Below are 57,671 nucleotides of genomic sequence, written 5' to 3'. Positions count from 1 at the left end.
AGCAGCCGATGCATCGGCACCGGGCGGGCCATGTCCGCGGCGATGGCGGCGCCGACCTCGCGCTGGCCCGCGGTGAGCGGGAAGGGCAGCGCGGCGTCGAAGGCGGCGAGCAGGCCGTCCGGACCGGCGACCCGCGCGGTGGTGGCCTGCGCCTGCACCTCGCGGCGGCGCCGCGCGAGCGCCACCTGGAGCACCAGCGCCTCGTCCCAGGTCAGGCGCTTGCGGCCGCGGGCGGCCTCGGCCCTCGAGGCCGGCTGGTGCACCAGCCGGAAGGCGTCCGCGAGCGCCGGCAGGCGGTGCTGCGCGCGCAGCCGGCCCGGCAGCGGATCGTCGAGGGGGTCCAGCGAGTCCAGCGCCAGGCGCACGCAGCGCGCCAGTGTCCAGCTCGGCACCTTCGCGGCGGCCGGATAGATCGGCACCAGCGCGTTCGCGAACCCCTGCCCCGCATCGTCGCCGTCCGCGTCCGTCTCCAGGAGCTGGACCTCGGGGTTGGTGAGCTGCCAGCGGCCGCGGTACTCGTCGACCTTCCCGGCGAACAGGGCGGTCGTCCCAGGACGCAGATCACGCTCCCGCCAGGTCTGGTTGAAGAAGGTGAGCGGCAGCGACTGGCGGCCGTCCGTCACCGTCACCTTCAGCATCGACCGGCGCCGGTCGCGCATCGGCCGCCGCTCGATCCTCTCCACCCGGGCCTGGACGGTGACGGTCTCGCCGACGACCAGGTCCGCGAGGTCGGTCAGCTCGCCGCGTTCGTGGTAGCGGCGGGGCAGATGCCCGAGGAGGTCGCCGACCAGGCGCAGGTCGAGGCCGTCCGCCAGCAGGCCGGCGGCACGTGCGCCGAGCAGCGTCGTCAGGGGCGTGTCGAGGTCGACCACACTCCAGATACTGCACCGCCCCACCGACGTTCTCCGGGCCCGATCACCGCACGCCCCACGGTCGGGACCACATCGGCCCATCCGGTGGCACGGCGGCTGAGGTACGCTCGGCATGGTTTCCGCCACGCGGGTTCTCCCGACCATCGCTTTCGGGATGAGTACACGCTCGCGGGCGACCAGCTACTACTTCGACTTACTACTTCGACGGAGTGTCTCTCGTGTCTTCGGTGTGCGACGTCTGCGGCAAGGGGCCGGGCTTCGGTATGTCGGTCTCCCACTCCCACCGACGCACTCGCCGTCGCTGGAACCCCAACATCCAGACCGTGCGCGGCGTGGTGGGTGGCGCGCGGCGTCGGATGAACGTCTGCACCTCCTGCCTCAAGGCCGGCAAGGTCACCCGCGGCTGACGCCGTCCCGCGCGAAGCCCTGCCGGAGGCCCCGGCCCATCCGTTAGGGTCCCGGCATGGCAGCATCCTCCGGCATGGCAGGAACCCCCGGTCGGATCCGGCTCGGCCTCCTGTTCGGCGGCCGCAGCACCGAGCACGCGATCTCCTGCGTGTCCGCCAACAGTGTGCTGCGTGCTCTTGATCGCGACGCCTACGACGTCCTCCCGATCGGCATCGACCAGGACGGTCGCTGGCTCCTGCTACCCGACGACGCCGACGCCCTCACCCCGCGGGGTGACGGGCTGCCGTCGGTTCAGGCGTCGGCCGGGCAGCGGATCGTCCTCGCGCCCGACCCGACAGGCCGTCGCCTCGCCCCGCGGGACGCCGCGTCGTCCGTGCGGGACTCGATTGGTGACGTGGACGTCGTGTTCCCCCTGCTGCACGGCCCGTTCGGTGAGGACGGCACCGTGCAGGGGCTGCTCGAGATGGCCGGTCTGCCCTATGTGGGTTCCGGCGTGTTCGCCAGCGCCGCCGCGATGGACAAGCAGCACATGAAGTCGCTGCTGCGGGCCGCCGGCCTGCCCGTCGGGCCGTACGCCGTGCTCCGTGCCGGCCAGAGCCTGTCCGAGGCGGACCAGGAGCGGCTCGGACTGCCCGTGTTCGTCAAACCGGCCCGCGGCGGCTCCAGCATCGGCATCAGCCGCGTGGACGCCTGGGCCGACCTCGACACCGCGGTGAAGGCCGCGCGGGCGAGCGATCCCAAAGTTCTGATCGAGGCGGCGGTCGTCGGCCGCGAGATCGAGTGCGGCGTGCTCGGGCGGCTCGACGGCACCTCCCCGCAGGCGAGCCTGCCCGCGGAGATCATCGTCTCGTCGCCGAGCGGTTTCTACGACTTCGACGCGAAGTACGCCTCCGACCAGACCCGCTTCGACGTGCCGGCCCGGCTGTCCCCGGCGGCGCTCGACCGCGTCCAGCGGGTGGCGGTCACCGCGTTCGAGGCGCTCGACTGCGCGGGCCTGGCCCGGGTCGACGTGTTCCTGACCCCGGCGGACGAGGTCGTCGTCAACGAGGTGAACACGATGCCCGGCTTCACCCCGATGTCGATGTTCCCGCGCATGTGGGCGGCGAGCGGCGTCGACTACCCGGCGCTGGTCGACCGGCTGGTGCGCCTGGCCCTGCGCGACGGCGCCGGGCTGCGCTGACACCGCCCACGCGGCCGGGACGAGGCCGTGGATGGCGGGACGAGGCCGTCAGGCCGTCGTCGACCGGCTGTGCGCCCGCACGGCGGCCGCCACCCCGACGAGCACGTCGAAGGGCTGCGCGTCCTCCAGAGCGGCGGCGGGCATGGTGAGCACGATGTGCGGCGAGCGGGTCGGCGTCGAGAACCGCATGCCGTCGCCCACCTTCTCCGAGAACCAGCCGACGTCGTCGATCACGGACAGCCTGGAGTCGGGCCGGTAGCTGGCCGGGACGCCGGCCGCCCCGCAGGACACGACGACCGGCCCGCGCCCGAACGCGGCCGCGCTGGTCTGCGGCGGGTCGAGCCGGCGCCGGTCGAGACCGTCGCCGAGCGAGGCGGGCAGCGCCTGGATGAGCGCGGCGCACGACGCCCGCTGCGACGGCGCCGGCACCGCGACGTCGGTGAGCCGGACCGGACCGGGACCGCCACAGGCGGCGAGCAGGACGCCCGCCGCCAGAGCGAGGACCGCCCCCACCCGGACGGTCGCTCGCCCCCGCCGGTCGTGGGCGCCGGTTGGCACCGTGATGCCCCGATCACGCCGATCGCCGCCGGTCGGGACCAGACCGTCAGAAATGGACGACGGGGCAGGTCAGTGTCCGGGTGATGCCGTCGACCGACTGCACCCTGGACATGACCATCTTGCCGAGATCGTCCACCGTGGGCGCCTCGGCACGCACGATGACGTCGTAGGGGCCGGTCACGTCCTCGGCCTGGGTGACCCCGGGGATCTGCTCGATCTCCTTGGCAACCGACGCGGACTTGCCGACCTCGGTCTGGATAAGGATGTACGCGTGGACCACAGACGCTCCCTCGTCGGACGTCGACAGCCCGTCGAGCAGAACTACGGGCCGACAGAAGGTAACAGGCAAACGGGCCGGATGAGAGCCTCCGCGGCCGAGGAATTTCCTCGACTCGGCCGGCGGTGGTCGATTGACGACCACCGCGCGCTCGTCCGGTCCCCAATCCTGGGGCCCGACGGCCCGTTCTCGTACCCGATTGTGATGGCAGCCACGATCACAGCTACGGATTGTGAAGACCGGAGAGACACGTGATGACCTGCCACGAACCGGCCGGTGCCCCGCCGCGCGCCCTGACCATCGCCGGCTCGGACTCGGGCGGCGGCGCGGGCATCCAGGCCGATCTGAAGACGATGCTCGAGTTCGGCGTGCACGGGATGAGCGCGATCGTCGCCGTGACGGCGCAGAACTCCGTCGGCGTCCACGGCGTGTGGGATCTACCGGCCGAGGCGGTGCGCGGGCAGATCCGCGCGGTCGTCGACGACATCGGGGTCGACGTGGTCAAGACCGGCATGCTTTCCTCGGCCGCGCTCGTCGCGCTCGTCGCCGGGGAGCTGGACCGGACCCGGGCACCGGTCGTCGTCGATCCGGTGGGCGTCTCGAAGCACGGCGACCCGCTGCTGGCCCCGGACGCGGTCGACGTCGTGCGCCGCGAGCTGCTGCCCCGCGCGACGGTGGTGACACCGAACCTGGACGAGGTCCGGCTGCTGACCGGCGTCGAGGTCCACGACGCCGCGGACCTGCCGCGCGCCGCCGAGGCGCTGCTCGCGCTGGGCCCGGCCTGGGTGCTCGTCAAGGGTGGGCATCTTCGCGGCGACGCGGTCGATCTGCTGACCGACGGCACCTCGCGGTTCCTGCTGCGCGGTCCCCGCCTGGACCGGCGGCACACCCATGGCACCGGCTGCACCCTGGCCTCCGCCCTCGCCTCCCGACTCGCCTGGGGCGACACGCCGGAGCAGGCGGCGAAGGCCGCGAAGGACTACGTCAGCGGCGCGCTGGCGGCCGGGTTCCCCCTCGGCGCGGGCATCGGGCCGGTGGACCACGGCTATCGTCACCGCAGGTAGCCGCCGCCGGTCCGGCCCCGCGCGCCGCTAGCACTTCTGGTTCAATCGGCCCGCCACATGTGACCTGATGCATCCGCACCATCGCCATGGGAGGTAGCCCGTGGGGGCGACCAACGCTGCAGCGACGACGCCGGGCGGCACGGACCACCGGTGGTACCGGATCGAGGGCGGCGAGCCGCTGCACGGCTCGGTCGAGGCCTCCGGCGCCAAGAACTCGGTCACGAAGCTGCTGGTCGCGACGCTGCTGACCCCGCAGCCGTGCACCCTGACCCGGGTGCCGCGCATCGCCGAGGTCGACGTCGTGCTGGGCATGCTGGCCGAGCTCGGCACCCACGTCGAGTGGCTGGACGACCACACCGTCCGGCTGACGACCGAACGGATCGTCGAGGCCTCGCTGTCCGAGGCCTACTCCGGGGTGAACCGGATCCCGATCCTGATGATGGGCCCGCTGTTGCACCGCGTCGGCGAGGCGGTCATTCCGCTGCCCGGTGGCTGCCGGATCGGCAAGCGCCCGGTGGACTTCCACCTCGCGGGCCTGCGGGCGATGGGCGCGGAGATCGTCGAGCAGCTGCGGTCCGTCCAGGTGAAGACGCTCGGGCTGAGGGGCACCCACGTCGCGCTGCCCTTCCCGAGCGTCGGCGCCACGGAGAACCTGCTGCTCGCCGCCGTCCGGGCACAGGGGACCACGGTGATCTCGAACGCCGCCGTCGAGCCGGAGGTCGTCGACCTCATCCTGTTCCTGCAGCAGATGGGCGCGCTCGTCGACGTCGAGGCGGACCGGACGATCGTCGTCCAGGGCGTGGACCATCTGCGGGGCGCCACCCACGCGCCGATCCACGACCGCATCGAGGTCGCCTCCTTCGCGGCCGCCGCCGTCGCCACCGGCGGCCGGGTGGAGGTGGTCGGCGCCCGCCAGGAGCATCTGATGACGTTCCTGAACCACCTGCGCCGCCTCGGCGGCGAGTTCGAGGTGACGCCCCGGGGCATGACGTTCTTCCGGTCCCGCCCGCTGACCGCCGCGCACGTCCAGACCGACGTGCACCCCGGCTTCATGACCGACTGGCAGCAGCCGCTCGTGGTGCTGCTCACCCAGGCGCGCGGCGCCTCGGTCGTGCACGAGACGATCTATGAGGACCGGTTCGGCTACACCCGCCAGCTCGCCGAGATGGGCGCGGACATCGCCCTGTCAACGCTGTGCCTGGGCGGGAAGTCCTGCCGGTTCGCCGCCCGCGACTTCGAGCACTCGGCGGTCGTGAGCGGGCCGACGCCGCTGACCGGCGGGGACCTGGCGATCCCGGATCTGCGGGCCGGCTTCGCCTACGTGCTCGCGGCGCTGGTGGCCGAGGGCACCAGCGTGATCCGCGGCACCCGGTTCCTGGAGCGCGGCTACGAGGATCCGGTCGGCAAGCTGCGCTCGATCGGGGCACGGGTCGAGCCCGCCCCGGTGGGCTAAGTACCGGGGCGACCCTAGGAGCCTGCCCCGGTGGGTTGGGACACCGGCCGGTACTCCGGCCCCGGCTCGCGGCTCATCAGGTCCTTGACCGCCTCCATCGGCGGCAGACCCTCGTAGAGGACCCGCTCCACCTGCCGGGTGATCGGCATCGACACACCGTGCCGCTCGGCCATGGCGAGCAGCGGCCGGCAGGACCGGACCCCCTCGGCCACCTGCCGCTGCTCGGCCTCCACCTGGGCGAGGGTGAGGCCCCGGCCGAGCTTCTCCCCGAACGTCCGGTTGCGCGACAGCGGCGACCCGCAGGTCGCCACCAGGTCACCGAGACCGGCGAGGCCCGCGAAGGTCATCGGATCGGCGCCGAGCGCGACGCCGAGGCGCACGGTCTCCGCCAGCCCGCGGGTGATGAGGGACGCCTGGCTGTTCGTCCCGAACCCCATGCCCTCGAGCATGCCGGCGGCCAGCGCGATGACGTTCTTCACCGCGCCCCCGAGCTCGCATCCGGTCACGTCGGCGTTGGTGTAGGGCCGGAAGTACGGCGTCCAGCAGGCAGCCTGGACGACCCGCGCGGTGTGCGGCGACGGGCTCGCCACCACGGTCGCGGCCGGATGCTCGGCGGCGATCTCGTGAGCCAGATTCGGCCCGCTGACCACCGCGATGCGCGCCCGGTCGACGCCGGCCACCTCCGCGATGACCTCGCTCATCCGCTGCCGGCTCGCCGCCTCGACGCCCTTCATCAGGCTGACCCAGATGGCGTCGGGCGCGGCGAGCGCCGCCCAGGGGGCGAGCACCGACCGCAGCGCCTGCGACGGCACCGCCAGCACGACCAGCTGGGCGCGCGCGAGCGCCCGCGCCGGGTCGACGGTCGCCCGGACCTGGTCCGGGAGACGGACCGACGGCAGGTAACGCGGGTTGACGTGCCGGTCGTTGATCGCCCTGACGACATCGGCGTCCCTGGCGACGAGGTCGACCCGGGCGCCGGCATCCGCGAGCACCTTGGCGAAGACGGTGCCCCAGGACCCGGCGGCGAGCACCGCCACCCGCCTCACGCGGCGGTCCTCCGGGCACGGGCGGTCATGAAGATGATCATTCCCTTCGGTCGGTCCTCGCGGGACCGGCGCCGCGATCCGGGCGCCGCGGCCCCTCCGTCGACCGTAACCGCCGCCCCGCGGGGCAGGACGATGGATGCGCCGCTCACCAGGCACATCGCCACGGCCGTGACGCCGGGAACGCGCCCGGGCGACGCGTGACGCACCCTCGGCGATCTCCTGACGACGCCGACGATACGTTCAGGACCAACCCGGCCACCCACCCCAGGACCGTCCAGCACGCCTGCAACGGCCTCGCCATGGCCTATGGTCGCGTTCGTGTCATTCCCCCCGGGTCAGGCGCCGTGGACGGTGCTGCTGCCGCTGAAGAACCTGGCGCGGGCGAAGTCCCGGCTGCTGCGTCCGGACCGTGGCCGGCTCGCGCTCGCCATGGCGCTCGACACCGTCACGGCCGTGCTCACCACCGCGAGTGAGCTGGTGGCCGTCGTCATGGTGATCACCAACGAACCGGCGGTCCAGCGAGCCCTGACGCCGGCCGTGCGGGCCCGGCTCGTCGTCCTGCCCGACGTGCCGGACGAGGGTCTCAATCCGGCGCTGGCGCACGGCGCGACGGTGGCGGGCGAGCGCTGGCCGGGGCGCCCGCTGGCCGCGCTGTCCGCCGATCTGCCGGCGCTGCGCACGCAGGAGCTGGCCCGCGCGCTGGCCGAGGCCGGCAGGCATCCGCGCGCGGTCCTCGCCGACGCGGCCGGCACCGGCACCGTCCTGCTCACCGCCACGGCGGGCGCCGCGCTGGACCCGTCCTTCGGGCCGCGTAGCCGCGAGGCGCACCGGCGCTCCGGCGCGGTCGACATCACCGGCCCGCTGGGCGCCACCGTGCCCGGCCTGCGCCACGACGTCGACACGGTGGAGGACCTCGACCGTGCCCGCCTGCTCGGCGTGGGCAGCGCCACCGCGGCCGCGCTCGACGGCGCCACGCCGGACTGACCGGACCGACGGGACTGACCAGACCGACGGGACTGACGGGACTGACCGGACCGACCGCCGGGGTGCGGGCTCAGATCGCGGCGGCGGACGGCCCGGCGGCTCGCGGCCACCGGCCCGCCATCCCGATCCGCCGGCCGGCGGCGCCCTCGCCCTGCGCGCCCGGGGCCGCCGGACCGCTCTCCTCCTCCTCCGTCGCGGCCCACCGCGCGACCAGCGGCGCCGGCAGCGGCCCGGGTCGCGCGAAGTGGTACCCCTGGCCGAGTTCGCAGCCGAGCTCCTCCAGTTCGGCCACCTGGCCCTCCTGCTCGATCCCCTCCGCGACGACCACCGCGCCCAGGTCGTGCGCCATGCTGATCATCCAGCGGCGCATGGCGGCGACCCGGCCGCCCTCCCGCGGTGGTTCGAGCAGGGTCCGATCGAGCTTGACCACGTCCACCGGCAGCAGGTGCAGGGCTGCCAGCGTGCTGTGGCCGGCACCGACGTCGTCGAGGGCGACGGCGACGCCCAGCGCGCGGACCTCCTCGAGCACCTCCCGCGCGCCGTGCAGGTCGCTGATCCGGCTGGTCTCGGTGACCTCGACGACGAGGCGGGACGGGTCGAACCGGCTCGCGGCCAGCGCCCGCGCCACGCTGTCCAGCAGGGTCGTGTCCGCGACCCGGCTCGCGGACACGTTGACGTGCAGGCGAAGCCCCGGATCGGGGTAGGCCACCGCGATCTCCGCGCAGGCCTGACTGAGGATCATGTCGTCGAGGGTGCCGACGATTCCGCTGTTCTCGGCGGCGGCGACGAAGGTGCCGGGGGGCACCGGCCCGCGCCCGGGGGCCGTCCACCGCGCGAGGGCCTCCAGGGCGACCGGCCGGCGGTCCCGAAGGCGCACGATGGGCTGGTAGTGCACGGCGAAGCCGGCCGACCAGCCGCCGCGGCGCAGCGCCGTCGCCAGCGCGTCCGCGAGATGGGTCCCCGCCACGAGCTGGGCGCCGGGCGTCGCGCTCAGGCCGGGCCGGTAGACGACCAGCCGGTTCTTGCCCGTCTGCTTCGCCGCGTGCAGCGCGGTGTCGGCGCGGCGCAGCAGGGCCTCGGTCGTCTCCTGGGTCCGCCCGGCCACGACCAGCCCGACGCTGGCGCGCACGGGCCAGTGGTGGCCGCCGACCGCCACCGGCTGGCGCAGGGCGACGAGCACCCGCTCGGCCACCTGCTCGGGCAGCTCCCGCCCGCCGTCGAGCAGGACGGCGAACTCGTCGGCGCCCAGCCGGGCGACCGTGTCCGACGTGCGCACGCAGTGCCGCAGCCGCTGGCCGACGGCGCGCAGGAGGTGGTCGCCGGCGGCGTGGCCGAGGCTGTCGTTGATGACGCGGAAGTCGTCGAGGTCGCAGTACAGGACGGCGACGTCGCGTCCGTCCCGTCGGCTGGCCGTCAGCGCGTCGGTCAGCCGCTGGTGGAAAAGACCCCGGTTGGCGAGCTCGGTGAGCGGATCGTGGGTGACCCAGTGCCGTACCTCGCGCTCGGCCTCCCCCAGCGCCGTCACGAGCCGCTGGCCGGTCCGCAGCGTGACCATCTGGCGCGCGAGCATCGCGGTCACCAGCGCCACCCCGGCCGCGATCTCGACCGGATCCAGCGCGCCGGCGCGCCCGCAGCGGCCGAGCAGCAGGGCGGCCACCGCCGTGGCGGCGAGGTGGGGGGCGCAGGCGCGGGCCCACTCGGCGAGGTCCGCGCGCCGCTGGTCGCGCTCCGGCGCGGCATCCTCGTCCGCCTTGCCGGCCCACTGGGCGGCCGCGGCGACCAGGAGCGCGCCCATCACCGCGGCCGGCGCCGCCATCGGCCCGACCGCCCGCGCGACGCCCTCGCCGGCCGGGCCGGACCAGTCGATCCGGCCGTACCAGAGGCCGGCGAACGCGAGGGATACGAGCCCGGCGCCGGCGGCGACGACCGCGGGCAGGTCGGCCGGCTGGCGAAAGCCCGTGACGTGCAGGACCGCGAGGGCCAGCACCAGCACGGCGACGGGATGCGCGGCGGCGACCAGCTGCCGGGCCGCCCCGGCGCCGGGGTGGGCGCCCGCGTCGGCACCGCCGAGGCCGGCCAGGACGCCGGACCAGGCCAGCAGGCACAGCGAACCGCTCACGATGACCTCGTCGAGCGCGTCGTGCGCGATCAGCGGCCGGCGGGGCCGGATCGCCCAGCCCGCCCCCGCGGCGGCGGCCGCCGCCGCCGCGGGCACCGGTGCCGGCAACGGCACGACGAGCCCCGCCGCCGGGGCGGCCCGGGCCCGCGCGCGCCGGGCCCGGCTCGCCGGCACGGCCGCGAGCGCGGCGAGCGCGAGCACTGGCATGGCGAGCTGGCCGATCTCGACGAGGTACCCGACCTCGGAGATCACCCGGCGGCCGGCCTCGGCCCCATCCCAGCGGTGCAGCACCCAGGCCGTCTGCCCCAGCGTCCAGGACGACAGCGCCAGCGCCAGCCAGCCGAGCCATCGGCCTCGCGCCCGGCCGAGACGACGCCCGGCCCTCGCACAGCTCAGCGCCGCGGCCAGACCGGCGACGACGGCGGCGGCGTCGACAGGCATCACCCGCCCCGCCCTCCTCCCCCGTGCGTCGGCCGCCCGGGACAGAGGGACCCTCACATTGCGATGGAAACGGCCGAACATATAACCCGAAATTGTCAACAGCGGACGTCGCCGCCGTCGTCAACGTAGCGCGTGATCGCTCTATCACAAAGAGTGGGCAGATGCCTCGCGTGCCGCGCGGTCTCCTAGTGCGTCCACGCCGACCACCGCCACCCGCTGCTCGGCGTGCAGGGTGCCTCGTCCCAGCCCGCGGTACACGCCCGAGGTGGGCGCGACGTCCGCGTAGTCCCGCCCGACCGCGACCGTGACGTAGCGCAGGTCGGCGAGCCGGTCGTGACACGGGTCGAAGGCGACCGCGACGACGCCGGGCTCCCGGTCGCCGGCACCCGCGAGCATGATCACCTCAACCCAGGCGTGGGACGGCCCGTCGCCGACCAGGTGCCCCGACACGTAGCGGGCGGGCATCCCGGCCGCCCGGCACAGCGCCAGCATCACGTGCGCCTGGTCCTGGCACACCCCCGCGCCGCCGGCGAGCGCCTGGGCCGCGGTGGTCGTGACGTCCGTGCTGCCGGGCTCGTAGCGGACGTGGCTGTGCACCCAGCCGCAGAAGCGGCGGGCCGTGAGCATCGGATCGCCGGTGGCGAGCGCCCGGGCGGCGGCGCTCAGCGCCGCGTCCGGGGCGGTCAGCACGGTGGGGGCCAGCAGCCGCCGCCCGGTCAGCGCGGTGGCCCGCAGCCAGGGCCGGGCACCCCCGCGGACTCGGTCGAGACGGACGTCGACGTCGAGGTCGAGCTGGCTGGGCACCTCCGCGAGGCGCACCGTCGCGACCCGGGTGCCGTCGGCGCCGCGACCCCAGCCGACGCGCGCGCCGGGCGCCGAGACGGTCAGCCGGTCGGCGCGGACCGTCTGGTCGCCGTGGCGGCGCGGCGGCACCACGACGAGCCGGTGCACCAGATCGCTCGCCGGGCCGTCGTAGACGTAGCGGAACCGCTGGGTGATCCGGTACGACACCCGGGCCCCCGCCGGGAGCGTGAGCAGATCAGGAACACCGTCGCCCACGTCTGTGATTTCGGACACATGTCGGGCGTGGGTCGACGCGACGACCACCGCGCTCGCGGCCGGCGCGGGCGGCGATCCGGCGGGCGATGTTTCCGTCACGATGCCGATCGTCGCCGCCGTCTGTTTCCCCACCGTTAACACCCAGGCCCCCACCCCCGCCGCCGTCCGCGGGCGGCAATCCTGTCGTCACAGCAAGCGCCGGCCGGCACCGTCACCGTCCCCGGCGGCGGGAATGTCCAGACAGGACGCAGCCATGCCGGGTCGGCCTGGGACTGGCACCATCTAGTGCATGAGCGAGCTGGTGGCGACCCGACCCGAACAGCCGCAGCGCAAGCCCCGCAGCGGCCTGCTCGAACCGCTGGAGGCGCCGCGGACGCCAGCGCCGTCGGATCTGCCGGCCGACCGGTTCATCAACCGCGAGGCCTCCTGGCTCGACTTCAACGCCCGCGTGCTCGCGCTCGCCGAGGATGTCTCCACCCCCCTGCTGGAGCGGGCGAAGTTCCTCGCCATCTTCGCCAGCAACCTCGACGAGTTCTACATGGTCCGGGTGGCCGGCCTGATGCGCCGCGAGGCCACCGGGCTCGCCGTGCGCTCGGCGGACGGCCTGAGCGCGCGCGAGCAGCTCGCCCTGATCAGCCGGACCACGGCCGACCTCAGCGAGCGGCACTCCCGCTGCTTCACCGCCGAGGTGGTGCCCTCACTGGCTCACGCCGGCATCAGCATCCGGTTCTGGTCGCAGCTCGGCGACGCCCAGCGGGAGCGGCTGCGCGACTACTTCCACGAGCAGATCTTCCCGGTCCTCACCCCGCTCGCCGTCGACCCGGCGCACCCGTTCCCCTACATCAGCGGGCTGTCGCTCAACCTCGCGGTGCAGGTGCGCGAGCCGGGCGGCGAGGTCGACCACTTCGCCCGGGTGAAGGTCCCGCAGAACGTGCCGCGGCTGGTCCGGGTCCCCCTGGAGACCGACGCAGAGGAGTCGGGCGGCGCCTGCTTCGTGCCGCTCGAGGAGGTCATCGCCGCACACCTCGACCAGCTCTTCCCGGGCATGGAGGTGATCAACTCGCACCTGTTCCGGGTCACCCGCAACGCCGACCTGGAGGTCGAGGAGGACGAGGCCGAGGACCTGCTGCAGGCGCTGGAGCGGGAGCTGGCGCGGCGACGCTTCGGCCCGGCCGTCCGCCTCGAGGTGGACGACGACATCGACGACGACCTGCTCACCCTGCTCATGCGCGAGCTCGAGGTGACCGAGCGCGAGGTGCACCGGGTCGCCGGGATGCTGGACCTGTCCGCACTGTGGGGGCTCTACGACCTCGACCGCCCGGAGCTCAAGGATCCGCCCCGGGTCCCCGTCACCCATCCGCGCCTGACGACCGAGGAGGGCGAGACGCCGGACTTCTTCGGCGTGTTGCGGGAGGGGGACGTGCTCGTCCGCCATCCGTACGACTCGTTCACGACCTCGGTGCAGCGCTTCATCGAGCAGGCGGCCGCCGACCCGCAGGTGCTCGCCATCAAGCAGACCCTCTACCGCACCTCCGGCGACTCCCCGATCGTGGACGCGCTCGTCGCCGCGGCCGAGGCCGGCAAGCAGGTGGTCGTGCTCGTCGAGATCAAGGCGCGGTTCGACGAGAGCGCGAACATCCGCTGGGCGCGCGAGCTGGAGCGGGCCGGCTGCCACGTCGTCTACGGCCTGATCGGGCTCAAGACGCACTGCAAGACCTGCCTGGTGGTGCGCCAGGAGCGCGGCGGCCTGCGCCGGTACTGCCACGTCGGCACCGGCAACTACAACCCCAAGACGGCCCGGCTCTACGAGGACATCGGCGTGCTGACCGCCGACCCGGAGGTCGGCGCGGATCTGACGGACCTGTTCAACGTGCTCACCGGGTACAGCCGGCAGACGGAGTACCGCTCGCTGCTCGTCGCCCCCCAGCACATGCGGGACGGGATCCTGCAGCGCATCGCCGCCGAGGCGCGGGCCGCGGCGGAGGGCCGCCCCTGCGGTATCCGGCTCAAGGCGAACAGCCTGGTCGACGAGCAGGTCATCGACGCGCTCTACCGCGCCTCCCAGGCCGGGGTGCCGGTGCACTGCCTGGTGCGCGGCATCTGCGCGCTGCGTCCGGAGGTGCCCGGGCTGTCCGAGACGGTGCACGTCCGGTCGATCCTCGGCCGGTTCCTCGAGCACAGCCGGGTGCTCGAGTTCGCCTCCACGGACGAGTTCTGGATCGGCAGCGCCGACATGATGCACCGCAACCTCGACCGCCGGATCGAGGCCCTCGTCCGGGTGGGGCACCCGAACGACCGGGCCACCCTGCGCCGGATGCTGGACCACGCCTTCTCCGACCAGGTCTCGGCGTGGGAGCTGCGCTCGAACGGCCACTGGGAGCGGCGCACCACCGGGGCGCAGGACGTTCGCCTGTCGGACTACCAGCACGACCTCATGGCCGAGGCAGTGCGGCGCGGGCACCGGTGAGGTCCGGCGCCCGCACCGCGGATCAGTCGCTGCTCGACGACACACTCGACTTGAACTCCGAGCCGGGCCGGAACTTCGGCACGACGGAGGCGGCGACGTGCACCGGCTCGCCGGTTGCCGGGTTGCGCCCGGTCCGCGCGGCGCGCTCCACCCGCTCGAACACGCCGAAACCGGTGATCGTCACCTTCTCGCCGCTCGCGACGGCCTCCTGAATAGCGTCGAACACGGCGTCGACCGCTTTGGTGGCATTCGACCGTCCGCCCTCGATCTGCTGGGCGATGCGGTCAACCAACTGGGACTTGTTCACGACAACCTCCGGACGCCCCCCGCGGTGCGCGGGGTGGGGAGCAGATCGGGCATCACACTGCGCTGCACCGTAGGCATCTCCACTGTCGAGGGCAATTCCCGCGACCGTGTCGCGTCACACAAACCCGCACGTCAGCGGGTTCGCGCCAGTGGGCGGCGGGATGCGTGCTGTGCGGCCCCCGCGAACCGTCCGGCAGATTCGTCACGATGAGTAGCTGGAGATATCCGAATTTTTGGGCGCAATGTCACGGTTTGATAGCCGGCCGCCTCCATCGCGACAGACACAACTCTGCTCCGTAGCCGACCAAACGCCGCGCGCAGTGGCCGAACCAGGCCTCCGGGACGCCCATGGTCACGCCGCGACCCGGACAGAGACGCACGTCAGCCCCGATGTGAATTGCGTCACATCAGGGCTGACATTCCTACAGGGGATACGCGGTGGTGTCAGACCGAGGTGGGCAGCCAGGCCGGCCGCGTCCCCTCGAAGACGGTGATCCGCTCCTCGTGCCGCAGGGTCAGGCCGACGTCGTCGAGGCCTTCCATGAGCCGCCAGCGGGTGAAGTCGTCGAGCTCGAACGACGCCTCGACGCCCGCCCCGCGCACCTGGCGCGCGTCGAGATCCACCGTGATCTCCACGGTGGGGTCCGCCTCGACGGCCGCCTGCAGCGCCTCGACCGTCTCGGCCGGCAGCGTGACGGGCAGCAGCCCGTTGCCGAGCGCGTTGCCGCGGAAGATGTCCGCGAACCGCGACGAGATCACCGCACGGAAGCCATAGTCCTGCAGTGCCCAGACGGCGTGCTCCCGCGACGAGCCAGTACCGAAGTCGGGCCCGGCGAGCAGGATCGACGCGCCGGCGTGGGTCGGGTCGTTGAGCACGAAACCGGGGTCGGCCCGCCACTCGGCGAACAGGCCGGCGCCGAAGCCGGTCCGCTCGATGCGCTTGAGCCACTCGCTCGGGATGATCTGGTCGGTGTCCACGTCGCTGCGGCGCAGCGGCACGGCCCGACCGGTGTGGATCGTGAACGCCTCCATCGCGAAGGCTCCCTTCTGACGAGGCTGCTAGAGGTCCGCCGGCGCGGTGAGCCGGCCGGTGACGGCGGTGGCGGCGGCGACCGCCGGCGAGACGAGGTGGGTGCGCCCGCCCGGGCCCTGGCGGCCCTCGAAGTTCCGGTTGGACGTCGACGCGCTGCGCTCGCCGGGACGCAGGGTGTCGGGGTTCATCCCGAGGCACATCGAGCAGCCGGCGCTGCGCCACTGCGCCCCGGCCGCCTCGAACACCTGGTCCAGCCCCTCGGCCTCAGCCTGCGCCTTGACCTGCATCGACCCGGGCACCACCAGGACGCGCACCCCGCCCGCGACCTGCCGGCCACGCAGCACGTCGGCCGCGGCGCGCAGGTCGGAGAGCCGGCCGTTGGTGCAGGACCCGATGAACACGGTGTCCACCGCGACCTCGGCCAGCGGGGTGCCGGCCGTCAGGCCCATGTAGGCCAGCGCGCGCTGCGCCGAGGCGCGCGCCGCCGGGTCGTCGTAGTCGGCCGGGGCGGGCACCCGCGACCCGAGCGGCGCGGCCTGTCCCGGGTTGGTTCCCCAGGTGACGTACGGGGTCAGGCTCGCCGCGTCGATCACGACCTCACGGTCGAACTCGGCGTCGGGGTCGGAGGCGAGCGTGCGCCAGTAGGCCACCGCCTCGTCCCAGGCCGGCCCGCTGGCCACCCGGTCGCGCCCGGCGAGGTACTCGAACGTCGTGTCGTCCGGGGCGATCATCCCGGCCCGCGCGCCGGCCTCGATCGACATGTTGCACACGGTCATCCGGCCCTCCATGGACAGGCCCCGGATCGCCGCGCCGCGGTACTCGATGACGTGCCCGGCGCCGCCGCCGGTGCCGATCCGCGCGATGATCGCCAGGATCAGGTCCTTCGCCGTGACGCCCGGCGGCAGCTCGCCCTCGACGGTGATCGCCATCGTCTTCGGCCGGCGCTGCGGCAGCGTCTGGGTCGCCAGCACGTGCTCGACCTGGCTGGTGCCGATGCCGAACGCGAGCGCCCCGAAGGCGCCGTGGGTGGAGGTGTGGCTGTCGCCGCAGACGATCGTCATCCCGGGCTGGGAGAGCCCGAGCTGCGGCCCCACGACGTGGACGATGCCCTGCCCCGGGTCGTTCATCGGGTACAGCCGCACCCCGAACTCGGCGCAGTTCTTGCGCAGCGCCTCCACCTGCGCCGCCGAGACCGGATCGGCGATGGGCGCCAGCGTGTCGGTGGTGGGCACGTTGTGGTCCTCGGTGGCCAGGGTCAGATCCGGCCGGCGCACCGGCCGCCCGGCGAGGCGCAGCGCCTCGAACGCCTGCGGCGAGGTGACCTCGTGCACGAGGTGCAGGTCGATGTACAGCAGGTCCGGCTCGCCGTCGGCGCGGCGCACCACATGGGCGTCCCAGACCTTCTCCGCGAGTGTGCGCCCCATGGCTGCCCCACTCCTCTCCTCCCCGCCAGCCCGGATGCTTGTCATCTCAGTTGGTGGGATGTCAGTATCAACTTATGGAACAGCTTAGCGGAGTCGGCGTCCTTGACAAGGCCGCCCTCGTCCTCGCGGCCGTGGAGCGGGGCCCGGCGTCGCTGGCCGAGCTGGTCACCCGCACCGGCCTGACCCGGGCGACCGCGCACCGCCTGGCCAGCGCCCTCGAGGTGCACCGCCTCGTCGGGCGGGACGACGCCGGCCGCTTCGTCGCCGGCCCGCGCCTGGCCGCCGGCGTCGGAGCTCCGCTGCCGTGGGAGCTCGCCGACCGGGCCGACCGGGTGCTCACCGCCCTGCGCGACCGGACCGGCGAGAGCACCCAGCTCTACGTCCGGCGCGGCGCGCTGCGCCTGTGTGTCGCCGCGTCCGAGCGGGCGAGCGGGCTGCGCGACACGGTCCCGGTCGGCGCGGTGCTGCCAATGACGGCCGGTTCCGGAGCGCAGGTGCTGCTCGCGTTCGCGCCGGGGCCGGAACCAGACCTGCTCGCCGCGGCTCCGTTCGATGCCGCGACGCTCGACCTGGTGCGCGCGCGGGGATGGGCGGAGAGCGTCGGCGAGCGGGAGACGGGCCTCGCGTCGGTGTCGGCACCGGTGCGCGGCGAGGCCGGCGCGGTGATCGCGGCGGTGTCCCTGTCCGGGCCGCTGGAGCGGCTGACCCGCTCACCGGGCCAGCGCCACGGCGCGGCGGTCCTCGCCGCGGCGACCCAGCTGAGCGCTCCGCCGCTTTCCAACGCACGTGTTTCCAACGCACGTGTCAACCCCGGGCCACTGGAGATCGGCGGATGACGGTCAGCGTCCGCGAATCCGCCGCTCCGCAAGAGTGACCCCGGATAGGCCCTTCGCGGTGATACCCCAGGTTCTTCGACATTTCGGATGCCCCATTCGGGCCCCACGGTCAATGGGCACAAGGACTACGCCCGTTGGGCGGACACCGAACCGCCCCGTGGGGTTTCGTCCCCCGCCGCCCGCGTGGACGCGTCGACGTCGTAGCCTGTTCGAGTCGTCCGTCTCGGATGATCGGAGAGCGAGGCCGGATGGCCCGACGGGGTCATTGCCATCCAGCGAGCAAGCGATATGTGTCGTCGATGCAGTGGGTGTCGATGCAGTGGGCGCGGCCGACCGGGGCTCTCTCCGGGTTCCGCGCGGACCGGCGGCCGTCGTCGCCCGCGACGGTGCCGTCGTAGGTCACGACCGCCACGGGCGGCGCAAGAAGGGGCAGGGCGCGGTGCGCAAACTGGGTTCGCGGTACGTGCTGCACGAGATGCTCGGGCAGGGAACGACCGGCCAGGTCTGGCAGGGGGCGCGGGTCTCCGACGGCGCACCGGTCGCCATCAAGGTGCTACGCCGGGAGCTGGCGGACGATCCGGCGATCGTCGACCGCTTCCTGCGGGAGTGGGACCTGCTCGTCGATCTCGACAGCCCCGGCCTGGTCGCGGTGCGCGACCTCGTCAACGAGCCGGACACGCTCGCGATCGTGATGGACCTCGTCGACGGTCCCGACCTGCGGGCGCACCTGCGGGAGTTCGGGCCGCGACCGGCCGAGGAGGCCGTGCGGCTCACCGTCGGGACGCTGTGGGCCCTCGACAGCGTGCACGCCGCCGGGATCGTCCACCGGGACGTCAAGCCGGAGAACATCCTCATCGACACCTCCGACCCGGCGGGGCCCATCGTCCGGCTCACGGACTTCGGCATCGCCCGGGTGATCAACTCGTCGTCCCAGGCGCATCCCACCGGCCCGGTCGGCACCCCGCTCTACATGGCCCCCGAGCTGGGCTCGGGAGCGCCGCCCACGCCTGCCGCCGACGTCTACTCGGCCGGCGTCGTGCTCTACGAGATCCTCGCCGGCTCGCCGCCGTTCGACGCGGCGAACCCGATGGAACTGCTGCGCGCCCACCGCGAGGACGAGCCGCTGCCGATCCAGGGGGTGCCGGGTCCCGTGTGGGACGCGCTCGCCCGGATGCTGGCGAAGTCCCCGCGCGAGCGGCCCGCCAGTGCCGCCGAGGCCGCCGACGACCTCGAGGAGGCGCTCGGGGTGGGTCTGCGCTCCCGCCCCGCCGAGGCGGCCGCCAGCACCCAGCGGGTGGCGCGCCCGGCCGCCCGCGGCGTCGCCGTCAGCTCGCCCACCGCGGCGGCTGGCGGCTGGAACGACCTGGAGCACACCCAGATCGCCGGCAGCATACCGGCGACGGCCACCCGGATCGCGCCGATGACCGGCGCGCGCGGCGCCGCCGCCGACTGGAACGGTGACGCCCCGACCGGGATGAGTCCCGCGGTACGCGTCCCGGCCCGTTCCGGCGGCACGGCCGCCGACACCAACACGGTGATGTCTGCGATCCCCGCGAGCAGGCAGCCCGGGCCGTCCGGGGCCGCGCCGGGAGCCGGCTCCCGGGCCGGTGCCGACCGCCGGCGCCGCACCCGGATCGCGGCCGGCGCGGGACTCGTCGTCGCGCTCGTCGCCGGTGCCGGCGGTTGGGCGCTCGCCTCGGGGGGCGCCGCGGACAACTCCCTGTCCGCTGACAGCGGCATCCAGAGCTCCGCCGACCCGAGCGCGGTCGTGTCCGCGGCCGTGCTCGGCGGTGCCCCGGGCGTGGCCGTCGGCGTCCCGGGGGCGCCGGCCGCCCAGCCCGGCCAGCATCCCGCTGGACGGGCCCTCCCGACCACCAGCACCGCGCCGAGCGCGGGCGCCGCGGCGACCACCCCCGCCAGCAGCCCGACCGCGGGCAGCAGCCCGTCGCCGTCGCCGACCGACGACGGCACCGCGACGGTGCCGAACACCGAGGGCATGTCCTTCAACGCGGCGCAGAACAAGCTGCAGTCGGCCGGCTTCACCAGCCTCAACAAGGCCTTCGACTGCTACGACACCGGCGCCGTCGACTCGGTCGTGCGTCAGTCGCCGAAGAGCGGGAAGGTCGCGAAGACCACGACCATCAGCCTGCAGATCCAGGGCAACGACTGCCGCGAGGTCCCGAACGTCACGGGCATGACCGAGTCCGGCGCCAAGTCGACGCTGAGCGCCGCCGGCTTCCCCTGGGTCAACGGCTCCTGCCCCGCCGGCTACACGAGCAAGGTGACCTCCTACTCGCCGAGCACCGGCCGACACCCGAGCAACTCGACCACGGTGACGCTGAACCTCTCGTGCAAGGCGCCCCAGGCCTCGCCGACGGCCGCTCCCACCACCCCCGCCCCGACGAGCAAGTAACCCGGCAGGGCCGGCCCGGACACCACACCAGGAAGCCCCCGCGCTCCCAGCATCCGCTGGGGCCGGGGGCTTCCTCGTGCGTGCTGCGGGCTGGCTCAGCTTGCGGGCTGGCTCAGCTTGCGGGCTGGCTCAGCTTGCGGGCTGGCTCAGCTGGGGACGGCTCAGCCGAGGTCGTCCTCAGCCGAAGTTGTCCATGGGCAGCGAGCGGACGTCGTCGCGGCGCAGTTGGCGGCCCAGCGGGCCACCGGTCAGCCGGGCCGGGCGGGACTCCTCGTCGAGCCGGAGGCTGCGCGGCAGCGCCATGGGCACCGGCAGCTCCTGCTCGGCCTGCGGGGCGAGCGCCGTGGGCGCCACCGCGCTGGCCGCCCACAGGTCGACCTCGACGATGATCTCGCCGTTGTCGGAGGACATCCGCAGCCGCCCGCCGTGCACCTCGACCAGCCGGCGCACGACGTAGAGGCCCATCCCGGCCCCGTCCGTCGAGCGGGTGGCTGTTCCATCGCGCTGGGTGAAGGGCTCGAACAGCTGGCGGATCGTGGCGGGGTCGAGGTCCGGGCCGGGGTTGCGCACCCGCAGCACCACCTCGTCGCCGACCCGGCCGGCGATCAGCCGCACCGGCGCGCCCGGCCAGGAGTGCAGCAGGGCGTTGTCGACGAGGTTCGCGACGACCTGGATGAGCGCCTGGCGCGCCATCCGGACGGGCAGCTCGGGCGGGAGGTCCACCGTCACACTGCTCGGTGAGCTCGTGTACGGCAGGGTGGCGAGGACGTGGCGGACGACCTCGGGCAGGTCGGCGATCGTCGTCTCATCCGTGCCGGTGGCCGTGGCGGCCGTCAGCATGTTCTCCAGCAGCCGGGAGAGCCGGTCGGAGTAGTTCACCGCCGCGTCGAGCAGATCGTCGAGCTGGGCGTCGGAGAGCCGGTCGCGCCGCCGCTTGATGGTGAGCAGGTTGCCCCGGATGCCGGTCAGCGGCGTGCGGAACTCGTGGGAGACGGTCGCGACGAGGTCGCTGCGGATCCGGTCGGTCTCCTCGAGGCGCGCCATCAGGCTCTGCTGGCCCTCGTAGAGCTGCTGGCGGTAGTGCTCGACCCGGCGGCGGGACTGCTCGTTGTAGTGCCAGAAGACCATCTGGGCGCAGGCGAGGGCGAAGATGAAGCCGGCGTGCAGCCCGGCCAGCAGCCACGCGTTGTCCATCACCGGCGCGCGGGCGGAGACGATCCGGCCCATCGACAGGTTCGCCACGAACACGAACGCGATCGCCAGCAGGTAGACGGTCCACTCCTCGTACAGCGCGATAAGCGCGACGACGACGAAGAAGTGGAAGTACATCGGCGTGAGGCCGTTGGAGATGTGCACCAGCACGACCGAGCAGCACAGCAGGCCGAGGCTCGCCGCCAGCGCCCGCACCCGACGCCGGCCGGGCACCACGGCCGCGGCGAACAGCAGCGCGGGGGGGCTCGCCGCCAGCAGGCCGTGTGCCGGGCTCAGGTCCCGGAACACCGCGTACCCGACGATGATCGGCAGGTGCATCGCGAGCACCAGGCACATGAGGGTGTGCCGGGCCGTCCAGTCCTCGATCGGCAGCCCACGCCCGCGCGGCAGCAGCGAACTCAGGCGCCGGTAGCTACCCGGCTCGGCACCGTCACCCCGCTCGGACTGCGAGGCCGGCGCCGGGGAGATCGACGCCGCCGCACGTAGCCGACTGGCGCGCCTGGCGACGCGGCCCACGCGGGGGCTGCCGTGCCGACGCCGGGCCCGTTCGGGGGTCGATGGACTGACGGTGGACATCCGGACAAGTTTCTACCGGTGGAGCCCGTGAGCACCATGGTTGTCAAGGGTGGTGTCACATGGCGACAGTGCCCAGGTTTGACTAGGCCATCCGCACCACCCTGCACCGGGCTCAACGGAGCATGGCGCGAACCTTGGTGTTCCGACCAGGCTGTGGTCCGCGAGGTGGCCCCCCGACGGCCGCCCATGGAGGAGGACACCGTGCCCCCAGTGGCCATGACAGCCTCGACCGCACCCGCGATCCTTCCGCCGACCGCGAGCCGCGGCGGCTCGCTGCGTCTGGTCGTCGCGGAGCCGGCGCCCGCCGCCGACGAGGCTGGCGTCGAGGGGGCGGTGGAGGAGGTGCACGGCTGGGGTGGCCCGGCGACCTGCGCCTGCCGCGCGTGCACGATGGCCCGCCACCCGGCGGCGATGCCCCGCCTCACAGTGGTGCGGTAGGCCGCGTCCGGACGCGGACATGGCGACGGCCCGCGGATGAAGATCCGCGGGCCATGGCGACGCTTGATGCACGGGCATACCTCTGGCCTTCTACAGAAGAATCAAGATAAACCCGCTGTAGCCCCGACCGGATTCGAACCGGCGCTACCGCCTTGAGAGGGCGGCGTCCTGGGCCGCTAGACGACGGGGCCAAGACTTTCGATGTCGTACTGTGATGCGTTTCCTACTGTACACCACGCCAGACAAGTCTGACAGAGTGGTGCAGCTGGGGTACCAGGACTCGAACCTAGACTAACGGAGCCAGAATCCGTTGGGCTGCCAATTACCCCATACCCCATGGGCCCCTGTTCGGGCGTTGCCTACTGTACCTCATCATCCGCGGCGCGCAGCGACCCGGGGGGTGCGATTTCCCTCAGCGGGCCCTCACCGGGTTGGTGAGCGTGCCCACGCCCTCGACGGTGACCGCGACGGTCTGGTCCGCCCGCATCGGCCCCACGCCCCCTGGCGTCCCCGTCAGCAGCACGTCGCCGGGCAGCAGCGTCATCGCCGCCGACATGTACGCGATGAGCGCCGGCACGTCGTGCACCAGCAGCTTCGTCCGCGAGTTCTGCCGCAGCTCGCCGTCGAGGGTGGTCCGCAGCGCCACGTCCGCCGGGTCGAGGTCGGTCTCGATCCACGGACCGATCGGGCAGAACGTGTCGTGGCCCTTGGCCCGCGTCCACTGCCCGTCCGCCGACTGCTGGTCCCGGGCGGTCACGTCGTTGGCGCAGGTGTAGCCGAGCACGACCTCGAACGCCCGCTCCGGCGGGACGTCCCGGCACAGCCGGCCGATGACGATGGCGAGCTCGCCCTCGTAGTCCACCCGCTCGCTGTCCGGCGGGAGCGTGATGGGATCCCCCGGGCCGGCGACACTCGTCGACGGCTTGAGGAACAGCACGGGCCGCGCCGGGGCCTCGCCGCCCATCTCGCGGGCGTGGTCGGCGTAGTTCTTGCCGACGCACAGCACCTTGCTGGGCAGCACCGGCGCCAGCAGCCGCACCTCGCCGAGCGGCCGGCGCACGCCGGTGAAGCTGAACGGGCCGAACGGATGGGGGGCGATGCCGGCGATCTCGGCGGTGCCCTCCTCGACCGAACCCTCGACGACCCCGAAACCGGGCTCAGAACCATCGGTGAACCTCGCGATGCGCACTCCCCGACCGTATCCGGCCGCCACGGTGATCGGGTTCGCCAGAACGGGCATCGTGGCCGAGAATCGGGCACCGGAGGCTTCCGGCGAACGCCGGACAGTCCGGCAGTGGAAGGAGAACCTTGAGCGAGACCGACACCACACCGGTGTACGACGTCGGGGCGCCCGAGCCGAAACCCATCGACGAGGAGCTGAGCGTGAAGCTCGGCCACCTCGCCGAGGACGCGATCCTGCGGGCCAAGCCGAACGGCGACGAACGCTGCGACAACTGCCTGTACTACCTCGACACGGACAAGGACCTCACCTACTGCTGGCACCCGAAGCTGCGGATCCTCGTCGGCGGCGACTGGTGGTGCCAGTGGTGGGAGGAGATCCCGGAGGACTAGCCGATCGGGTCCGCGGCGAGCGGGGCGCCCGCTCGCCGCGCCGGCGGCTCAGGACGCGCCGGGGTCCGGGCGCTCGCCCTGCCGCCGCAGGCCGTAGTTGACGGCGTCTTCCAGGGCCGACCAGGACGCGGCGATGATGTTCTCGTCCACACCGATCGTGTCCCAGCGGGCGCGGCCGTCGCCGGTGCCGACGAGGACCCGGGTGACCGCGCCGGTGCCCTGCTTGCCGTCGAGTATCCGCACCTTGTAGTCGACGAGCTCCAGGTCGGCGAGCCCCGGGTAGGCCTTCTCCAGCGCGTCGCGCAGCGCCGTGTCCAGCGCGTGGACGGGCCCGTTGCCCTCGGCGGTCGCCACGTGCCGCACCCCGCGCGAGGTCAGCTTCACCGTCGCCTCGCTGACCACCTGGCCGCCGGGGCGCTGCTCGACGATGACCCGCCAGGACTCGAGGGTGTAATAGCGCTCGCGGCCGGTGACCTCGTCGCGCAGGAGCAGCTCGAACGACGCCTCCGCCGCCTCGTAGGCGAACCCGGCCGCCTCCCGCTCCTTGACCAGCTCCAGCACCCGCCCGAGCGCCTCGCGCTCGCCCGACAGGTCCAGCCCGAGCTCGCGGCCCTTGAGCTCGATGGTCGCCCGCCCGGCGAGCTCGGAGACGAGCATCCGCATGTCGTTACCGACGGCGGCCGGATCGATGTGCTGGTACATGTCCGGGTCGACCTTGACGGCGCTGGCGTGCAGCCCCGCCTTGTGCGCGAAGGCGCTGGCGCCGACGTAGGGCCGGTGCGGGTCGGGAACGGAGTTGGTCACCTCGTCGATCGCGTGGGAGACGCGGGCCAGCTCCCGCAGCCGGCCCGGGGGCAGCGCGGCGCGGTCGAGCTTGGTCTCCAGACCGGCGATGACGCTGAACAGGTTCGCGTTGCCGCAGCGCTCGCCGTAGCCATTGGCGGTGCCCTGGACGTGGGTCACGCCGGCCTCGACGGCTGCCAGGGTGTTGGCGACGGCGCAGTGGGTGTCGTCATGGCAGTGGATGCCAAGGCGGGCACCGGTGGCGGCGAGGACGTCCGCGACCACCGTGTTGATGCGGGTGGGCAGCATCCCGCCGTTGGTGTCGCAGAGCACCACGACCTCGGCGCCGGCCTCAGCCGCCACCCGGACGACCTCGAGCGCGTAGTCCGGGTGGGCCCGGTGGCCGTCGAAGAAGTGCTCGGCGTCGAGGAAGACCCGCTTGCCCTCGGCGTGCAGATGGGCGACGGTGTCACGGATCATCGCGAGGTTCTCGGCCGCGTCGGTGCGCAGCGCCCGCTCGACGTGCCGCAGATCGGACTTCGCGACCAGGCAGACGACGGAGGTCCCCGCCTCGCGCAGCGCTGCGACCTGCGGGTCGTCCGCGGCGACGCGACCGGCCCGCCGGGTGGCGCCGAACGCCGTGAGCCGCGCGGTCGACAGGGAGAGTTCGGTGCCGGCACGCGCGAAGAACTCCGCGTCCTTCGGGTTGGACCCCGGCCAGCCGCCCTCGATGAAACCGACGCCGAGGTCGTCGAGGTGACGCGCCACGGCGAGCTTGTCGCCCACGGAGAGCGACAGCCCCTCCTGCTGGGTACCGTCACGCAGCGTCGTGTCGTAGATATGCAGGGAATCGGGATCGTATGGCCGCACGGGGGCGCCTCTCCGATGAGCGCGGGACCTGGGCCGCCACGCGCCCGGTCCCATGGGTCAGCGACCGGAACGCGCGGCGGAGACGGGTTCGCCGCCGAAAGACAAGCCTACGGTGTAACACTGCCGACATGCGCCAGGAGTGACGTGCGCGATATCTCTCAGTCGCCCGGCCTTCAGTCGCCCGCGAAGCGCCGCAGCCGGTCGACCTGCAGGATCGTGATGGTCTGGCCCTCGGAGAGGATCCAGGTGCGCCGCTCGAACTCCCGCAACGCCTGGTTCACCGACTGGCGGGAACCGCCGAGCAGCGAGGCGATCTCGGTCTGGGTGAGACCGAGCTCGATCACCGGACGGCCGACCTCGCGCATCCGCAGCAACAGCAGCTTCGCCACCCGCCGCGGCAGGTCGAGGAACACCAGGTCGGCGTTGGCCCCGGTGAGCCGCCGCACGTGGGCGACCAGGGCGCGGATGAGCTGCTCGGCCACGGCCGGCCGCTCCCGTACCAGCTCCCACACCGCGGTGCGGTCGAGTACCAGGGCGGTGCTGGGTTCCAGGGCCTCGACGCTGGCGGAGCGGGTGCCAGCCTCGACGATGTTCAGGTCGCCCAGCGTCTCGCGGGGGCCGGCGATGTTCAGGACGTGGTCACGGCCGTCGTCCGCCTTGGTGAGGACCTTGAGTCGGCCGCTCGCGACCACGAGCAGTGTGTCGGCCGGTTCGCCTTCGGTGAAGACGACCTGCCCGCGACGGAACCGCCGCGTCACCGCCCGGGAGGCGAGCCGCAGCAGGTCCTCCTCGTCCAGCTCCTTCAACAACGTGGTCGCGCGAAGGAGGGCGACCGCCTCATTGTCGTGCATGCCGTGACCGTAGCGCCGACCGTCGACCGCGCGCTGGGGCGCATCGGGAACCTGCTCGGCGTACGACACGCGCGCATCATACCGTCACATGCTGGTCACTCCAGCAACGAACGACGTCCCGCATGCTCAGGATGCCGGCGACGCCGCCACCCGAGGTGACGACCAGGTGCCGGAACTCCCCGCGCAACATCGCGGCCGCTGCCTCGTCGAGCGACCAGGCCGGATCCGCGAAGACGACATCGCGGGTGAGGTGCTCACCCGCGACCTCGACATCCGGATCCTGCCCCGCGGCCACCGAACGGAGGATGTCCCGCTCGGTGAGGATTCCGTACCCCTGACTGTCCGCGTCGTGCACGACGGCGGCGCCCACCTTGCGGGCGGCCATCAGCCGGGCGGCCTGCCGCAGGGTGTGACCAGGACCGATCATGAGAACAAGGGAGCTCATCCCCTCCGAGACCCGCACGACGTCCTCCCGCCGCTTGTGCATTCGTGAAACGCTTCCACAAGCGACGGTAGGCGCGCGGACCTTGCTTGACCAGGGCACAACCGCAAGTGGCGTGGCCGGAATGTGACCCCGACCACGCCGCTGCCCGACCTGGCCACTGACGGTGCGCGGCTACCCGCCGACGAGCTCGTTCCAGGACCGGTAGCGCTCCAGCTCACCGCGGGTGGCGCGGTGGAAGATCTCCAGCAGCTCGCGGGTGACCGGCCCGGGCTTGCCGGAGCCGATCTGCCGGTCGTCCACCGACACGATCGGCACGATCTCCGCCGCCGTGCCGGTGAAGAACGCCTCGTCGGCCAGGTACAGGTCGGTCCGCACGATGTGCTGCTCGACGACCTCGTACCCCTGGTCCGCCGCGATCTGCATGATCGACGCCCGGGTGATGCCGCCGAGCGGGCCGTCGGAGAGCAGCGGCGTGATGACCTTGCGGCCGGACACGATGAAGACGTTCTCGCCGGTCCCGTCCGCGATGTGGCCGTTGGGGCTGGTGAGGATTGCCTCGTCGTACCCGGCCTTGACCGCCGCGACCTTCGCCAGCGACGAGTTCAGGTACTGGCCGGACGCTTTGGCCGCCGGCGGGGTGATGTTCGGGTCGTTGCGCTTCCAGGAGGAGATCATCGCGCGCACGCCGTTGGCCTCCGCCTCCTCACCGAGGTAGGCGCCCCACGGCCACACCGCGATCATCACCTCGACCGGGGACGGGAGCGGGTTGAGCCCCATCTCGCCGTAACCGAGGTAGACCAGCGGGCGGATGTAGCAGGAGGCGATGTCGTTGACGGCGATCGTCTCCTTGGTCGCCGCGACCACCTGCTCCTGGGTGAACTGCGGCTCCATCACATAGATCTTCGCGCTGCGGTAGAGCCGCGCGATGTGGTCGGTAAGTCGGAACACGGCCGGCCCGCCGGCGGTCTCGTAGGCGCGGATGCCCTCGAACACCCCCCAGCCGTAGTGCAGGGTCGGGTTCAGGACGTGGACGCGGGCGTCGTCCCAGTCGACGAACTCGCCGTTCATCCAGATCTTCGAGGTGGGGGTGATGGGCACAGCGGACTCCAGGCCAGGATGCGACGAACTCAGAGAGGAACGAGCATATTCAGCCGGCGGCGCGGGCGGCGAGGTCCTCCCCACGCTCCCGGGTTGACATGGCGCCCGATCCCGAGCCGGCGCGTTCCGCCAGCGACGCCGCGACCGCCGCCTCGACCCGCTCGGCCTCCTCCTGGTGGCCGAGGTGGTCCAGCAGCATGGCGACGGAGGCCACCGTGGCGGTCGGGTCGGCCAGCTGCCGCCCCGCGATGTCGGGCGCGCTGCCGTGCACCGGCTCGAACATGCTCGGGTGGCTGCCCGACGGGTCGAGGTTCCCGCTCGCGGCGAGCCCGATGCCGCCGGTGATCGCGGCGCCGATGTCGGTGATGATGTCGCCGAACATGTTGTCCGTGACGACCACGTCGAACCGGCCCGGGTCCGTCACGAAGAACATCGACGCCGCGTCCACGTGCTGGTAGTCGACGGTGACGTCAGGAAACTCCGGCGCCACCTCGGCGACGGTGCGCGACCACAGGTCGCCCGCCTTCGTCAGCACGTTGTTCTTGTGCACCAGCGTCAGGTGCCGACGCGGCCGGCGCGCGGCCCGGCGGAAGGCGTCGCGCACGACCCGCTCAACGCCGAACCGGGTGTTGAGGCTCTCCTCGGTGGCGACCTCGTGCGGAGTGCCGCGGCGCAGCACGCCGCCGGCGCCCGCGTACGGGCCCTCGGTGCCCTCGCGCACCACGATCATGTCGATCGACGGGTCACCGGCGAGAGGCGAGCGGACCCCCGGGTACAGCCGCACCGGCCGCAGGTTCACGTGGTGGTCGAGCTCGAAGCGCAGCCGCAGCAGCAGCCCGCGCTCCAGGACGCCGCTGGGCACCCCGGGATCGCCGACCGCGCCGAGCAGGATCGCGTCGTGGCCGCGCAGCTCGTCGAGGACCGTGTCGGGCAGCGTCTCGCCCGTGCGGTGCCAGCGCCGGGCACCCAGGTCGTACTCGGTCGTCTCGACCTTGGGGTGCACGGCCCGCAGCACGCGTAGTCCCTCCGCGACCACCTCGGGGCCGATCCCGTCACCACCGATCACCGCAAGCCTCATGCGCCGACTGTAGTCGGAGATCCGACGCCGCTGCTCGCGGGCGCTGTCGGTACCACATGTCGCCGGCCGCGTTGGACGGCGACCACCCCGACCACCTCGCACGATTACCCTGAGCAATCATCGCTCGATCAATGCCAACGCCATGACCACGGCAGTTGTCATCGACTTGATATATGACCGGAGATCGGGTCCGGAGAGTTCGCGCCCGCCGCGTCGGCGGGAAGTCGGGGGACCCGCCAGGAAGTGAGGGGCATTGTCAGAATCGGCATCAGATCGCCGGTCCCCGCCGGTCCGGGCGCATAGAAACGCGCCGCCCCCGCGAGGCCGGCGAAAGAAAGTCAGCCGCCGGCAATCCGACCGTCACCCGCCGGTCGCACAAAAAGGCGCAGGACCCACAACTCCGGACGGTACTCGCGCCGCCCATCGGAGCCAGATGGTAAGAACCTCACTTACAGGATGGGTGCGACGTGCTTGAAGCGAGGGGGTGCACGGCGCATGATTACTCGGCAGCGGACCACCACGGCGACGGTGGCCCGTGGTCGCGTCGACTCCGTGAACACCGGCGCAGGGGACACCGGCGCAGGGAACACCGGCGCCGGGAACACCGCGCCGCCGGCCTCTGACGCCACCGTCCCGGATCTGGAGCGGATCCTCGACGATCCCGCCGAGCCCGCGCTGTACTTCCAGCCGATCGTCGATCTCCAGCGTGGGGTGATCGCCGGGTACGAGGCGCTGGCGCGGTTCCACACCCATCCCACGCATCCGCCGGACCGCGTCTTCGCCGCCGCCGACCGGATGGGGCTCGCCGCCGAGCTGGACGCCAGGGTGCTCACCGCGGCGATCGCCGCCCGCGACACCCTGCCCGACCGCTGCTTCCTCGCGGTCAACGTCCTGCCGCACCTGCTGGACGCGGCCCCGGTCGCCGCGGTCTGGGCGGACGCGGACCTGCGCCGTCTCGTGCTCGAGCTGAACGAGGCGGTCGACCTCGACACCGCGGCGGGCCTGACCGCGACCGCGAGCGAGCTGCGCAATCGCGGCGCCTTCATCGCCATGGACGACGTCGGCTCCGGCTACGCCGGCCTGCGCCAGCTCGCCCGGGTCCGGCCGGACTTCGTCAAGCTGGACCGCTCCCTGGTCGTGAACATCGACGACGACCAGGTCAAGATCGCATTGACCGAACTCGTCGGCGGTTTCGCGAGCCGGCTCAACGGCTGGGTGATCGCGGAGGGCATCGAGAGCGCCGACGAGCTGGCGATGCTCGTCGCCCTGGGTGTCCCGCTGGGCCAGGGCTTCCTGCTGGGCCGGCCGTCACCGTCCTGGCAGCAGCTCGACCCGGCGGTGGCCCGGCGCATCCGGCAGCTGTCCGAGCGCAGCACCCGGGCGGCGAGCATCGAGAGCCTGATGGAGCAGGTGACCGTGAGCGTGGGCGACTCCGGGCACTGCGCGATGTCGGCGGACTGCCCCAGCTGCCCGATGCGCACGGCCACGGCCCGCGGGGTCCCCGACGGCGAGCAGACCGACGACGAGCAGACCGACGGCGAGCAGGCCGCGCGAGCGACCATCGTGGTGTCCAACCGCTGCCGGCCGGTGGCCCTGCACCTGTCCGGCGGGCCCGGCGGCGGCACCGAGCCGCGACTGGTTCCCACAACGCTGTTCGCCCGTCCCGAGGAACCCGTGACCGAGGTCGCGCGGCGTGCCATGACCCGAGCCCGGGCCAGCCGGTTCGACCCCGTGATAATCGTTACCGAGATGGGTCGGCCCCTCGGCCTGGTCAGGATGGAGCGACTGATGCTGCGTCTCGCGGAAATGTCGACATGAGACGGAACCGCTATTGGACCGCGCAGGCCCTGATGGCACCGAGCCCGGCGTCCGCCGGCTATTCACGGCCCTCGGAGATCACGATCCGCCGTCCCGCCATGAAGGAATTCTACTGCGGTGCGATCATTCATGGGTGCGAGACACGGATCGCGGCATCCAGTGAGGACGACCTCCTGCGGTCAGTCGACACGCACGCCCGCGTCGACCACGGCATGACCGAGGTGCCGGAATCCCTCCTCGAACAGGTGCGCCGCGAGGTCCGCGACATCGAGCGGGGGGACCCGTAGATCCCCCCGCCCCGCGGGCTCAGGAGCGGGCGGCCCGGTTGACGGCGCTCACGACGGCGCGCAGCGACGCCGTGACGATGTTCGGGTCGATGCCGACGCCCCAGAAGACCCGGTCGTCGACCGCGACCTCCAGGTACGCCGCGGCCCGGGCGTCCGCGCCCGAGCCCAGCGCGTGCTCGTTGTAGTCCAGGATGCGCACGGACAGCCCGCGCGCCGCCAGCGCCGCCACGAAGGCGTCGATCGGCCCGTTGCCGACCCCGATGAGCACGGAGTCCTCGCCGTGCACCCGCACCGAGACCGAGACCTCGTCCCGCTCCCCCGACGCGGCGGTCGTGCGCGAGCCCAGCAGTTCCAGCGGCCCGGCCGTCTCCGCGCCGTCCAGGAAGTACTCAGCACGGAAGATCCGCCACAGCTCATCGGCGGTGACCTCGCCACCCTCGGAGTCGGTGTGGCGCTGTACGACGCCGGAGAACTCGATCTGCAGCCGACGCGGCAGGTCCAGCGCGTGCTCCGACTTCAGCAGGTACGCCACCCCGCCCTTGCCGGACTGGCTGTTCACCCGGATCACGGCCTCGTACGTACGCCCGACGTCCTTCGGGTCGATCGGCAGGTAAGGCACTTCCCAGAGCGTCTGCCCGGTGCGCTCCATCGCCTCGAAGCCCTTCTTGATGGCGTCCTGGTGCGAGCCGGAGAAGGCGGTGTAGACGAGGTCGCCACCGTAGGGGTGGCGAGGGTGCACGGGCAGCTGGTTGCAGTACTCCACCGCGCGGCGCACGCCGTCGATGTCCGAGAAGTCGATCATCGGGTCGATGCCCTGGGAGAACAGGTTCAGCCCCAGGGTGACCAGACAGACGTTGCCGGTGCGCTCGCCGTTGCCGAACAGGCAGCCCTCCACCCGGTCGGCGCCGGCCAGGACGCCCAGCTCGGCGGCGGCGACCGCGCAGCCCCGGTCGTTGTGCGGGTGCAGCGACAGGATGACGGCGTCGCGCCGGGTCAGGTTCCGCCCGACCCACTCGATCTGGTCGGCGTAGACGTTCGGCGTCGACATCTCCACCGTGGCCGGCAGGTTCAGCACCACCGGGCGCTGCGCGGTCGGCTGCCAGACGTCCATGACCGCCTCGCACACCTCGACGGCGTAGTCCAGCTCGGTGCCGGTGAACGACTCGGGGCTGTACTGCCAGCGCACGTCCGTGCCGTCCAGCAGCTTCTCGGCGTACTGGGCGCACCAGCGCGCGCCCTGCACGGCGATCTCGGTGACACCGGCGCGGTCCAGCCCGAACACGACCCGGCGCTGCAGCGTCGACGTCGAGTTGTACAGGTGGATCAGCGCCCGGTCGGACCCGACCAGCGAAGCGGCGGTGCGCTCGATCAGCTCCTCGCGCGCCTGGGTCAGCACCTGGATGACGACGTCATCCGGGATGCGGTCCTCCTCGATCAGCTGCCGGACGAAGTCGAAGTCGGTCTGGCTCGCCGCCGGGAAGCCGACCTCGATCTCCTTGTAGCCCATCGCGACCAGCAGCTCGAACATCTGCAGCTTGCGCGCGGGGGTCATCGGGTCGATCAGCGCCTGGTTGCCGTCGCGCAGATCGACGCTGCACCACTGGGGGGCGCGGGTGATGGTCTGCCCCGGCCAGGTGCGGTCCGGCAGCGGCACGGGCGTGAAGGCCCGGTACTTCTCGATCGGCATGCCAGACGGCGCTTGCGTGCTCATGTACTCCTGCTCCCTCGAAAGAGCGTCCTACCGACGCTGGCGCACGGCGACCACCGCGACGAGGAAGCCAGCTGGATCAGGCCCCGCCGCGGCGGCTAAGGAGGAGAAGCGCACGCATCGCGGAACAACAGTACCTGATTTGCGTCACGTACCGATCGAGCCGACGATCCGGAACGGGCCGGAGCGCGGACGCAGGTCGTCGGTGCGGACCGTACAGGCGACGATGCGGGCACCGGCCTGCCAGCTCGGCTCGGACGGGTAGATGGCGCCCACGACGTGGTGCGGGGTCGCGTCGATGGCGCCGGCGAAGTCCCGCAAGGCGCCCGCACAGCGGTCCTGCGCGGCCTGCGCGACGGTGGACGCGCCGGGCCAGCGGGTGAACACCGGGTCGAGGTCGACCAGCCGGGTGACCTCGTCGATGTGCGGACGATCACAGCTGACCCGGACCGGCGCGACCGGGGTCAGCACGCTGGCCGTGGACGCGTCGTAGGGCTTCCACGTCAGGCAGTCGCCGCGGCGCAGGGCCGCCAGCAGCGCCGGCGTGACCGCGTAGCCCGCGGGCGGCTCGGCCAGGCTGCCACCGCCGAGCGCCGACATGGCCGTCGGCGAGCCGCCCGGCGAGGCCGCCAAGGCCCCCAGCCGGGCGGCGGTGCCGACCCCGCCGCGGGTCGCGGTCTGCCGCAGCGCCACCACGGTGATCGTGATCATGCCGACGACGATGGCCACGAACGTGACCATCCGCGCGATCCGCCGGGAGCGCCGCGGCAGCCAGGGCGGCGCCACCAGCCGGTGCAGCATGCCGGGCAGACCCCGCGGCGCGGGCACGACCGGCCGGCCGCGCTCGGCCGCGGACGGCTCGAGGAATCGGGCTCCGCGGACGAATCGCTCATCCAGGCGAAGCCCCTCGAACGGGTCCTGATGCCGCGACGCCATGCTTGCCACGGTAAACCCGACACGCAGACCGTGGGACTATTCCGTGCGGATGCTGACCGCCCGAGCATACGAGGCACCGATGATCTTGGAGATGTCGGCGAGGATGTCCGGGGCGACCGCGTCGTCGAGGGACAGCGACATCAGTGCCTCGCCCCCGGCCTCCAGCCGGCTCACCTGCGCACTGGCGATGTTGATGCTCGCCTCACCCAGCAGCGCGCCGACCGCGCCGACGATGCCCGGCCGGTCCTCGTAGCGGAAGAAGGCCAGGTGGTCCTCCGGTCGGATGTCGACCTCGAACCCGTCGATCGCGGTGATCTTCTCCACCTGCCGCGACCCCACCAGCGTGCCGCTGACCGACACCGGAGTGCCATCGGCGAGCACGCCGCGCACGGTCACCAGGTTGCGGTAGTCGGGGCTGTCCTCGAGGGTCTCCAGCGCCACCTCGACGCCCCGCTCCTTGGCCAGCAGCGGCGCGTTGACGTAGGTGACCTGCTCCTCGATGACGTCGGTGAACACGCCCTTGAGCACGGCGAGCTGGAGCACCGACACGTCGTGGGCGGCGATCTCCCCGCGCACCTCGACCGTGAGGGCCGCCGCGAGCCCGCCGGCGAGCCCGGTGAACAGCTGCCCCAGCTTCTCCGCGAGCGGCAGCCCGGGCCGGACCTCCTCGGCGACGACGCCACCGGCCTGCACGTTGACGGCGTCCGGCACGAACTCGCCCTGCAGCGCGAGGCGCACCGACCGGGCGACGGCGAGGCCCGCCTTGTCCTGCGCCTCCTGCGTGGACGCGCCGAGGTGCGGCGTGACGACCACGTTGTCGAGCCCGAACAGCGGCGACGCGGTAGTCGGCTCGGTGACGAACACGTCGATGCCGGCCCCGCCGACCTGCCCGGACGCGACCGCCTCAGCCAGCGCCGCCTCGTCGACGAGCCCGCCGCGGGCCGCGTTCACGATGATGACGCCGCGCTTGGTGCGGGCGAGCTGCTCGGCCCCGATGAGGCCGAGCGTCTCCGGCGTCTTGGGCAGGTGGATGGTGATGGCGTCGCTGCGGCGCAGCAGCTCGTCGAGGTCGACGAGGGTGACGCCGAGCTGCGAGGCGCGGGCCACCGACACGTACGGGTCGTAGGCGAGCACCTTCATGCCGAAGGCGGCGAGGCGCTGCGCCACCAGGATGCCGATGCGGCCGAGGCCGACGACGCCGAGCGTCTTCTCGACCAGCTCGACGCCGGTGTACTTCGAGCGCTTCCACTCGCCGCCGCGCAGCGACTGGTTGGCCGCCGGCACCCGGCGGGCGACCGCGAGCAGCAGCGCGATCGCGTGCTCCGCCGCGCTGACGATGTTCGAGGTGGGCGCGTTGACGACCATGACACCGCGCTGGGTGGCGGCGGCGACGTCGACGTTGTCCAGCCCGATGCCGGCCCGGGCGACGACCTTGAGTCGCCCGGCGGCCGCGAGCGCCTCGGCATCGATCTTCGTCGCCGAGCGGATGAGTACGGCGTCGACGTCGGCGAGCGCGGGTAGCAGAGCCGACCGGTCGGCTCCGTCGACGTAGCGAAGCTCGAAGTCCCCGGACAGCACCTCCAGCCCGGCCGGCGACAGCTCCTCGGCAACGAGTACGACGGGCACAGGACCTCTCCTACCTCTGGGGATTCCTACGTCTGGGGATGTGCGGGCGGGCCCAGCCTACGCGGGCCCGCCGCCACTTTTCCGTCGTGTTACGGCGTCCTAGCGGGCGATCCAGGACATCATCGGGCGCAGCTTGGCGCCGACCTGCTCGATCGGGTGCTGCTTGCCCTCCTCGACGAGCTTGGTGAAGTTCGGACGGCCGTTGTCGTCCTCGGCGACCCACTCGCGAGCGAACCTGCCGTCCTGGATCTCGTCCAGGATCTTGCGCATCTCGGCCTTCACCGCCGGCGTGATGACCCGCGGGCCGCGGGTGACGTCGCCGTACTCGGCGGTGTCGGAGATGGAGTACCGCATCTGCGAGATGCCGCCCTCGTACATGAGGTCGACGATGAGCTTGAGCTCGTGCAGGCACTCGAAGTACGCGACCTCGGGGGTGTAGCCCGCCTCGACCAGCGTCTCGAAGCCGGCCTGGACCAGCGCGCTCGCGCCGCCGCACAGCACGGCCTGCTCGCCGAACAGGTCGGTCTCGGTCTCCTCGGTGAACGTGGTGCGCAGCGCGCCCGCGCGGGTGCCACCGATGCCCTTGGCGTAGGCGAGCGCGAGGGCCAGCGCGCCCCCGGTCGCGTCGTTCTCGACGGCGACGAGACAGGGCACCCCCTTGCCCTCCTCGAACACGCGGCGCACCAGGTGGCCTGGCCCCTTCGGCGCGACCATGAACACGTCGACGCCGGCCGGCGGCTCGATGAGGTCGTAGCGGATGTTGAAGCCGTGCCCGAACGCCAGCGCCTTGCCGTCGGTCAGGTGCGGGGCGATGGACTCGGCGTAGATCTTTCGGTGCGTCGTGTCCGGGGTGAGCAGCATGATGATGTCGGCCTCGGCGGACGCCTCGGCCGGGGTGAGCACCCGCAGGCCCTCCTCGGCGGCCTTCTGCCGGCTCCGGCTCTCCGCCGGCAGGCCGACGCGCACGTCCACGCCGCTGTCGCGCAGGTTGAGCGCGTGCGCGTGACCCTGGCTGCCGTACCCGATGACAGCGACCTTGCGGCCGGCCAGCACGTCAAGCGACGCGTCATCGTCGTAGTAGATCTCGACCATTGTGGGGGTCTTCTCCTTGTATGTGTTCAGGCGGATCGTTCGACGGCGCGCAGGCTGCGATCGGTGATCGACCGCGAGCCGCGGCCGAGCGCCACCATGCCGGACTGCACCAGCTCCCGAATCCCGAAGGGTTCCAGCATCCGGATGAGCGCGTCCAGCTTGTCGCGGGTGCCTGTCGCCTCGATCGTGACGGCGTCCTGGGCGACATCGACAACCTTGGCACGGAACAGCGCGACGGTCTCCAGCACCTGGGACCGCACCGCCAGGTCCGCGCGCACCTTGACCAGCATCAGCTCGCGCTGCACCGAGACGGACGTGTCCATCTCGACGATCTTCAGCACGTTCACCAGCTTGTTCAGCTGCTTGGTGACCTGCTCGAGCGGCAGGTCCTCGACGGCGACCACGATCGTCATCCGGGACACGTCCGGATGCTCGGTCGGGCCGACCGCGAGCGACTCGATGTTGAATCCGCGCCGGGAGAACAGCCCCGACACCCGGGCCAGCACGCCGGGCTTGTTCTCCACCAGGACGGACAGGGTGTGGTGGGTCATCAGAGGTTCACCTCGGCGTCGCCGGAGTAGTCGAAGTCGGGGGCGATGTCACGGGCGACGCGGATGTCGTCGTTGCTCGCGCCGGCGGCGACCATCGGCCAGACCATCGCGTCCGGATGCACGACGAAGTCGATGACCACCGGCGCGTCGTCGATCGCCATGGCCTTCTCGATCGTCTCGTCGATCTCGCCCGCCGCCTCGCAGCGCAGGCCCACACAACCCAGCGCCTCGGCGAGGCGGACGAAGTCCGGCACCCGCTTGACCCCGGTGCGCGGCGACGCCGGATGCGTGCCGAGCTCGGTGTTGGAGTACCGCTTGTCGTAGAACAGCGTCTGCCACTGCCGCACCATGCCCAGCGACCCGTTGTTGATGACCGCCACCTTGATCGGGATTCCCTCGAGGGCGCAGGTGGCGAGTTCCTGGTTGGTCATCTGGAAACAGCCATCCCCGTCGATCGCCCAGACGGTCGTGTCCGGACGACCCACCTTGGCACCCATCGCGGCCGGCACGGCGTAACCCATCGTTCCCGCACCGCCGGAGTTCAGCCAGGTGTAGGGGTTCTCGTACGAGATGAACTGCGCCGCCCACATCTGATGCTGCCCGACCCCGGCCGCGAAGATCGCCTCCGGTCCGGCGATCTTCCCGATGCGCTCGATGACCTGCTGGGGCGCGAGCGACCCGTCGGCCGGCTGGTCGTAGCCCAGCGGATAGGTGCGCCGCCACCCGTCCAGCGTGTGCCACCAGGCAGCGAGGTCCGGCTTCTCCTCGGTGGCCAGCACCGCGATCAGCTCATTGATCACCTCACGGCAGTCGCCGACGATCGGCACGTCCGCCGCCCGGTTCTTGCCGATCTCGGCCGGATCGATGTCCGCGTGGATGATGGCGGCGCCCCGCGCGAACGACGACAGCCGCCCGGTGACCCGATCATCGAAGCGGGCGCCGAGGGTGATGAGCAGGTCCGCCTTCTGCAGCGCCGTCACCGCGGCCACCGACCCGTGCATCCCCGGCATGCCCAGATGCTGCGGATGCGAGTCGGGGAACGCCCCCCGTGCCATCAGCGTGGTGACGACCGGGATGCCCGTCATCTCCGCGAGCGTCCGCAGCTCCGCCGCCGCCCGCGCCTTGAGCACGCCGCCGCCGACATAGAGCACCGGCCGGCGGCTCTGCGAGATCATCCGCGCCGCCTCCCGCACCTGCTTGCCGTGCGGCCGGGTCACCGGCCGGTAGCCCGGCAGGTCCAGCGACGGCGGCCACACCTCGTGCGGCAGCACCGCCGTGACCGCCTGCAGCACGTCCTTGGGCAGGTCGACGAGCACCGGCCCCGGCCGCCCGGTGCCCGCGAGGTGGAACGCCTCGGCGATCGTGCGCGGGATGTCGTCGGCGGAGTGGACGAGGAAGTTGTGCTTGGTGATCGGCAGCGTGATGCCGCAGATGTCCGCCTCCTGAAAGGCGTCCGTGCCGATCGCGGCGCTGGGGACCTGCCCGGTGATGGCGACCATCGGCACCGAGTCCATGTAGGCGTCGGCGATCGGCGTCACCAGGTTCGTCGCGCCCGGGCCGGACGTCGCCATGCAGACCCCGACCCGACCGGTGGCCTGGGCGTATCCCTCGGCCGCATGGCCGGCGCCCTGCTCGTGGCGGACGAGGATGTGCCGCACCCGGGTCGAGTCGAACAGCGGGTCGTAGGCGGGCAGGATCGCACCGCCCGGGATGCCGAAGACCACGTCGGCTCCGACCGCTTCGAGGGAGTGGACGAGCGACTGGGCTCCGGTGATCTCTCGTGTCATCTGGGCGTCTTCCTTGACGGGGTGCGGGCACGAAAAAGCCCCTCGTGCCTAGGGCACTGAGGGGCGGCGCACGGGGTCGAGGTCGTCGACTACGCGCGCTCTGAACGTACAAGAATCTGACGGTGCACAGACCTACCGTGCCAGGACTGCCCGTCCCACGTCAAGCAACTCAGCGGTTGGCGTCGAGCGCGCCGAGGAAGCGCGCCGCGATCGGAGCCGCGGTCTCGGCGCCGAAGCCGCCGTCCTCGACCACGACCGCGAAGGCGACGTCGCCCCGGTAGCCGACGAACCAGGCGTGGGTCGGCGGTGGGTTGCCGTCGGTGTACTCGGCCGTCCCCGTCTTGCCGTACACCTCGCCGGGCATCGGAACGGTCGCGGCCGTGCCCTCGGTGACGACGGCCCGCATGAAGTCCCGCAGCGGCGGGAGCACCGCGGGCGGGATCGCATTGCTGCGCGCCGGCCCGCCCTCGACGAACGGCTGACGCCAGGTGCCGCTCGCGACCGCCGCCGCCACGCTCGCCATCTGCAGCGGCGACGCCTCGATGCGCGCCTGCCCGATCGCCGCCGAGGCGGATTCGGCCCCGTCGCGCGGAGTGGGGAAACTACCGCCGAAGCTGGCGATGTCCAGCGGCGCACCGCCGTCGAATCCGTACAGCGCGGCGGCCTTCTCCAGCGCACCCTTCGGCAGCGACTCCTCCAGCTGGATGAAGGCGGTGTTGCAGCTCTTGGCGAACGCGGTGCGCAACGGAATCGGGCCGAACTGCTCCGCCTCGGCGTTCTGGAACGTCCGCCCGTCCACGCTGATGTTCTGGGTGCAGTTCAGCGACGTGTTCGGCGACTTCCCGTTCATCAGCGCCGCCGTCGCCGTGATGATTTTGAACGTGGATCCCGGCGGGTACTTGCCGCGCACCGCCCGGCTCGCCCCGCTCGGCGGATGGTTTGCCAGCGCCAGCACGCCCCCGGTGCGCGTGTCGATGGCGACCATCGCCGCCGTCGGCCGGGCCGCCGTAGCCAGCGCCTCCTCCGCCGCCTGCTGAACACGCAGGTCAAGGGTCGTGCTTACCGCCTTGCCATCGGTCATCGGATAGGCGTGCAGCGTCTGCACGGTCTTGCCCCGCGCGTCCTGGACGACGACGGCGCCGCCCTGGGGCCGCAGCTGGCTGTCGTACACCCGCTCCAGGCCCGACAACGGCCCGGTCCGCCCGACGAGGTTGCTCGCCAGGTCGCCGGAGTCGCGCAGCGGCCGCCCGTCGGCGGAGAGGATCTGGCCGCGGTGGCCGGTGGACGCCGTGCGGTCGAGGTGTAGCCCCGGCCGCAGCGCCGGATGCACGGCCGCCGACTCCGCCCGCACCTTCCACCCGTGCTCCGTCGACGTCAGGTGCAGCACACCGGCGTACTCCAGCGGTGTCGGCAACCCCGACAGGCTGAGCCTCGCCACATAGGGCGCGGTCGCCGCGGAGCCCTTGCGCTCGATCGATCCCGGGGCGAACGACGCTCCGGTGACAAGCAGCTTGTCGCGAACCTGCGCCATCGTGGTCAACAGGTCCGGCACACTGATGCCGCCCGGCGTGCTCCCGCCCGGCACACTCGCCGCCGCCACCGCGACCCGACCGACCTTGTCACCCTGAGTAGCCGCTCCGGGTGCGGTCGCCATCGTCCGCCAGGCCGCGAGGTACGCCGCCGCCGCGGTCCGCACCCGCCCGTCGGCCGCCCGCTGGTCAGCCCGGTCCTTCAGGACATAGCCGACACCACTCCCCGCGGCCAGCACGACGACGACCACCACAGCGATGATCATCCGTTGCCGGCCGCGACCGCGACGCCTGGACGTCGACGCGGTGAATCCGGACGGTGTGAGGGGCACGACGACCCCCCTCCCCTCGATGACGCCAACCCGATCGGACGCTCACCTTACGAAGGCCCCCGGCACCGCGCATCCGACGCGCCGCTCGTCGGCGGCAACTCGACACGCGGGTCGGATACGGAAGGAGAACGTGGTCCTCTCGGGCCCATGCCACACCACTACGACTGAGCCCCCCAGCTCAGGCGCGACAAATCGCCCGGCGACCCCAGATCACCCTATCCGCCTGCCAGGCCTCAGGGAGTGTCGGGATTCGGTCAGGAGGCGCCGAGGCGTTCCAGCAGGAGACCGCGGACGGTGGCGGCGTCGGCCTGGCCCTTCATCGCCTTCATCACGGCGCCGACCAGCGGGCCGACGGCGTTCAGCTTGCCGCCGCGGACCTTCTCGGCGATGTCGGGGGCGCCGGCGATGGCGGCGTCGACCGCGGCGGTGAGCGCGCCGTCGTCCGCGACCACGGCGAGTCCGCGCCCGGCGACGACCTCGTCGGGTGTGCCCTCGCCGGCCAGCACTCCGTCGATCACCTTGCGGGCGAGCGCGTCGGTGAGTTCGCCGCCGGCGACCAGCACGGTGATCCGGGCGACGTCGGCCGGCGAGATCGCCAGCTCGGCGGCCGGCACTCCGGCGTCCGACGCCTGCCGGGCCAGCTCGTTGAGCCACCACTTGCGCGCGGCCGGCGGCGTGGCGCCGGCGGCCACCGTCTCCTCGACCAGGTCGAGGACGCCGGCGTTGCGCAGGTCGGTGAGGTCGCGCGCCGTGTAACCGTGCTCGGCGATGAGCCGGGCCCGCCGCGCGGCCGGCAGCTCGGGCAGACCGGCGCGCAGCTCGTCGACGAACTCCGTCGACAGCGCGAGCGGCGTGAGATCAGGCTCGGGGAAGTACCGGTAGTCGGTCGCCTCCTCCTTCGAGCGACCGGCCGACGTGCGTCCGGACGCCTCGTCGAAGTGCCGGGTCTCCTGGATGATCCGCTCGCCGTCGTCGAGCAGCGCCGCCTGGCGGGTGATCTCGTAGCGCACCGCACGCTCGACGGAGCGCAGCGAGTTGAGGTTCTTCGTCTCCGTCCGCGTCCCGAACGGCGCCTCGGGCTCCCCCGCGGCCGGGCGCCGCCGCAGCGAGACGTTCGCGTCGCAGCGCAGCGAGCCCTGCTCCATCCGCACGTCGGAGACACCGAGGGCGCGGATCAGTTCGCGCAGCTCGTCGACGTACGCCCGCGCCACCTCCGGCGAGCGCACATCCGGCTCGGTGACGATCTCGACCAGCGGGATGCCTGCGCGGTTGTAGTCGACGAGCGAGTGGGTGGCACCGTGGATGCGACCGGTGGCGCCACCGACATGCAGCGACTTGCCGGTGTCCTCCTCCATGTGCACCCGGGTGATGCCGACCCGGTGGACCTCGCCGTCGACCTCGACGTCGAGCCAGCCGTTCGTGCACAGCGGCTCGTCGTACTGGCTGATCTGGAAGTTCTTCGGCATGTCCGGGTAGAAGTAGTTCTTCCGGGCGAACCGGCACCAGGACGCGATGTCGCAGTGCAGCGCGAGGCCGATCATCACGGCGTAGCGGACCGCCGCCTCGTTGACGACGGGCAGCGAGCCGGGCAGGCCGAGGCACACCGGGCAGACCTGGGCGTTCGGCTCGGCGCCGAACGCCGTCGCGCAGCCGCAGAACATCTTCGACACGGTGCCGAGCTCGACATGCGTCTCCAGGCCGATCACGGGCTCGTAGCGGGCCACGGCATCGGCGAAGGAGGGCAGAGCCAGAGCCGCAGTGCTGCTCACCGGTGGTTCTCCTCATGTGGGGGCGGAGCCGAGCGGGTATCACGGACGTGTACGAAGGTGAGGAACACCGCCGCCGGCAGGCCGATCACACCCCAGACAATCAGGATCGGGCTGACCGTCGCGATCCCGAGGCCGAGCACCACCACGGTGAGCGCCCAGACCACGACGACGAGGACACGATCCTGCCGCCCGCTGCGCAGTCTCACAGCGACCTCACACTCACAGCGCCGGTGCCTCGGCGACCAGCGGATGGCCGCGGCGGGCGTCGAGCGCCTCCTCGAGCGCACCGCCGACCAGGTACAGCCGGTCGTCGGCGAACGGCGGCGCCATGATCTGGATGCCGACCGGCAGCCCGTCCACCAGACCCGCGGGCAGGCTCATCGCCGGCCCACCGGCCAGGTTCGACGGAATCGTGCACAGGTCCGACAGGTACATCGCGACCGGATCGTCGACCTTGGAGCCGAGCGGGAACGCGGGCGTCGGCGTCGTCGGCGAGACCAGCACATCGACCCGCTCGAACGCCGCCGCGAAGTCCCGGCTGATCAGCGTGCGCACCTTCTGCGCCTGGCCGTAGTAGGCGTCGTAGTAACCGGACGACAGCGCGTACGTTCCGAGGATCACGCGCCGCTTCACCTCGGGGCCGAAGCCCGCCTCGCGGGTGCGGCTCATGACCTCCTCGGCGCCGGCCTGGCCGTCGTCCCCGAGACGCAGCCCGAAGCGCATCGCGTCGAACCGGGCGAGGTTCGACGAGCACTCGCTCGGCGCGATCAGGTAGTAGGCCGCCAGCGCGTACTGGAAGTGCGGGCAGCTCACCTCGACCACCTCGGCGCCGAGTTCGGTCAGCGCCTCGACGGCCGCGGCGAACGCGGCCTCGACCCCGGGGTCGTAGCCCTCCCCCGCGAGCTCGCGCACCACGCCCACCCGCAGCCCGCGCACGTCGCGCCGCCCGGCCGCCTCCACCACCGGCGGCACCGGCACGTCGACGCTGGTCGAGTCCAGCGGATCATGCCCGGCGATCGCCGCGTGCAGCAGCGCCGCGTCGGTGACGGTCCGGGCCAGCGGACCAGCCTGGTCGAGCGAGCTGGAGAACGCGACCAGCCCGTAGCGGCTCACCCCGCCGTAGGTCGGCTTCACCCCGACCAGCCCGCAGACCGCCGCCGGCTGGCGGATCGAGCCGCCCGTGTCGGTGCCGATCGCCAGCGGCGCCTCGAACGCGGCGACCGCCGCCGCGGACCCGCCGCTCGAGCCACCGGGGATGCGGGTGGTGTCCCACGGGTTGCGCGTCGGCCCGTACGCCGAGTTCTCCGTGGACGACCCCATCGCGAACTCGTCCATGTTGACCTTGCCGAGCACGACGACGTCCGCCGCCCGCAGCCGGCTGACCACGGTGGCGTCGTACGGCGCGTGCCAGCCCTCGAGAATCCTGCTGCCGCAGGTCGTCGGCATGTCGCGGGCGGTCAGCACGTCCTTGAGCGCGAGCGGGACGCCGGCGAGCGGGCCGAGTGCCTCCCCGGCGGCGCGCCGCTCGTCGACGGACCGGGCCGCAGCGAGCGCGCCCTCGGCATCGACATGCAGAAACGCGTGGATGGTGTCGTCGACCTTGGCGATCCGGTCGAGCGCCGCCTGCGTCGCCTCGACGGCGGACAGCTCGCCCGCGGCGATCGCGGCCGCGGTGGCCGCGGCCGTCAGGCGCACAACGTCGGGGAATGTCGGGTGGTCGGTCATGCGGGCGGAGACCTCACTCGTCCGGATCAAGGATGCGGGGCACCCGGAAGCGGCCATCCTCGGCGGCCGGGGCGCCGGCCAGGGCCTCCGCGGCGGGCAGCGACGGACGGGCGACGTCCGGGCGGAACACGTTCGTCAGCGGCACCGCGTGGCTGGTCGGCGGGATGTCCGCCGCCGCGACCTCCGCGACCCGGGCGACCGCCGACAGGATCGCCTCAAGCTGCGGCGCGAGCGCGTCGAGCTCGTCGTCGGTCACCGACATCCGCGACAGCCGGGCGAGATGGGCTACCTCGTCCCGCGTGATCCCCATGGCGTCCTGCTCCTTCACTGGCAATGCACACTGGCGGTGCACACTGGCGGTGCGCGCCTCGCCGCGTCCCCGTGCTGTCATCGTACGGGCCGGCGCGCGACATCTCGGCGTGACCGATCGGCTATGCCCGCGACACGCTCGCTGTGCATGCTCAACTACATGTCGTACCTGATGCGCGTCGTCCTCCCGGACCGCCCGGGGACCCTCGGAGCGGTCGCCACCGCCCTGGGCAGCGCCGGTATCGACATCCTGAGCGTCACCGTCGTCGAACGCGGTCCGGTCGGCGCCGTCGACGACCTGCTCGTGGTGCTACCGCCCGGCGGACTCGCCGATCGGGCTCTGAGCGCCGCCCAGTCCGTCCCCGGCGTGATCGTCGAATCGCTGCGCCCCTTCCTGGCGGACGGTGTAGGGGTGACAGGCGACCTGGACCTCGCCGACGCGCTGGCCGAACGGCCCGCCGACGCCGCGGCCATCCTCACCGAACTCGCGCCCTGCGTGTTCAACGCCGACTGGGCGGTGCTGCTGGAACAGGTCGACGCCGGCGACGTCCGGGTACGGGAGACCTCCGTCGGCGCCCCGACCCTCGGCGGGGATGACCTCGGCGTGCCGGAGCGGGTCCGCCTCGCCCCACGCTGGATGCCGCTCGCCCAAGCCCGCCCGATCGGCGCCCACGAGGACGGCTTCCCACCCCGCTGGCAGGCCGTCGAGATGGCCCTGGCCGCGGCCCCCGTCGGCCACGACCACCTGGTGATTCTCCTCGGCCGACCCGGTGGTCCCGCCTTCCGCGCCGCCGAGATCGAGCGGCTGGCTCACCTCGCCGGCATCGCCGCCAGCCTCGCCGGCCGCCGACCCTGACCTCCGGCGAGCCCGCCCCCGCGGCGACACCACCCCGAGACGCCGGGCGGCACGCCGGGCAGCGGCATCAGGCGTCGGGATCGGCGACGGCGGGATCGGCGACGGTGGGATCGGCGTCGATAGGGGCGGCTGCTTCTCGGGCGGCGTCGGCGCCGCGGTCGAGCAGGAGGGCGAAGCCGGTGTCGTCGAGGACCGGGACACCGAGACTGCGGGCCTTGTCGTACTTGGCGGCGCCGGGATCCGCGCCGACCACGACAAAGGTCGTCTTCTTGCTCACCGAGCCGGTGACCTTGCCGCCGCGGGTCTGCACCGCCTCGGTCGCGCGGTCGCGGCTCCACGGCTCAGGCAGCGTGCCGGTGATCACCACGGTGACGCCGTCGAGCGGGCGGGGGCCCTCGTCGGCGCCGGCGTCGGCGAGGGACGCGCCGCCGGCGGCGATGCGGGCGACGATGTCGCGGTGCCGCTCGTCGGCGAACCAGTCGACCACCGCGTTCGCGATCTTCGGCCCGACGCCGTCGACCGCGGCGAGGGTCTCGGCGGGGGCGGCGGCGATCGCGTCCAGGGAGCGCAGCTCACGGGCGAGCGCCCGGGCCGCCGTCGGCCCGACGTGGCGGATGGACAGGCCGACCAGCAGGCGCCACAGCGGCCGGTGCCGGCCGTCCTCGACGCCGCGCAGGATCTGGTCGATCTTCTTCTGGGCGAAGCCGCGCAGGCCCTCGAACGACTCGGGCGTCAGGTGGAACACGTCGCCGATGTCGCGGACCCGGCCGGCCTCCAGCAGGGCGGTGGCCGTCTCGTAGCCGAGGCCGTCGATGTCCAGTGCGTCGCGCGAGGCGAGGTGGAAGATCGACTCGCGCAGCTGCGCCGGGCAGGCGTAGGTGTTCGGGCAGCGGATGTCGACTTCGCCCTCGGGGCGCACCAGCTCGGTGCCGCACTCGGGGCAGTGGGTGGGCATGACGAACGCCCGCTCGGTGCCGTCGCGCAGGTCCACGACCGGGCCGACGATCTCGGGGATGACGTCGCCGGCCTTGCGCAGCACGACCGTGTCGCCGATGAGCACGCCCTTGCGGCCGACCTCGTCGATGTTGTGCAGGGTGGCGAGACCGACCGTGGAGCCGGCGACCAGCACGGGTTCCAGCTCGCCGAACGGCGTCACCCGGCCGGTGCGCCCGACGTTGACCCGGATGTCGCGCAGCTTCGTGGTGACCTCCTCCGGCGGGTACTTGAACGCGACCGCCCAGCGTGGCGCCTTCGACGTCGAGCCGAGCCGGCGCTGCAGCGGGAAGGAGTCGACCTTGACGACGACGCCGTCGATCTCGTGCTCGACGTCGTGGCGGGCGTCGCCCCAGCGGTGGATGTAGCCGAGCACCTCGGGGATGGTCGCCACGACCTCGAAGCGGTGGGACACGGGCAGGCCGAGCTCGGCGAGGCGGGCGTACGCGCCGGACTGGGAGTCCACGTCGAAGCCGCGGTGCGCACCCAGACCGTGGACGATCATGTCGAGGGGGCGGCCGGCGGTGACCCGCGGGTCCTTCTGGCGCAGGGAGCCGGCGGCGGCGTTGCGCGGGTTGGCGAACGGCTTGCCGCCGGCCTCGACCAGGGATGCGTTGAGCTCGGCGAACTTCGCCGTCGGGAAGAACACCTCGCCGCGGACCTCCAGCAGCTCGGGCACCGCGGTGCCGCGCAGCCGGGTCGGAACGCTCGACAGCGTGCGGATGTTCGGGGTGATGTCCTCCCCCGTCCGGCCGTCGCCGCGGGTCGCCGCGCGGACCAGGCGGCCGTCCTCGTAGACGAGGTCCACGGCCAGGCCGTCGATCTTCAGCTCGCACAGCCAGGCGTCGACCTCGCTCTCCCGGGCCGCGCGCGCGGACCAGGCGTGGAACTCGTCGTCGTCGAAGACGTTGTCGAGCGAGAGCAGCCGCTCAAGGTGTTCCACCGGGGTGAACAGTGTGGAGAAGGACCCCGCCACCTTCTGCGTCGGCGAGTCGGGGGTGCGCAGGTCGGGGTGGCGTTCCTCGAGCGCGGTCAGTTCGCGCATCAGCTGGTCGTACTCGGCGTCGGAGACCGTCGGCGCGTCGAGCACGTAGTAGCGGTAGGCGTGCTCCTCGAGCTCGCGGGCGAGGTCGGTAGCCCGCGCCCGCTCGGCTGGGCTGGCCGATCCGGGGGGGCTGGCCGATTCAGTCATCAGATTTGCGCCGTGGATACTCCGGCCTTCAGGCCGGGGAGGAAACGGCGCGCCACGCTGGAACGCACGGGGGGATCCTTTCTGTAGAATGAGCGCATATCCCGCTACCGCCTCGATCCGACGCCTGGCCAGATCGCCGGGCTTGACGAGCACTGCGGGCATGCGCGATTCGTGTGGAACCTTGCGGTCGAACAGCAGTCGTGGTGGACGCCTTTCCGGGGAAAATCCCCGAACCATCTGGAACGGTGTCGGCAGTTGACCGCCGCGCGCGCCGAGTTCGATTGGCTGCGGGCCGGGTCGCAGACCGTGCAGCAGCAGGCGCTGCGGGACTTCGACCAGTCTCTGCGGAACTTCTTCAACGGTTCGCACCGGCGTCCGACCTATCGGAAACGAGGTCAGTCCGAAGGCTTCCAGGTTGTGGGGAAAAACGCCCGGGTCGAAAAGCTGAACCGGCGATGGTCGCACTGTTGGGTACCGAAAGTCGGCTGGGTGAAGTTCCGTGTCTCGCGCCGCGTCCCTGACTTCAGGTCCTACCGGGTGACCCGTGACCGTGCGGGCCGCTGGCATGTGGCGTTCGCCGCCGTGCCCGCGCCGATCGACGCACCCGGTACCGGTGGGGTCGTCGGGGTGGACCGGGGTGTGGCGGTGTCCGCGGCCCTGTCGACGGGCGAGCTGCTGCGCTGCCCCGGGCTGCGACCCGCCGAGGCCAGCCGGCTCCGCCGGCTGCAACGCCGGCTCGCGCGGGCCACGCGGGGCAGTAACCGGCGCACCCGGCTGACAGGCCAGATCGCCCGGGTGAAAGCCCGGGAGGCCGACCGGCGTAAGGACTGGGTGGAGAAGACCTCCACCGATCTCGCCCGCCGGTACGACCTGATCCGCGTCGAGGATGTGAACATTCGGGGTATGACCCGGTCGGCGCGCGGGACCGTCGAAGCGCCGGGCCGAAACGTGCGGCAGAAAGCCGGGCTGAACCGGGGTATCCTCGCCAATGGCTGGGGACAGCTCGTCCAACGCCTGGAACAGAAAGCCCCCGGCCGGGTCGAGAAGATCCCGGCCGCCTACACGTCTCAGCGTTGCTCGGCCTGCGGGCATACGGCGCCCGGGAACCGCGAGAGCCAAGCGGTCTTCTGGTGCGCGGTCTGCGGGCACACGGCCAACGCCGACGTGAACGCAGCAGTGAACATCGCCGCAGGACGTGCGGTGACCGCGCGGGGAGGCGCGGTGTTGACCGCGCCGATGAACCGCGAACCTCAACATTGCGCACCCCCTCTGGTGGGTGTGTAGGAGTTGGAATCCCCCGCCTTCACTTCAGGCGGGGGAGGACGTCAAGCCGGCGCGTCCACGAGTTCGCGGGCGGCGCGACGGCAGTGGCGCAGGATCGCCCTGGCCTCGTCCGCGCCGAATCCGGCCAGGCCACACGCGGGTGACACGGCGACCACCTCCCCGAGCTGTTCGGGCCGCAATCCCAGCCGGCTCCACAGTGCCCTGACCGGCTCGACAGTACGGCGGACGTCCGACAGGTCCGGGGAGGCGACCGCGTCCGGGGAGGCGGTGGGCACCAGCCCGGCGACCAGCCGGCCGCCGGACTCGACGAACTCGCCGACCGAATCGTCATCGTCCCTGGTCAGCAGGGCTACGTCGAGGCCGACGAAGTCCATCCCGGCGGTGCGCAGGGACGTCAGCGGCACGTTCGGGGCGCAGCAGTGGGCGCCGATCCCGGCGACGGCGGACGCCGAGCGCACCTCGTCCACGAGCGCGTGCAGCCGCGCCTGCGCCAGGCCCTCCTCGACCGGGGGCAGCACCGAGAAGCCGCTGGGGGTACGCACGCGGCCGGCCAGCACCGCGGGCAGTGACGGCTCGTCGAGCTGGAGGAGCAGGCGGGCGCCCGGCACGCGGCGGGCGAGGTCGCGCAGGTGCTCGACCAGGCCGGCCGTCAGCGCCTCGGCGATGTCGCGGGTCGCGCCCACGTCGGACAGGGCCTTGTGGCCGCGGGGCAGTTCGAGCTGCGCGGCGAGAGTCCACGGGCCGGTGACGGCCACCTTGAACGGGCCGGCGTAGCCGGCGGCGGTGTCGGCGAGCGCGTCGAGGTCGCGTTCGAGCAGGTCGCGGGCGCGGCGCAGGTCCAGGCCCGGCCGGGGCACGAGCCGCCAGCCGGCGGGCTGCAGGTCGACGGGCAGGTCGAGCAGGATCGCGCCGGCCCGGCCGAGCATCGACGCGCCCGGCCCGCGGGCGGGCAGCTCCGGCAGGTGCGGCAGGTCGGGCAGCTCGTCGAACACCAGCTTCTGGGCCCACACCGCGTCGGTGCCGGGCAGCGAGCCAACGCCGGTCGCCGCACCCGCGGGCCAGCAGTCATCACAGGTCACCCGGCCATCATCCCGTGACACCTGCCTATCCAGTGGCGAGGATGTGCCCTGCGCCGAGGACGCGGTCGCCGTCGTAGAGGACGACGGCCTGGCCGGGCGCGGTGCCCCGCACCGGGGAGCCCAGGGTGATGACCAGCTCGTCGCCGTGGGCCTGCGCCCGGGCCGGGACGACGCCGCCGTGCGCGCGCACCTGCGCCTCGCAGGCGACCACCCCTTCGTGTGGCCAGGCCGCGCGGTCAGCGACCAGCCGCCAGACGTCCAGCGCCTCGGCGGAGCCGACGGTGACCGTCGAGGTCACCGGGGAGATGTCGAGGACGTAGCGGGGGCGGCCGTCCGGTGCCGGGCGTTCGAGGCCGAGGCCGCGGCGCTGGCCGACGGTGAAGGCGAACGCGCCGTCGTGTTCGCCCAGCGTCTGGCCGGTGTCGGCGTCGACGATGGGGCCGGGGCGGGAGCCGAGCCGGTCGCGCAGCCAGCCGCCGGTGTCGCCGCCCGAGATGAAGCAGATGTCGTGACTGTCCGGCTTGTCGGCGACGGCCAGGCCCCGCTCGGCGGCCTCGCGGCGCACCTGCGCCTTCGTCGAGTCGCCGAGGGGGAAGCGGGCGGCGGCGAGCTGCTCGGGGCGCAGCGTCCCCAGCACGTAGGACTGGTCCTTGGCCGGGTCGACGGAGCGGCGCAGGGTGCCGTCCGGGTCGAGGCGGGCGTGATGGCCGGTGACGACGGCGTCGAAGCCGAGGGCGAGGGCCCGGTCGAGGACGGCGGCGAACTTGATCCGCTCGTTGCAACGCACGCACGGGTTCGGCGTGCGGCCCTGGGCGTACGACCCGACGAACTCGTCGATGACGTCAGCCTCGAACCGCTCGGCGAGATCCCACACGTAGAAGGGGATGTCGAGCACGTCGGCGGCGCGGCGGGCGTCGCGCGCGTCCTCCAGCGTGCAGCAGCCGCGGGCGCCGGTGCGATCCGACTCCGGTGAGCGCGACAGCGCCAGGTGCACCCCGGTGACGTCGTGGCCGGCCTCGACGGCACGCGCGGCGGCGACCGCGGAGTCGACCCCGCCGGACATCGCGGCGAGCACGCGCATCAGACCGTCACCCCCGCGCGGCTGGCTCGTTCCACCACCGGGCCGATTGCCTCGACGAGCGCGTCCACGTCGGCGGCCCGTGAGGTGTGACCGAGGGAGAAACGCAGCGAGGAGCGGGCGTGCTCGTCACTGGCCCCCATCGCCAGCAGCACGTGCGAGGGCCTCGCCACCCCCGCCGAGCAGGCCGAACCGGTGGAGCACTCGATGCCGCGCGCGTCGAGCAGCATGAGCAGCGAGTCGCCCTCGCAGCCGGGGAAGGTCAGGTGGGCGTTGCCGGGCAGGCGGCGGGGGGCTCCGGGCGGCCCGGCGAGGGGCGCGCCGTTGAGGATCGCCCCGGGCACCTCGTGCTGGACGCGGCGGACCAGGTCGTCGCGCAGCGCGGCGAGACGCGCGCTCTCACGGGGCAGGTGCTCGCAGGCGGCGGTGGCCGCCGCGGCGAACGCGGCCGCCCCGGCGGTGTTCAGGGTGCCGGACCGGATGTCACGCTCCTGGCCACCACCGTGCGTGAGTGGCTGCAGGACCAGGCCGCGGCGCACGACCAGCGCACCCACGCCGACCGGGCCGCCGACCTTGTGCGCGGAGATGGTGATCGCGTCCGGCGCGTCCTCGCCGGTGGCGATCCCGCTGGCGTTCACGGTGACCGGGAGCTGACCGAAGGCCTGCACCGCGTCGGTGTGGAAGGGCACGCCGTGCCGATGCGCGACGCCAGCGAGGGCGGCCACCGGCTGGACCGTACCGACCTCGCTGTTCGCCCACATCACGGAGACGACGGCGACGGAGTCGGGGTCGCGGGCGAGGGCGGCCTCGAGGGTCTCCGGGTGCACGGTGCCGGCGGCGTCGACCTCGAGCAGCTCCACCTCGGCGCCCTGCGCGGCGCTCAGCCAGGCGACCGTGTCGAGGACGGCGCGGTGCTCCACGGCGCTGACCAGGATCCGGCGCCGCGCCGGCTCGGCCGCCCGGCGCGCCCAGAACAGCCCCTTCAGGGCGAGGTTGTCGCTCTCCGTGCCGCCGCCGGTGAACACGACATCCGACGGACGGGCGCCCAGCAGACCGGCCAGCACCTCGCGGGACTCCTCGACGACGCGGCGAGCCCGGCGCCCGCTGGCGTGCAACGACGAGGCATTGCCCGCGACGGCGCCGCTCGCGGTCAGCGCGGCGAGCGCCTCCGGGCGCATCGGCGTCGTCGCCGCGTGGTCGAGATAGGTCACACCGTAGAGGGTAGCCTCGCGCGCCGGGTGGGCAGCAGTGGATCGAGGCTGCCGTGGGACAGGCAACCAGTCCAGACGCCCGCGCAGTAGGCGGCGTCGTCGGCGACGCGCAGCAGCACATAGGGCAGCAGGCCCACGTCCGGGCGCTCGGCCCACCAGTCGCCGACCAGCGGTGCCGCCGCGGCGGCGAGCACCAGCCGGCCGGGGGCGCCGGCGCAGGCCAGCGGGATCAGCCAGACGCGCCGCGCGGTCTCGGCGGCGGCGCGCAGGCCATGGCCACGGCCCCGCGCGGTCAGCGCGAGCGCGACGAGCGCGGGCCGCTCGACCCGCTCCAGCCGCCGCGCGAGGCGCTGCACCGTCCGCCCGGTGGACGCGACGGCCACCACGAGCCCAGCCAGCCCAGCCAGTCGGGCCGGGCGGGTTCGCGCGGCGAGCAGGGCGGCGATGGTCACGGTAGCCGCGGCGCCGCGGGCCGGGCGCAGCGCGCCGGGGTGGCGCCGGGCCAGCGCCGCCGCCGAGCGCCCGTAGCCGTGCCGCTGGCGGGCCCACGCCCACCAGGACCCACGCGGCTCGTGCCCGACCACGGCCGCCGGCTCGTAGCGGACGGTGTGCCCGGCGGCGACGAGCCGCCAGACCAGGTCGACGTCCTCGCCGTAGCGCAGCGCCGGGTCGAAGGCGACCAGCCGGCGGCGGATGACCAGGGCCGCGGTCGGCACGTAGGACACCCGTGCGCCGGGCCGCACCGGCGCCGCCCGGGCGCCCAGGTCGAGCGGGGAGCGCGCCGCCTCGTAGCGGGCCCGCAGACCAGGGCGCCCGCCGGGCGGGACGGGAGAGGAGACCCGCGGCGCGGCGGCGGCGACCGCCGGATCGGCGAGGTGGGCGGCGAGACGCTCGAGCCAGTCACCGGTGGGACGCACGTCGCCGTCACAGAAGACGATCAGTTCGGTGCGGGCGGCCCGCGCGCCGGTGGTGCGGGCCGCGGCCGGTCCGCGCGGATGCGGATGGCGGATCACCCGGGCGCCGGCGGATGCGGCGGCCACGGCGGTGGCGTCGCGGGAGCCGTCGTCGACGACGATCACCTCGGCGCAGCGGGCGCGCAGCAGCGTCACCAGCGCGCCGATCCGGCGGGCCTCGTCGCGGGCGGGAACGACCGCCGTCAGCGCCGGCGCCGCTGTCCCTACTGCCCCTGCTGCCCCTGTCCCTGTCGCCGCGCCCGCGGACGCCGGTGGCAGGGGGTGCAGGAGGCCCGCGTCGGCGAGGCGGCGGGCCAGTGCGGCGGCCCCCGCGCCCGCGTCGCCGACCGGGCCGCCCGCACGCAGCCGGGCGAAGGCTCCGGCCCCGGCGGGTGACAGGGTCATCAGCCGCAGCGGCGAGCCGCCGAGCAGCACCTGGCCTTGGCCCTGGCCCTCGGCGGCGCGCAGGACGGCGAGGCCGGGATCGGGCCAGAGCCGGAAGAAGGCCGGCAGCGGGGTCAGGCGGCGGGTCATGCGGCGGGTCAGAAGTCGCCGGCGGCGCGGCGCAGGTCGGTGAGCAGGGCGATGAGCGTGCGCACTCCACCGTCGCCGAGGCCGGGGTCGGCGAAGACGGTGTCGTTGAGCGCCTTCGTGGCCGCCAGCGCCGTGGCCCGGCCCTCGTCGGTGATCTCGGCGAGGATCGCCCGCCGATCGGTGGGATGCGGGTTGCGGCGGACCTGACCGCGGGCCTCCAGCCGGTCGACCGCGCTGGTGATGCTGGTCGGATGGACCTGCAGCCGGCTGCCGATCTTGTTGAGCGGCAGCGCGCCGTGCCGCGAGAACATCAGAAGCATCAGCAGCTCATAGCGGGCGAAGGTCAGGTCGAGCGGGCGCAGCACCTCGTCGACCCGGGCGAGCATGATCTGCTGGGCCCGCATCAACGACGTCACCGCCGCCATGCCGTCCGCGACCGCGCCCCACCCGTGGGCCGTCCAGTGCCGGTGGGCCTCCGCTATCGGATCGGTGGGCAGCGGTTTGGGGGTGGCCACGGCTTCGGTCGCTCCTGCACGTCGAGGGACGTCTCCCGCCCGGCCGCCCGGCCGGGGACCGTCCCGACGACGGCCAGCGTCCATTGCACCCCAGGACGCCACGTGCAGGCAAAGACTCATGCGCACGCGGAGATTGCGGGGCGTGACCGATCACATGCATCTGTCGCCTCCGTCGCTTTCCGGCCGGATTCACACGTTGCGGCGATACTGACCACCGGCTTCGAAAAACGCGTTGGTGATCTGTCCGAGTGAGCAGACGCGGACCGCGTTCATCAACGCCGCGAAGACGTTTCCGGTGCCGGCCGCGGTCGCGCGCAGGTCCGCCAGTGCCGGCCCTGTCTCGGCGGCGTGCCGGCGGTGGAAGTCGGCGAGGCGGGCGAGCTGCGAGCTCTTCTCGCCCTCGGTGGCCCGGGCGAGTTCCTGCGGGCCACCCGTCTCGGCGGCCGCCGGGTCCGCGGCGAGAAACGTGTTGACACCGACGACCGGCAGGCTGCCGTCGTGCTTGCGCCGCTCGTAGAGCATGGACTCGTCCTGAATCCGACCGCGCTGGTAACCGGTCTCCATCGCGCCCAGCACCCCGCCCCGGTCGCTGATCCGCTCGAACTCGGCCAGCACCGCCTCCTCCACCAGATCGGTCAGCTCGTCGACGACGAACGACCCCTGCAGCGGATTCTCGTTCGCGGCGAGCCCCCATTCCTGGTCGATGACCCGCTGAATGGCGAGAGCGCGCCGGACGGAACCCTCGGTCGGGGTGGTGACGGCCTCGTCGTAGGCGTTCGTGTGCAGGCTGTTGCAGTTGTCGTAGACGGCGCACAGGGCCTGCAACGTCGTGCGGATGTCGTTGAACGCCATCTCCTGGGCGTGCAGTGACCGGCCGGACGTCTGCACGTGGTACTTGAGCATCTGGGAACGCGGCCCGGCGCCGTAGCGCTCCCGCATCGCCACCGCCCACACTCGCCGGGCGACCCGCCCGATGACGGTGTACTCCGCGTCCATCCCGTTGGAGAAGAAGAACGACAGGTTCGGGGCGAAGTCGTCGATGCGCATGCCGCGGGCCAGGTAGGCCTCGACGTAGGTGAATCCGTTCGCCAGGGTGAAGGCGAGCTGGGTGATGGGATTCGCACCGGCCTCGGCAATGTGATATCCGGAGATCGACACCGAATAGAAGTTGCGGACGTCGTGCCCGATGAACCACTCCTGCACGTCGGCCATCGCGCGCAGCGCGAACTCCGTCGAGAAGATGCAGGTGTTCTGGCCCTGGTCCTCCTTGAGGATGTCGGCCTGCACCGTGCCGCGGACGGTGGCGACGGTGTGCGCGGCGATGGTCGCGGCCTCGTCGGCGTCCGGTTCGCGGCCGTGCTCGCTGCGAAAGGCGTCGCGCCGCTGGTCGATCGCGGTGGTCAGGAACATGGCGAGGATCGCCGGCGCCGGGCCGTTGATCGTCATGGACACGCTGGTCGCCGGATCGCACAGGTCGAAGCCGTCGAACAGGGCCTTCATGTCGTCGAGAGTGGCGACCGACACTCCGGACGTGCCGACCTTGCCGTAGATGTGCGGCCGGGCCGCCGGGTCACGCCCGTAGAGCGTCACCGAGTCGAAGGCGGTGGACAGCCGGGTGGCGGGGGATCCGGCGGACAGCAGGTGGAAACGGCGGTTCGTCCGGAACGGGTCGCCCTCGCCGGCGAACATGCGCGCCGGCGCCTCCCCGGCACGCTTGAACGGATAGCAGCCGGCGGTGTAGGGGAAGACGCCCGGCAGGTTCTCCCGCCGCAGGAAGCGCAGCAGCCCGGCGGCGTCGTCGAGGCGGGGCAGCGCCACCCGGGAGACCTGGCTGCCAGCGAGCGTCGTGCGCCGCAGTGGGGTGCGGACCTCCTGGCCGCGCACCAGGTAGGTCAGCTCGTCGCCCTGGCGCTGCGCGACGGTGGCGGGCCACTCGGCCAGCAGGGAGCCCGCCCACGGCGCGAGCGCCGTGTCGGCCGCGTCTCGCAGCGCGGTGAGGGACCCCGCCTCCCCACCGGTGGCGCGCAGGGCGTCAAGTGCCGTCGTGAGGTGCTCGCGGCGGCGGGCGAGCAGCGCCTGGCGCTCCGTCTCGGCGTGGTAGCCGCGGACCGTCTCGGCGATCTCGGCCAGGTAGCGGGCGCGGGCGGCCGGGACGACCGGGGCGAGGTCGCGGGACACGCGCGTGCTGACCGTGGCCAGCTCTCCCGGCCCGACCCGCAGGCCGCGCGCCGCCAGCAGCCCGACGAGATGGTGGTACAGGGCTGTCACGCCGTCGTCGTGGAAGCGGGCGGCGGACGTGCCGAAGACCGGCATCTCCTCCCACGACTGGTCGAACGCCTCCCGGTTGCGCATCAGCTGGCGCGCGACATCGCGGCGCGCGTCCTGTGCCCCACGGCGCTCGAACTTGTTCACCGCGACGACGTCCGCGACCTCCAACATGTCGATCTTCTCCAGCTGGGAGGCGGCGCCGTACTCGGGTGTCATCACATACAGCGAGACCTCACAGTAGTCGACGATCGCCGCGTCGCCCTGCCCGATCCCAGGTGTCTCGACGATGACCAGGTCATAGCCGGCCAGGTGGCAGGCGGCGACCATGTCCCGCAGGTGCGCCGGGACCTCGCTGTCGGCCCGCCGGGTCGCCAGCGACCGGAAATAGGTGACGCACCCGTCGCCCTGGCCGAGGGCGTTCATCCGGATGCGGTCGCCGAGCAGCGCCCCGCCGCCGCGACGCCGGCTGGGATCGACGGCGAGCACGGCGATGCGCAGGTCCGTGCCCTGGTCGAGGCGGAAGCGCCGCAGCAGCTCGTCGGTCAGCGATGACTTGCCCGAACCGCCGGTGCCGGTGATGCCCAGCACGGGCATGGGTGGGCGCCGGTCGGCCTCCGCACGCAGCGCGGCGGCGAACTCCTCGACGTCGCGCCCGGCGGCGAGGACCGTGATGGCGCGGGCGAGTGCTCCCTGATCGCCGCTGGCGACCTCGTCCAGCTTCACACCATCGCCGGCGAGATCGACGTCGCAGTCTCGGATGATGGTGTTCACCATCGCGGCGAGCCCCAGCTCCTGGCCGTCGTGGGGAGAGAAGATCCGGCTGACTCCGCGGGACTGCAGCAGGTCGATCTCGGCCGGCACGATCACTCCGCCACCGCCACCGAAGACCCGCACGTGGCCGGCGTCGCGCTCACGCAGCCGATCCACCAGGTACGTGAAATACTCCACGTGCCCACCCTGGTACGAGGAGAGAGCCACGCCCTGCGCGTCCTCCTGTACCGCGGCGGTCACCACGTCCTCGACGCCCCGATCGTGACCGAGGTGGATGACCTCGGCGCCCTGGGCCTGCAGCAGGCGCCGCATGATGTTGATCGCCGCGTCATGCCCGTCGAACAGCGCTGCCGCCGTGACGATGCGGACCGGGTGATCTGGGACGTGCAGATCAGACGACATCGAAGCGGCTCCCCTCGGCCGATGTGTCACGTCCGATAGTAGGACGCCCATCTACCTGCAGCCACTCGGACCAGGAACCTGATCAAGGATGCGCCTGTCCGCACATACACGTAGGGTCGCTCCGACAATGTCGGAGCGACCCTACGTGTGTAAGTCCGGCGGCGTCCTACTCTCCCACACGGTCCCCCATGCAGTACCATCGG

The 57,671-nt window shown here is 72.8% G+C and carries 47 protein-coding genes, 2 tRNA genes and 1 pseudogene (1 of these 50 running past the window's edge); 14 read left to right on the top strand and 36 right to left on the bottom strand.

What is annotated here, in order from left to right; all coding sequences use genetic code 11:
• Positions 1 to 872, bottom strand: partial view of an ATP-dependent DNA helicase RecG gene (gene recG, locus C1A33_RS02295; protein WP_101829863.1) — the 5' end (the start) only. 1,318 nt of this gene lie to the left of the window's left edge; only the first 872 of its 2,190 coding nucleotides appear in the window; the start codon lies at positions 870 to 872; the stop codon falls past the left edge of the window.
• 218 nt (positions 873 to 1,090) lie between these two features.
• Between recG and rpmB the strand changes: the two genes are divergently transcribed.
• Together rpmB and C1A33_RS02285 are read left to right on the top strand one after the other, a co-directional pair.
• Positions 1,091 to 1,279 (top strand): 50S ribosomal protein L28, encoded by a 189-nt coding sequence (gene rpmB / locus C1A33_RS02290; protein WP_101829862.1) that lies wholly within the window; start codon positions 1,091 to 1,093, stop codon positions 1,277 to 1,279.
• Positions 1,280 to 1,353: 74 nt separating this feature from the next.
• Positions 1,354 to 2,460 (top strand): D-alanine--D-alanine ligase family protein, encoded by a 1,107-nt coding sequence (locus C1A33_RS02285; RefSeq protein ID WP_101829861.1) that lies wholly within the window; start codon positions 1,354 to 1,356, stop codon positions 2,458 to 2,460.
• A gap of 48 nt (positions 2,461 to 2,508) precedes the next feature.
• Here the strand turns inward: C1A33_RS02285 and C1A33_RS02280 are convergent, their stop codons facing one another.
• Together C1A33_RS02280 and C1A33_RS02275 are read right to left on the bottom strand one after the other, a co-directional pair.
• A complete protein-coding gene (locus tag C1A33_RS02280) occupies positions 2,509 to 3,018 on the bottom strand; it encodes a DUF3515 family protein (RefSeq protein WP_243407089.1) in 510 nt (169 codons plus the stop codon).
• Between the two features lie 46 nt (positions 3,019 to 3,064).
• On the bottom strand, positions 3,065 to 3,298 hold the full coding sequence (locus C1A33_RS02275) for an Lrp/AsnC family transcriptional regulator (protein ID WP_009742309.1): 234 nt from the start codon (positions 3,296 to 3,298) through the stop codon (positions 3,065 to 3,067).
• Between the two features lie 251 nt (positions 3,299 to 3,549).
• Here C1A33_RS02275 and thiD point away from each other — a divergent pair, with 251 nt between their 5' ends.
• Together thiD and murA are read left to right on the top strand one after the other, a co-directional pair.
• The gene (gene thiD, locus C1A33_RS02270; RefSeq protein WP_101829859.1) at positions 3,550 to 4,359 is read left to right on the top strand and encodes a bifunctional hydroxymethylpyrimidine kinase/phosphomethylpyrimidine kinase; all 810 of its coding nucleotides are present in this window, start codon (positions 3,550 to 3,552) and stop codon (positions 4,357 to 4,359) included.
• A 100-nt stretch (positions 4,360 to 4,459) separates the two neighbouring features.
• Positions 4,460 to 5,812, top strand: a complete 1,353-nt coding sequence (gene murA / locus C1A33_RS02265) for a UDP-N-acetylglucosamine 1-carboxyvinyltransferase (protein ID WP_101829858.1) — start codon at positions 4,460 to 4,462, stop codon at positions 5,810 to 5,812.
• Positions 5,813 to 5,826: 14 nt separating this feature from the next.
• Here the strand turns inward: murA and C1A33_RS02260 are convergent, their stop codons facing one another.
• Positions 5,827 to 6,858 carry an NAD(P)H-dependent glycerol-3-phosphate dehydrogenase gene (locus tag C1A33_RS02260; RefSeq protein ID WP_207770114.1) on the bottom strand — a complete coding sequence of 344 codons (1,032 nt, stop codon included), beginning with the start codon at positions 6,856 to 6,858 and terminating at the stop codon, positions 5,827 to 5,829.
• Between the two features lie 318 nt (positions 6,859 to 7,176).
• Between C1A33_RS02260 and cofC the strand changes: the two genes are divergently transcribed.
• The gene (cofC, locus tag C1A33_RS02250) at positions 7,177 to 7,842 is read left to right on the top strand and encodes a 2-phospho-L-lactate guanylyltransferase (protein ID WP_243407088.1); all 666 of its coding nucleotides are present in this window, start codon (positions 7,177 to 7,179) and stop codon (positions 7,840 to 7,842) included.
• Positions 7,843 to 7,912: 70 nt separating this feature from the next.
• On the opposite strand, the gene C1A33_RS02245 is transcribed toward cofC, so the two are convergent.
• Together C1A33_RS02245 and C1A33_RS02240 are read right to left on the bottom strand one after the other, a co-directional pair.
• Complete coding sequence (locus C1A33_RS02245; RefSeq protein ID WP_101829880.1) at positions 7,913 to 10,402, bottom strand: putative bifunctional diguanylate cyclase/phosphodiesterase; 2,490 nt, start codon at positions 10,400 to 10,402, stop codon at positions 7,913 to 7,915.
• Between the two features lie 144 nt (positions 10,403 to 10,546).
• Complete coding sequence (locus C1A33_RS02240) at positions 10,547 to 11,560, bottom strand: transglutaminase family protein (protein ID WP_423748026.1); 1,014 nt, start codon at positions 11,558 to 11,560, stop codon at positions 10,547 to 10,549.
• Between the two features lie 190 nt (positions 11,561 to 11,750).
• On the opposite strand from C1A33_RS02240, the gene C1A33_RS02235 reads away from it, so the two are divergent.
• On the top strand, positions 11,751 to 13,928 hold the full coding sequence (locus tag C1A33_RS02235; protein WP_101829855.1) for an RNA degradosome polyphosphate kinase: 2,178 nt from the start codon (positions 11,751 to 11,753) through the stop codon (positions 13,926 to 13,928).
• A 22-nt stretch (positions 13,929 to 13,950) separates the two neighbouring features.
• Here C1A33_RS02235 and C1A33_RS02230 read toward each other — a convergent pair whose 3' ends face one another.
• The 3 genes from C1A33_RS02230 to leuC all read right to left on the bottom strand — a co-directional run bounded on the left by C1A33_RS02230 (position 13,951) and on the right by leuC (position 16,691).
• Positions 13,951 to 14,235: an HU family DNA-binding protein gene (locus C1A33_RS02230; protein ID WP_101829854.1), complete on the bottom strand. Its 285-nt coding sequence runs from the start codon at positions 14,233 to 14,235 to the stop codon at positions 13,951 to 13,953.
• A 443-nt stretch (positions 14,236 to 14,678) separates the two neighbouring features.
• Entirely contained in the window at positions 14,679 to 15,266 is a 588-nt protein-coding gene (gene leuD, locus C1A33_RS02225) for a 3-isopropylmalate dehydratase small subunit (RefSeq protein WP_101829853.1), read from the bottom strand.
• A 27-nt stretch (positions 15,267 to 15,293) separates the two neighbouring features.
• The gene (leuC, locus tag C1A33_RS02220) at positions 15,294 to 16,691 is read right to left on the bottom strand and encodes a 3-isopropylmalate dehydratase large subunit (RefSeq protein WP_101829852.1); all 1,398 of its coding nucleotides are present in this window, start codon (positions 16,689 to 16,691) and stop codon (positions 15,294 to 15,296) included.
• Between the two features lie 74 nt (positions 16,692 to 16,765).
• Between leuC and C1A33_RS02215 the strand changes: the two genes are divergently transcribed.
• Together C1A33_RS02215 and C1A33_RS02210 are read left to right on the top strand one after the other, a co-directional pair.
• The gene (locus tag C1A33_RS02215) at positions 16,766 to 17,527 is read left to right on the top strand and encodes an IclR family transcriptional regulator (protein WP_101829851.1); all 762 of its coding nucleotides are present in this window, start codon (positions 16,766 to 16,768) and stop codon (positions 17,525 to 17,527) included.
• A gap of 439 nt (positions 17,528 to 17,966) precedes the next feature.
• Positions 17,967 to 19,940, top strand: coding sequence for a serine/threonine-protein kinase (locus tag C1A33_RS02210; RefSeq protein WP_101829878.1), 1,974 nt, complete (start codon positions 17,967 to 17,969; stop codon positions 19,938 to 19,940).
• A 177-nt stretch (positions 19,941 to 20,117) separates the two neighbouring features.
• Here C1A33_RS02210 and C1A33_RS02205 read toward each other — a convergent pair whose 3' ends face one another.
• On the bottom strand, positions 20,118 to 21,728 hold the full coding sequence (locus C1A33_RS02205) for a sensor histidine kinase (RefSeq protein WP_101829850.1): 1,611 nt from the start codon (positions 21,726 to 21,728) through the stop codon (positions 20,118 to 20,120).
• Positions 21,729 to 21,929: 201 nt separating this feature from the next.
• Here C1A33_RS02205 and C1A33_RS02200 point away from each other — a divergent pair, with 201 nt between their 5' ends.
• Entirely contained in the window at positions 21,930 to 22,166 is a 237-nt protein-coding gene (locus C1A33_RS02200; protein ID WP_101829877.1) for a hypothetical protein, read from the top strand.
• Positions 22,167 to 22,284: 118 nt separating this feature from the next.
• On the opposite strand, the gene C1A33_RS02195 is transcribed toward C1A33_RS02200, so the two are convergent.
• The 3 genes from C1A33_RS02195 to C1A33_RS02185 form a co-directional block, all read right to left on the bottom strand.
• Positions 22,285 to 22,357: transfer RNA gene (locus tag C1A33_RS02195), tRNA-Glu, on the bottom strand.
• 74 nt (positions 22,358 to 22,431) lie between these two features.
• A tRNA-Gln gene (locus tag C1A33_RS02190) sits at positions 22,432 to 22,503 on the bottom strand.
• 75 nt (positions 22,504 to 22,578) lie between these two features.
• The gene (locus C1A33_RS02185; protein WP_101829876.1) at positions 22,579 to 23,355 is read right to left on the bottom strand and encodes a fumarylacetoacetate hydrolase family protein; all 777 of its coding nucleotides are present in this window, start codon (positions 23,353 to 23,355) and stop codon (positions 22,579 to 22,581) included.
• Positions 23,356 to 23,474: 119 nt separating this feature from the next.
• Here C1A33_RS02185 and C1A33_RS02180 point away from each other — a divergent pair, with 119 nt between their 5' ends.
• The gene (locus tag C1A33_RS02180) at positions 23,475 to 23,738 is read left to right on the top strand and encodes a hypothetical protein (protein WP_101829849.1); all 264 of its coding nucleotides are present in this window, start codon (positions 23,475 to 23,477) and stop codon (positions 23,736 to 23,738) included.
• Positions 23,739 to 23,786: 48 nt separating this feature from the next.
• On the opposite strand, the gene cimA is transcribed toward C1A33_RS02180, so the two are convergent.
• The 5 genes from cimA to C1A33_RS02155 form a co-directional block, all read right to left on the bottom strand.
• Entirely contained in the window at positions 23,787 to 25,391 is a 1,605-nt protein-coding gene (gene cimA / locus C1A33_RS02175) for a citramalate synthase (protein ID WP_101829848.1), read from the bottom strand.
• Positions 25,392 to 25,564: 173 nt separating this feature from the next.
• Complete coding sequence (locus tag C1A33_RS02170; protein ID WP_341477167.1) at positions 25,565 to 26,311, bottom strand: Crp/Fnr family transcriptional regulator; 747 nt, start codon at positions 26,309 to 26,311, stop codon at positions 25,565 to 25,567.
• Positions 26,312 to 26,318: 7 nt separating this feature from the next.
• Entirely contained in the window at positions 26,319 to 26,705 is a 387-nt protein-coding gene (locus tag C1A33_RS02165; protein ID WP_101829874.1) for a CBS domain-containing protein, read from the bottom strand.
• 153 nt (positions 26,706 to 26,858) lie between these two features.
• Entirely contained in the window at positions 26,859 to 27,785 is a 927-nt protein-coding gene (gene ilvE / locus C1A33_RS02160; RefSeq protein ID WP_101829847.1) for a branched-chain-amino-acid transaminase, read from the bottom strand.
• A gap of 49 nt (positions 27,786 to 27,834) precedes the next feature.
• Positions 27,835 to 28,863 (bottom strand): 3-isopropylmalate dehydrogenase, encoded by a 1,029-nt coding sequence (locus C1A33_RS02155; RefSeq protein ID WP_101829846.1) that lies wholly within the window; start codon positions 28,861 to 28,863, stop codon positions 27,835 to 27,837.
• A gap of 495 nt (positions 28,864 to 29,358) precedes the next feature.
• Here C1A33_RS02155 and C1A33_RS02150 point away from each other — a divergent pair, with 495 nt between their 5' ends.
• On the top strand, positions 29,359 to 30,681 hold the full coding sequence (locus C1A33_RS02150; RefSeq protein ID WP_101829845.1) for an EAL domain-containing protein: 1,323 nt from the start codon (positions 29,359 to 29,361) through the stop codon (positions 30,679 to 30,681).
• Entirely contained in the window at positions 30,678 to 30,968 is a 291-nt protein-coding gene (locus tag C1A33_RS02145; RefSeq protein WP_101829844.1) for a DUF1059 domain-containing protein, read from the top strand. The genes C1A33_RS02150 and C1A33_RS02145 overlap by 4 nt, the downstream gene beginning before the upstream one ends.
• A gap of 19 nt (positions 30,969 to 30,987) precedes the next feature.
• On the opposite strand, the gene leuA is transcribed toward C1A33_RS02145, so the two are convergent.
• The 11 genes and pseudogenes from leuA to gatC form a co-directional block, all read right to left on the bottom strand.
• The gene (leuA, locus tag C1A33_RS02140) at positions 30,988 to 32,679 is read right to left on the bottom strand and encodes a 2-isopropylmalate synthase (RefSeq protein ID WP_101829843.1); all 1,692 of its coding nucleotides are present in this window, start codon (positions 32,677 to 32,679) and stop codon (positions 30,988 to 30,990) included.
• A 144-nt stretch (positions 32,680 to 32,823) separates the two neighbouring features.
• Positions 32,824 to 33,612, bottom strand: a complete 789-nt coding sequence (locus C1A33_RS02135; RefSeq protein WP_101829842.1) for a septum formation family protein — start codon at positions 33,610 to 33,612, stop codon at positions 32,824 to 32,826.
• A gap of 36 nt (positions 33,613 to 33,648) precedes the next feature.
• A complete protein-coding gene (gene serA / locus C1A33_RS02130; RefSeq protein WP_101829841.1) occupies positions 33,649 to 35,238 on the bottom strand; it encodes a phosphoglycerate dehydrogenase in 1,590 nt (529 codons plus the stop codon).
• Positions 35,239 to 35,337: 99 nt separating this feature from the next.
• Complete coding sequence (gene ilvC / locus C1A33_RS02125; RefSeq protein ID WP_101829840.1) at positions 35,338 to 36,330, bottom strand: ketol-acid reductoisomerase; 993 nt, start codon at positions 36,328 to 36,330, stop codon at positions 35,338 to 35,340.
• 26 nt (positions 36,331 to 36,356) lie between these two features.
• On the bottom strand, positions 36,357 to 36,881 hold the full coding sequence (ilvN, locus tag C1A33_RS02120) for an acetolactate synthase small subunit (RefSeq protein ID WP_101829839.1): 525 nt from the start codon (positions 36,879 to 36,881) through the stop codon (positions 36,357 to 36,359).
• Positions 36,881 to 38,671, bottom strand: a pseudogene (locus tag C1A33_RS02115) (acetolactate synthase large subunit); the annotation flags it as partial. The pseudogene C1A33_RS02115 and the gene ilvN, both read right to left, overlap by 1 nt.
• 166 nt (positions 38,672 to 38,837) lie before the next feature.
• The gene (locus C1A33_RS02110) at positions 38,838 to 40,529 is read right to left on the bottom strand and encodes a penicillin-binding transpeptidase domain-containing protein (RefSeq protein WP_101829837.1); all 1,692 of its coding nucleotides are present in this window, start codon (positions 40,527 to 40,529) and stop codon (positions 38,838 to 38,840) included.
• Positions 40,530 to 40,783: 254 nt separating this feature from the next.
• A complete protein-coding gene (gene gatB / locus C1A33_RS02105; RefSeq protein ID WP_101829836.1) occupies positions 40,784 to 42,298 on the bottom strand; it encodes an Asp-tRNA(Asn)/Glu-tRNA(Gln) amidotransferase subunit GatB in 1,515 nt (504 codons plus the stop codon).
• Positions 42,295 to 42,504 (bottom strand): hypothetical protein, encoded by a 210-nt coding sequence (locus C1A33_RS02100; RefSeq protein ID WP_101829835.1) that lies wholly within the window; start codon positions 42,502 to 42,504, stop codon positions 42,295 to 42,297. The genes gatB and C1A33_RS02100 overlap by 4 nt, the downstream gene beginning before the upstream one ends.
• Positions 42,505 to 42,517: 13 nt before the next feature.
• Positions 42,518 to 44,023 carry an Asp-tRNA(Asn)/Glu-tRNA(Gln) amidotransferase subunit GatA gene (gene gatA, locus C1A33_RS02095; protein ID WP_101829834.1) on the bottom strand — a complete coding sequence of 502 codons (1,506 nt, stop codon included), beginning with the start codon at positions 44,021 to 44,023 and terminating at the stop codon, positions 42,518 to 42,520.
• A gap of 13 nt (positions 44,024 to 44,036) precedes the next feature.
• Positions 44,037 to 44,333: an Asp-tRNA(Asn)/Glu-tRNA(Gln) amidotransferase subunit GatC gene (gene gatC, locus C1A33_RS02090; protein ID WP_101829833.1), complete on the bottom strand. Its 297-nt coding sequence runs from the start codon at positions 44,331 to 44,333 to the stop codon at positions 44,037 to 44,039.
• Between the two features lie 147 nt (positions 44,334 to 44,480).
• On the opposite strand from gatC, the gene C1A33_RS02085 reads away from it, so the two are divergent.
• Positions 44,481 to 45,188: an ACT domain-containing protein gene (locus C1A33_RS02085; RefSeq protein ID WP_101829873.1), complete on the top strand. Its 708-nt coding sequence runs from the start codon at positions 44,481 to 44,483 to the stop codon at positions 45,186 to 45,188.
• Between the two features lie 67 nt (positions 45,189 to 45,255).
• Here the strand turns inward: C1A33_RS02085 and ligA are convergent, their stop codons facing one another.
• On the bottom strand, positions 45,256 to 47,373 hold the full coding sequence (gene ligA, locus C1A33_RS02080; protein ID WP_101829832.1) for an NAD-dependent DNA ligase LigA: 2,118 nt from the start codon (positions 47,371 to 47,373) through the stop codon (positions 45,256 to 45,258).
• A 96-nt stretch (positions 47,374 to 47,469) separates the two neighbouring features.
• On the opposite strand from ligA, the gene C1A33_RS02075 reads away from it, so the two are divergent.
• Positions 47,470 to 48,657 (top strand): RNA-guided endonuclease InsQ/TnpB family protein, encoded by a 1,188-nt coding sequence (locus C1A33_RS02075; RefSeq protein WP_101829831.1) that lies wholly within the window; start codon positions 47,470 to 47,472, stop codon positions 48,655 to 48,657.
• Between the two features lie 41 nt (positions 48,658 to 48,698).
• On the opposite strand, the gene C1A33_RS02070 is transcribed toward C1A33_RS02075, so the two are convergent.
• The 6 genes from C1A33_RS02070 to icmF form a co-directional block, all read right to left on the bottom strand.
• A complete protein-coding gene (locus C1A33_RS02070; protein ID WP_207770113.1) occupies positions 48,699 to 49,736 on the bottom strand; it encodes a methionine synthase in 1,038 nt (345 codons plus the stop codon).
• Positions 49,737 to 49,761: 25 nt separating this feature from the next.
• Complete coding sequence (gene mnmA, locus C1A33_RS02065) at positions 49,762 to 50,817, bottom strand: tRNA 2-thiouridine(34) synthase MnmA (RefSeq protein ID WP_101829829.1); 1,056 nt, start codon at positions 50,815 to 50,817, stop codon at positions 49,762 to 49,764.
• Positions 50,817 to 52,025, bottom strand: coding sequence for a cysteine desulfurase family protein (locus C1A33_RS02060; RefSeq protein WP_101829828.1), 1,209 nt, complete (start codon positions 52,023 to 52,025; stop codon positions 50,817 to 50,819). Before C1A33_RS02060 ends, mnmA begins: the two co-directional genes overlap by 1 nt.
• Positions 52,022 to 53,512: a mycofactocin biosynthesis glycosyltransferase MftF gene (gene mftF / locus C1A33_RS02055; RefSeq protein WP_101829827.1), complete on the bottom strand. Its 1,491-nt coding sequence runs from the start codon at positions 53,510 to 53,512 to the stop codon at positions 52,022 to 52,024. Before mftF ends, C1A33_RS02060 begins: the two co-directional genes overlap by 4 nt.
• An 8-nt stretch (positions 53,513 to 53,520) precedes the next feature.
• Positions 53,521 to 54,027 (bottom strand): MarR family winged helix-turn-helix transcriptional regulator, encoded by a 507-nt coding sequence (locus C1A33_RS02050; protein ID WP_101829826.1) that lies wholly within the window; start codon positions 54,025 to 54,027, stop codon positions 53,521 to 53,523.
• A 189-nt stretch (positions 54,028 to 54,216) separates the two neighbouring features.
• A complete protein-coding gene (gene icmF / locus C1A33_RS02045) occupies positions 54,217 to 57,468 on the bottom strand; it encodes a fused isobutyryl-CoA mutase/GTPase IcmF (RefSeq protein ID WP_101829825.1) in 3,252 nt (1,083 codons plus the stop codon).
• Positions 57,469 to 57,671: the final 203 nt, after the last annotated feature.

The organism is Frankia canadensis (genome assembly GCF_900197875.1).
In the GTDB taxonomy this organism is placed as follows: Bacteria; Actinomycetota; Actinomycetes; order Frankiales; family Frankiaceae; genus Frankia; species Frankia canadensis.
Note: the sequence above shows the minus strand (reverse complement) of the source record. Positions and strands in the feature narration are given on the sequence as shown.

Excerpts from the sequence above, each read along its gene's own strand:
- C1A33_RS02145 (WP_101829844.1), top strand. The coding sequence starts at position 30,678 with ATGAGACGGAACCGCTATTGGACCGCGCAGGCCCTGATGGCACCGAGC.
- gatC (WP_101829833.1), bottom strand. The coding sequence starts at position 44,333 with ATGGGGATCACGCGGGACGAGGTAGCCCATCTCGCCCGGCTGTCGCGG.
- C1A33_RS02245 (WP_101829880.1), bottom strand. The coding sequence starts at position 10,402 with ATGCCTGTCGACGCCGCCGCCGTCGTCGCCGGTCTGGCCGCGGCGCTG.
- thiD (WP_101829859.1), top strand. The coding sequence starts at position 3,550 with ATGACCTGCCACGAACCGGCCGGTGCCCCGCCGCGCGCCCTGACCATC.
- ilvN (WP_101829839.1), bottom strand. The coding sequence starts at position 36,881 with ATGACCCACCACACCCTGTCCGTCCTGGTGGAGAACAAGCCCGGCGTG.
- icmF (WP_101829825.1), bottom strand. The coding sequence starts at position 57,468 with ATGTCGTCTGATCTGCACGTCCCAGATCACCCGGTCCGCATCGTCACG.
- leuD (WP_101829853.1), bottom strand. The coding sequence starts at position 15,266 with ATGGAGGCGTTCACGATCCACACCGGTCGGGCCGTGCCGCTGCGCCGC.
- ilvC (WP_101829840.1), bottom strand. The coding sequence starts at position 36,330 with ATGGTCGAGATCTACTACGACGATGACGCGTCGCTTGACGTGCTGGCC.
- leuC (WP_101829852.1), bottom strand. The coding sequence starts at position 16,691 with ATGGGGCGCACACTCGCGGAGAAGGTCTGGGACGCCCATGTGGTGCGC.
- C1A33_RS02135 (WP_101829842.1), bottom strand. The coding sequence starts at position 33,612 with ATGGCGTCGCGGCATCAGGACCCGTTCGAGGGGCTTCGCCTGGATGAG.
- C1A33_RS02205 (WP_101829850.1), bottom strand. The coding sequence starts at position 21,728 with ATGTCCACCGTCAGTCCATCGACCCCCGAACGGGCCCGGCGTCGGCAC.
- mnmA (WP_101829829.1), bottom strand. The coding sequence starts at position 50,817 with ATGCGCGTGCTCGCCGCGATGTCCGGCGGGGTCGACTCCGCGGTCGCC.
- leuA (WP_101829843.1), bottom strand. The coding sequence starts at position 32,679 with ATGAGCACGCAAGCGCCGTCTGGCATGCCGATCGAGAAGTACCGGGCC.
- C1A33_RS02155 (WP_101829846.1), bottom strand. The coding sequence starts at position 28,863 with ATGAGGCTTGCGGTGATCGGTGGTGACGGGATCGGCCCCGAGGTGGTC.
- C1A33_RS02285 (WP_101829861.1), top strand. The coding sequence starts at position 1,354 with ATGGCAGGAACCCCCGGTCGGATCCGGCTCGGCCTCCTGTTCGGCGGC.
- mftF (WP_101829827.1), bottom strand. The coding sequence starts at position 53,512 with ATGACCCGCCGCCTGACCCCGCTGCCGGCCTTCTTCCGGCTCTGGCCC.
- C1A33_RS02085 (WP_101829873.1), top strand. The coding sequence starts at position 44,481 with ATGCTCAACTACATGTCGTACCTGATGCGCGTCGTCCTCCCGGACCGC.
- C1A33_RS02150 (WP_101829845.1), top strand. The coding sequence starts at position 29,359 with ATGATTACTCGGCAGCGGACCACCACGGCGACGGTGGCCCGTGGTCGC.
- ligA (WP_101829832.1), bottom strand. The coding sequence starts at position 47,373 with ATGACTGAATCGGCCAGCCCCCCCGGATCGGCCAGCCCAGCCGAGCGG.
- C1A33_RS02215 (WP_101829851.1), top strand. The coding sequence starts at position 16,766 with ATGGAACAGCTTAGCGGAGTCGGCGTCCTTGACAAGGCCGCCCTCGTC.
- C1A33_RS02235 (WP_101829855.1), top strand. The coding sequence starts at position 11,751 with ATGAGCGAGCTGGTGGCGACCCGACCCGAACAGCCGCAGCGCAAGCCC.
- gatA (WP_101829834.1), bottom strand. The coding sequence starts at position 44,023 with ATGACCGACCACCCGACATTCCCCGACGTTGTGCGCCTGACGGCCGCG.